Genomic DNA, 57,671 nt, shown 5'->3' with positions numbered 1-57,671 from the left:
GTGCTCGGCGAACTGGATTCGCGCTTCCGTTTCGTCGACTTCACCCGCCTGCCGATCCGCCCGGAGTTCACCGACGGCCAGCCGCGCCAGTTGTGCACCGCGGCCATCGGCACCAGCCTGGCCGCCGGTAGCACCGAAGACGGTCCAGGCCCGCTGGGGCTGGAGGAAGGCAACAATCCGTTCCTCTCGGCCCTGGGCGGGTTGCTCACCGGCGTGCCGCCGCAGGAACTGGTGCAATGCCAGGCGGAAAAGACCATCCTCGCCGACACCGGCAACAAGAAACCCTACCCCTGGACGCCGACGGTGCTGCCGATCCAGATGTTCCGCATCGGCCAGTTGGAACTGCTCGGCGCCCCCGCCGAGTTCACCGTGATGGCCGGGGTGCGGATCCGCCGCGCGGTGCAGGCGGCCAGCGAAGCGGCCGGTATCCGCCATGTGGTCTTCAATGGCTACGCGAATGCCTATGCCAGCTACGTCACCACCCGCGAGGAATACGCCGCCCAGGAATACGAAGGCGGCTCGACCCTCTATGGCCCCTGGACCCAGGCCGCCTACCAGCAGTTGTTCGTCGACATGGCGGTGGCGCTGCGCGAACGCCTGCCGGTGGAAACCTCGGCGATAGCGCCGGACCTGTCCTGCTGCCAGATGAACTTCCAGACCGGAGTAGTGGCCGATGATCCCTATATCGGCAAGTCCTTCGGCGACGTGTTGCAACAACCCAGGGAAAGTTATCGCATCGGCGACAAGGTGACCGTCGCTTTCGTGACCGGACATCCGAAGAATGACTTGCGCACCGAGAAGACTTTCCTGGAAGTGGTGAATATCGGCAAGGATGGCAAACAGACGCCCGTGACCGTTGCCACCGATAATGACTGGGATACTCAATACCGCTGGGAGAGAGTGGGTATATCTGCCTCGAAAGCGACTATCAACTGGTCCATTCCACCAGGGACCGAGCCCGGCCATTACTACATCAGGCACTACGGCAACGCGAAGAACTTCTGGACCCAGAAGATCAGCGAAATCGGCGGCTCGACCCGCTCCTTCGAGGTGCTCGGCACCACTCCCTAGCGGGCTCCAGCCAAGGTTGCGAGATTCGCCAGCCAACTTTATGACGCATGAAAGTCGTCAAATAAAATGTGATTTAAACACATGAACAAGTGACCTTTCATTCAGCCGACAAGGGCATGGAACTCCATTTCCATGCCCTTTGTTTTTATCCCGAAAAACTTCTCAAGTTGTCGCTCAAGGTCATATCGAAGTCGCTTTCGGGATCAACCGATAAATTATCGCCATGAAACCATCGGCTCGCTGTATTCCCTGCCGGGAAAACAGCGAAGACGATTAATCATCTCGAAACAAGAAGTACGCAGATTGATGGAAATCAAAAAACCACCCGGGAAATAAAACGATGACCGAAAACTGGAAATTCCGCCGTCGAACCTTTCTCAAGCACGGCGCCCAGGCCGCTACCCTGGCCGGCCTTTCCGGGCTGTTCCCGGAGACGCTCCGGCGCGCCCTGGCCGTCGAGCCGGACATCCGCACCGGAACCATCCAGGACGTCCAGCACGTGGTCATCCTGATGCAGGAGAACCGCAGCTTCGATCACTACTTCGGCCACCTCAACGGCGTCCGCGGCTTCAACGACCCTCGCGCGCTCAAGCGCCAGGACGGCAAGCCGGTCTGGTACCAGAACTACAAGTACGAGTTCTCCCCCTATCACTGGGATACCAAGGTCACCAGCGCCCAGTGGGTGAGTTCGCAGAACCATGAATGGTCGGCCTTCCACGCGATCTGGAACCAGGGCCGCAACGACAAGTGGATGGCGGTGCAGTACCCCGAAGCCATGGGCTACTTCAAGCGCGGCGACATTCCCTACTACTACGTCCTGGCCGACGCCTTCACCCTGTGCGAGGCCTACCACCAGTCGATGATGGGCCCGACCAATCCGAACCGCCTCTACCACATGAGCGGACGCGCCGCCCCCAGCGGCGACGGCAAGGACGTACACATCGGCAACGACATGGGCGACGGCACCATCGGCGCCAGCGGCACGGTGGACTGGACCACCTATCCCGAGCGGCTAAGCGCCGCTGGCGTGGACTGGCGGGTCTACCAGGAAGGCGGCTACCGCTCCTCGTCACTCTGGTACCTGTACGTCGACGCCTACTGGAAATACCGGCTCCAGGAGCAGAACAACTACGACTGCAACGCCCTCGCCTGGTTCAGGAACTTCAAGAACGCTCCGCGCGATTCGGACCTCTGGCAGCGCGCCATGCTCGCCCGCGGCGTCGACCAGTTGCGCAAGGATGTGCAGGAGAACACGCTGCCGCAGGTGTCGTGGATCGTCGCGCCCTACTGCTACTGCGAGCATCCCTGGTGGGGCCCCTCGTTCGGCGAGTACTACGTGACCCGGGTGCTCGAGGCGCTGACCAGCAACCCCGAGGTCTGGGCCAGGACCGTGTTCATCCTCAACTACGACGAGGGCGACGGCTTCTATGACCACGCCAGCGCCCCGGTGCCGCCGTGGAAGGATGGCGTCGGCCTTTCCACGGTCAGCACCGCCGGCGAGATCGAGGCATCCAGCGGGCTGCCCATCGGGCTCGGCCACCGCGTCCCGCTGATCGCCATCTCGCCCTGGTCGAAGGGCGGCAAGGTCAGCGCCGAAGTGTTCGACCATACCTCGGTGCTGCGCTTCCTCGAACGCCGCTTCGGCGTCGTCGAGGAAAACATCTCGCCCTGGCGGCGTGCCGTCTGCGGCGACCTGACTTCGCTGTTCGACTTCCAGGGCGCAGGCGATACCCAGGTCGCCCCCGACCTGACCAACGTCCCGCAGAGCGACGCGCGCAAGGAGGACGCCTACTGGCAGCAGTTCTACCGGCCCAGCCCCAAGTACTGGTCCTACGAGCCGAAGAGCCTGCCCGGCCAGGAAAAGGGCCAGCGCCCTACCCTCGCGGTGCCCTACCAGTTGCACGCCACGCTGGCCCTCGATATCGCCGCCGGCAAGCTGCGCCTGACCCTGGGCAACTACGGCATGAGCCTGCCGGGCAATCCGCAGGGACACTCCGCTGCGGTATTCCAGGTGCAGCCGCGGGAAGTCGGCAATCCGCGCTTCTATACCGTGACCAGCTATCCGGTGGTCCAGGAAAGCGGAGAGGAACTGGGCCGGACCCTCAACGACGAACTCGACGACCTGCTCGACGCCAACGGCCGCTACGCCTTCGAGGTGCACGGCCCCAACGGCTTCTTCCGCGAGTTCCACGGCAACCTGCATCTCGCCGCGCAGATGGCGCGGCCCGAGGTATCGGTCACCTATCAACGCAACGGCAACCTGCAGTTGAACATCCGCAATCTCGGCCGCCTGCCGTGCAGCGTGACGGTGACGCCGAACCCGGCCTATACCCGGGAGGGCAGCCGTCGCTATGAACTCGAACCGAACCAGGCGATCAGTGAAGTGTGGCTGTTACGCAGCAGCCAGGGCTGGTACGACCTCAGCGTGACCGCCAGCAATACGGAAGCCAACTATCTCCGCCGCCTGGCCGGACACGTCGAGACCGGCAAGCCGAGCAGGAGCGATCCATTGCTCGACATCGCAGCGACCTGAAGCGAGGAGTCCATCGCATGAGACCTACCCTGACCTGGACCTTGCTGGCCCTGCTGCTCTGCGGCACGGCCATCGGCGCCGTCCTGTTGCTTTACCCATCGGAGCCGGCGCCCGTCGCGCCCTTCGCGTCTCCCCCGCAGGACACACCGGCGGCAAAACCTTCCATTCCTTCCCGAGCCCCCGAGATGAATACAGCCACCGCTCCCGACAACCTGGAACAGCAACTCGGCGAGTTCGGCCGCAACGCCGGGCAGATGTCCGAGATCGAACGCAAGCAGGCCGCCGAAGGCCTGATCGAACAGCTCAAGCGCGAGGTGGCGGTCGGCGCCGATCCGCGCCAGACCTTCGAGGAGATCCAGCGTCTGACGCCCTATGTGGAGGCCGATGCCAGGCGCCGCGAGGCGCTCGACTTCGAGATCTGGATGGCGCTCAAGGACAACGCCTCCGTCCAGCAGCAAGCGCCGACGCCTGGCGAGGAAGAGCAACTGCGCGAATACGCGCAAGAGTCGGACAAGGTGATCGCCGAGGTGCTCGCCAGCGTCGACGACGAGGAGCAGCGTCACGCCGCCATCGACGAACGCCTCAAGGCCCTGCGCAAGCAGATCTTCGGCGAGGAGAACCCACGCCTGCTGCAACGCTGAAATCCACGGCGCCCCGACAGGGGCGCCGTCACGCAAGCGTCACCAAAACTTCACATCCGCTACACGGCGTCGGTCGACACTGACGTCATGAGCAGACCTCTAAGCATCGCCCTGATCAGCGAAACCTACCCACCGGAAGTCAACGGCGTCGCCAATACCCTGGGTCGCCTGCATGCCGGTCTCCAGCAGCTTGGCCATCGGGTCCAGGTGGTGCGCCCGCGCCAGCCCGGCGACGACGGCCGGCGCAGCGACGCCGAGCTGGTGCTGACCCGCGGCTGGCCGTTGCCCGGCTACCCCGGCCTGCAATGGGGCATGTCGAGCCTGCACAAGCTGCTGCGCTGCTGGAAGCGCCAGCGCCCGGACGTGCTCTACATCGCCACCGAAGGCCCGCTCGGCTTCTCTGCCCTGCGCGCCGCGCGGCGCCTGGGCATCCCGGCGGTCAGCGGCTTCCACACCAACTTCCAGCAGTACAGCGAGCACTACGGCTTCGGTCCGCTGACCCGGCTGGTCACCGGCTACCTGCGCTGGTTCCACAACCGCACGCAGATGACCCTGGTGCCCAGCGGCAGCCAGCGCATGGAATTGCAGCGGCGCGGTTTCGAACGTCTCAACCTGCTCTCCCGCGGGGTCGACAGCCAACTCTTCCATCCCTCCCGGCGCGATCCCGAACTACGCCGGCGCTGGGGCCTGGGCGAACAGGACATCGCCGTGCTGCACGTCGGCCGGCTGGCGGCAGAGAAGAACCTCGGCCTGCTCGGCGGCACCTTCCGCGCGCTCTGCGCCGCCCATCCGCAGCTGAAGCTGCGCCTGGTACTGGTGGGCGACGGGCCGGAGCGCAGGCACCTCGAACGGGACCTGCCCGAAGCGCTGTTCTGCGGCGTCCAGCGCGGCGAAACCCTGGCCGCCCACTACGCCTCGGGCGACCTGTTCCTCTTCCCAAGCCTGTCGGAGACCTTCGGCAACGTGGTCCTCGAAGCCCAGGCCGCCGGCCTCGCGGTGGTCGCCTTCGACCAGGCCGCCGCCGGCCAGCACATCCGCCATGGGCACAACGGCGTGCTCGCCGCGCCGGGCGACAAGAGCGGCTTCGTCGAAGTCGCCAGTTGGCTGCTGGACGACCAGGAACGCCTGCGCCGGGTCCGTCTCAACGCCCGCCAACACGCCAGCCGGCAAGGTTGGGACAGTATCGTCGAGCACTTCCAGAACTACCTGGAAGACGCCTGCGCCAGTCCGCTGGTCCAGCCCGCTCGGTCGAAGCCCGAGCGGCCGCCGGCAGAGGATGGCGGGGCCTTGCCACGCAGCCGCGAGTAGCTCTCAGGCAAAGGCTTTCGGCGTGGCGATGAAGCCCAGGCTCATGGCCCCGGCGCCCAGATTGATGCCGCCGGTAGGGCTGAGCATGCCCAGGTGCAAGTGGATGTCGCGCTCGCGGCAGGCGTTCTCCAACGCGGCGAAGCCCGGCAGGTCGCGCAGCGCGGTCGGATCGCCGGCATAGCTGAGACCCAGTTGCGGTGCCAGCAGCTCACCCGCCTGTACCCGCGCCAGGGCATAGCCGAACAGCTTCTCCGCCGACTTCTCGAAGCTCGGCGAGAGCGCCACCGGTTTGTCCTCGCCATCGGCCAGGCTGAACACCGGCTTGACGTCGAGCAGCGAGCCCAACCCCAGCGCTGCGCCCTTGACCCGGTCGACGAAACCGCTGCGATCACCCTTCTGGAAGCCGCGCCGGCGCAAGTGGCCCAGGTCATCGGCGACCAGGTAGGTGCAGGTCTGCTGGCTGAGCTGTTCGAGGCGCGTACGCAGCGCGTTGGGGTGGCTGCCCTGCGCCAGCAGGCGCGTGCCCTCGGCCGCCAGGCAGGCGATGCCGGCGAACACCGAGTGGCTGTCGAGTACGCGCAGGGTGAAGGGACCGGCGATGCCGGCCGCGTGGCGGCGCTCGTGGTAGTGCTGGAGCAGGCCGAAGGAGGCCTGGGTGGCGTGCTCGAAGATCGGACTGCGCAGGCTGTCGACGGTGAGGCAGACCACGTAGTCGAAGTCGGTCACCAGTTCGTCGAGGAACCATTGTTGCAACTCGGCGGCGGAGAGCGGCTGGCTGCCGTCCTTGCTACCGACCTTGGCCAGGTGGTCGCGGTAGAAGCTCAGGGTGGTGTCGGGGTCGCGTCGATCGATGAGCCGCTGCTCGCCCAGGCGGATCCCGATCGGCATCACGCGGATGCCGTGGGCGGCGAGGAATTCGGGCGGCAGGTCGCAGGTCGCGTCGACCACCAGGCCGATACGCATGGATTCGCTCCTCTGGCCGTTTCTCGGCCTATTGTTGTGTTGGCGGTCATACAATGCCCGTTTCGGACTTTGAAGTCAGCCGGCCGCACGGCGGGTTTTCGGAAAAAATCACGGCCATGAAAAATCCCACCCCGAGGGGTGGGATCTGCTTGCCGGCGCGGCGCCGGGCCGGTGCGTCGCGGACGCGCCTTCAGACCAGGCTGGCCAGGGCCTCGCGGCTGAACGGCTTGATGTCGCCGATACGCCCCTCGCGGACCTTCACCGCCCACTCCGGATCCACCAGCAGCGCGCGGCCCACCGCGACCAGGTCGAACTCGCCCTTGTCCAGGCGCTCCACCAGGCCGTCGATGCTCGCCGGCTGCGCCACCTCGTCGGTTTTGCCGAAGAATTGCAGGAACTCGCTGCCGTCCAGGCCGACGTTACCCACGGTAATGGTCGGCTTGCCGGTCAGCTCGCGGGTCCAGCCGGCCAGGTTGAGTTCCGAGCCTTCGAACTCGGGAATCCAGAAGCGGCGGGTCGAGCAGTGGAAGATATCGACGCCGGCCTCCACCAGCGGCGCGAGGAACTCGCGCAGGCCCTCCGGGGTTTCCACCAGGCGCGCGGAATAGTCCTGCTGCTTCCATTGAGAGAAGCGGAAGATGATCGGGAAATCCGCGCCGACCGCCGCGCGCACCGCCCGCACCAGCTCGACGGCGAAGCGCGAGCGATTGGCCAGGCTGCCGCCGTACTCGTCGTCCCGCTGGTTGCTGCCTTCCCAGAAGAACTGGTCGATCAGGTAGCCGTGGGCGCCGTGGATCTCCACCCCGTCCATGCCGATCGCCTGGGCGTCGCGGGCGGCCTGGGCGAAGGCGGCGATGACGTCCTGGATGTCGGCCTTGCTCATGCCGTGGACCAGCACCTTACCGTCCTTGGCCTTCTCCATCGGGCCGTAGCCGGGCACGCTGGCGTCCGGCTCCACGCCCAGGCGCCGAACGCTGCCGACGTGCCAGAGCTGCGGAACGATGCGCCCGCCCTCGGCATGCACCGCGTCGACCACCTGCTTCCAGCCGGCCAGGGCGTCCTCGCCATAGAAGCGCGGCACGTTCGGATAGCCGTTGGCGGCCTTGTGGCCGACCGTTGTGCCTTCGCTGACGATCAGGCCGACGCCGGCGGCGGCGCGCCGGCGGTAGTACTCGACGACCTTGGCGTTGGGTACGCCGCCCGGGGAAAAGTTGCGGGTCATCGGCGCCATCACCACACGGGTGGGCAGCTCCAGGGCGCCGAGACGGAACGGTTGGAACAGGGCTTCTACGGGGGCACTCATGGACGGACTCCTGAGGGGGAATGGGAGGTTCGGGCAGGTATCAGGCGCGGAGCAGCAGCTCCAGGCGCGACATGAAAGCATTCAGCGGAGCGAGGCCGGCGCCGACCTTGAAGCGCGCCAGGGCGCCCTGCCAGGCGAAGCCGATGAAGCCGGCCAGGCTCGCGCAGTCCTCGTCGGCGGCCAGTTCGCCGGCCTCGCGCGCCTGCTCCAGGCAGTCCTGGAGGATTTGCGCGGAAGCCTGCAGGATCGACTCGACCTTGGCCGCGATCGGCGGCGACAGCTCGGCCATCTCGAAGCTCAGGCTGCCGATGAAGCAGTGGTATTCGGGCTTTTCCTGGCGGGCGAAGTGCTCCAGCAGCTCGCCGTAGTAGCGCAGCACCCGCTCGCGCGGGCTGAAGCGGCTGTCGCCGAGGGCCTGGGCGTAGCGCGCCAGGCGCGGCGCGTAGACGTGCTCCAGGGCCTGCTGGGCGAAGGCTTCCTTGCTGTCGAAGTAGTGATAGAAGGAGCCCTTGGGGATGCGCGCGGCCTGGACGATCTCCAGCACCCCGGTGCCGTGGTAGCCACGCCGGGTCATGACCTCGGAGCCCTTGGCCAGGATCAGTTCGCGCTTGTCGAGTCGGTTGCTAGTCATGGAACGAGAGAATATGACCGGTCGTCTCGTCCGCCCAGCATTATCAACGGCGGTGATCAGGCGTTACAGGCAGGGGCTTATCGCGTTGCGTCATGAAGCGGCGCAAGACAGGAAAGGAAGCGGCGGGACGCGAACGCGTCCCGCGGGAGATCAACCCAGGGCCTTCTCGATGGCTTGCACCAGGGCCGGATCGTCCGGCGCCGTGCGCGGGCTGAAACGCGCCAGCACGCGACCGTCGGGACCGAGCAGGAATTTCTCGAAGTTCCAGGTGATGTCGCCGGGAAACTCCGCGCCCTCGCCCGCCAGCAGGCGATAGAGCGGATGCCGCGCGCTGCCGTTGACCTCGACCTTGGCGCTCATCGGGAAGCTGACGCCATAGTTCAGGCTGCAGAAGGACTGGATATCCGCCTCGCTGCCCGGCTCCTGCCCGGCGAACTGGTTGCAGGGCACGCCGAGCACCGCGAAACCGCGCTCGCGGTAGGTCTGGTAGAGATTCTCCAGGCCGGCGTACTGGGGTGTCAGGCCGCATTTGGAGGCGACATTGACCACCAGCAGCACCTTGCCCTTGAACGGGGAAAGCGGCAGGTCCTGTCCATCCAACCCCTGCAGGGTGAGATCGTGAAAGGCACTCATGACGTACTCCTTGCGCATTCAGCGACACAACGTGCCAAGCCCCGCACCGGGCAAGAACCCTGGCTGCGGCGCATCCCCAGGGACGGGGTAAAGAGCCCAGGCATGGCGCATGACGCGAAAGGCGCCCACAGGCGCCTTTCGCTATACCAGCTTAGCAGTTCCGCCGGCGGACGGCCCAGGCCATCAATCGGCGAATGAACGCCGATCAGTGGTGGTGACCGCCTTCGCCATGGATGTGGCCGTGGGCGATTTCCTCGGCGTTGGCCTCGCGCACGTCGACTACCTTGACCTTGAAGTTCAGGCGCTGGCCGGCCAGCGGATGGTTGCCGTCGACGGTCACGTCGTCGCCGTCGATGTCGCGGATGGTGACGATCTGCATGCCGCCGTCCGGAGCCGAGGCGTGGAACTGCATGCCGACTTCCAGTTCGTCGACGCCTTCGAACATCTCGCGGGTCAGGGTCGCGACCAGTTCGGCGCTGTATTCGCCATAGGCGTCTTCCGGCTCGATGGCGACGCTCAGTTCGTCACCGACGTTCTTGCCTTCCAGGGCCTTCTCCAGGCCGACGATGATGTTGCCGGCACCGTGCAGGTAGACCAGCGGCGCGCCACCAGCGGAACTGTCGATGACATCCCCGGCGTCGTTGGTCAGGGTATAGTCGATGGAAACCGCCTTGTTGGCCGCGATCTGCATGGTTCGAAACCTTTTCGATAAAGAAGATGAATGCGTAAGTGTACGCATCAATAGCCCCGAAAGCGACCGCGCCCCTGATGAACGGGGCGCGCGAGCGCCGTCGCGGGTGATTGATTTTCATCAGGACGAGGAAGGCCATTGGGTGGCAGTCTTGTCCTGTGGCCATACTCAACACCTGCGCCACCAACCGCCCTGGCAATCGCGCGCCTGGGTCCTTGACGAAAACGAGCGGCACAGACAGCTCGGCCGCGAATTTCGCTGCGGCTGGTGTGCCCGGGAAGAAGAAGAGCAGACCAAGGAGCAGTGATGCCCTCACGCAACATACTGGTGATCAACTGCGGCAGTTCGTCGATCAAGTTCGCCCTGGTCAACGAGGCCCACTCCCTGTTTCCCCTGCACGGCCTCGCCGAGCGCCTGGGCAGCCGCGATGCGGTGCTGCGCTGGAAGCGCGGCGGCGACAGCGACAGCCTGATGATTCCCAACGCCGACCACCGCGCCGCCCTCGCCCAGTTGCTGCCGATGGTGCAGAACGCCGCGGGCGGCAAGCTCCACGGCATCGGCCACCGGGTGGTGCATGGCGGCGAGCTGTTCACCCATGCCACGCGCATCGACGACCGGGTGGTCGAGGCGATCCGGGCCACCGCGCCGCTGGCGCCGCTGCACAACCCGGCCAACCTGCAAGGCATCGAGGCAGCGATGACGCTGTTTCCCAAGCTGCCCCACGTCGCCGTGTTCGACACCGCCTTCCACCAGAGCCTGCCGGAGCACGCCTACCGCTACGCCCTGCCGGAAGCCCTCTACCGCGAGCATGGCGTACGCCGCTACGGCTTCCACGGCACCAGCCACCGCTACGTCAGCCACCGCGCCGCGGAAATGGCCGGGTTGGCGGTCGGCGACAGCAGTTGGCTCAGCGCCCACCTCGGCAACGGCAGTTCGACCTGCGCCATCGTCAACGGCCAGAGCCTCGACACCAGCATGGGCCTGACCCCGCTGGAAGGCCTGGTAATGGGCACCCGCAGCGGCGACGTCGACCCCAACCTGCACAGCCACCTGGCGCGGACCCTGGGCTGGAGCCTGGAGCGCATCGACTCGATGCTGAACAACGAAAGTGGCCTGCTCGGCCTCTCCGACCTGTCCAACGACATGCGCACCCTGGAGCAGGAGCGCGAGCAGGGCCACCCCGGCGCGGCCCTGGCGATCGAGGTGTTCTGCTACCGCCTGGCCAAGTCCCTGGCGGCGATGAGCTGCGCCCTGCCGCAACTGGACGGGGTGATCTTCACCGGTGGCATCGGCGAGAACTCGCCGCTGGTGCGCGCCAAGACCGCCGCCCACCTGCGGCTGTTCGACCTGCGCCTCGACCAGGAGGCCAACGCCCGCTGCGTGCGCGGCGTCGCCGGGCCGATCCAGGCCGCGGGGCATCCGCGGGTACTGGTGATCCCGACCAACGAAGAGCGGCAGATCGCCCTCGACACGCTGGCCCTGCTCGACTGAACTGGATCGACGCCCCCGCCCAACCAGGCGGCGTGGCCAAACGCACGGCTTAAGGAGCCCAGATGCATACCTTCTTCATCGCCCCGACCGGTTTCGGCGTCGGCCTCACCTCGATCAGCCTCGGCCTGCTTCGCGCCCTGGAACGCGCCGGGCTGAAGGTTGGCTTCTTCAAACCCATCGCCCAACTGCATCCCGGCGACCTCGGCCCGGAGCGCTCCAGCGAACTGGTGGCGCGCACCCACGGCCTGGATACGCCGAAGCCGCTGCCGCTGGCCCAGGTCGAGCGCATGCTCGGCGACGGCCAACTGGACGAACTGCTCGAAGAGATCATCAGCCTCTACCAGCGCGCCGCCGCCGACAAGGACGTGGTGATCGTCGAAGGCATGGTACCGACCCGTCACGCCAGCTACGCCGCGCGGGTCAACTTCCACCTGGCAAAGAGTCTCGACGCCGAGGTGATCCTGGTCTCCGCGCCGGAAAACGAGACGCTCACCGAACTGACCGACCGTATCGAGATCCAGGCCCAGCTGTTCGGCGGCCCGCGCGATCCGAAGGTGCTCGGGGTGATCCTCAACAAGGTCCGCGGCGAGGCCGACGCGGCCGACGCCGAGGACGGCGTGGCGGACTTCGCCCGGCGCCTCACCGAACACTCGCCGCTGCTGCGCGACGACTTCCGCCTGATCGGCTGCATTCCCTGGCAGGACGAACTCAACGCCGCGCGCACCCGCGACATCGCCGACCTGCTCAGCGCACGGGTGATCAACGCCGGCGACTATGAGCAGCGCCGGGTGCAGAAGATCGTGCTATGCGCCCGCGCCGTGCCCAACACCGTGCAACTGCTCAAGCCCGGCGTGCTGGTGGTGACCCCCGGCGACCGCGACGACATCATCCTCGCCGCCAGCCTGGCCGCGATGAACGGCGTACCCTTGGCCGGCCTGCTGCTGTGCAGCGACTTCCCGCCCGACCCGCGGATCATGGAACTCTGCCGCGGCGCCCTGCAGGGCGGCCTGCCGGTGCTGTCGGTGGCCACCGGCTCCTACGACACCGCGACCAACCTGAACCGGATGAACAAGGAAATCCCGGTGGACGACCGCGAGCGCGCCGAGCGGGTCACCGAGTTCGTCGCCGGGCACATCGATTTCGAATGGCTCAAGCAGCGCTGCGGCACGCCGCGCGAGCTGCGCCTGTCGCCGCCGGCGTTCCGCTACCAGGTGGTGCAACGCGCGCAGAAGGCCGGCAAGCGCATCGTCCTGCCCGAGGGCAGCGAGCCGCGCACCGTACAGGCGGCGGCGATCTGCCAGGCGCGCGGCATCGCCCGCTGCGTGCTGCTGGCCAAGCCGGACGAGGTCCAGGCGGTGGCCCAGGCCCAGGGCATCGTGCTACCGGAAGGCCTGGAGATCATCGACCCTGACCTGGTGCGGCAGCGCTACGTCGAACCGATGGTCGAGCTGCGCAAGGGCAAGGGGCTGAACGCGCCGATGGCGGAGCAGCAACTGGAGGACAGCGTGGTCCTGGCGACCATGATGCTTGCCCTGGACGAGGTCGACGGCCTGGTCTCCGGCGCCATCCACACCACCGCCAGCACCATCCGCCCGGCGCTGCAACTGATCAAGACCGCGCCCGGCTACAACCTGGTGTCGTCAGTGTTTTTCATGTTGTTACCGGACCAGGTGCTAGTCTACGGCGATTGCGCGGTGAATCCCGATCCTTCGGCCAGTGACCTGGCCGAGATCGCCGTGCAGAGTGCCGCGTCGGCGCAGGCTTTCGGCATCCCGGCACGGGTCGCGATGATCAGCTACTCCACCGGCGACTCCGGTTCCGGGGTGGATGTCGACAAGGTTCGCGAGGCCACCCGCCTGGCGCGCGAGCAGCGCCCCGACCTGTTGATCGACGGACCCTTGCAGTATGATGCCGCCGCCATCGCCAGCGTCGGCCGCCAGAAGGCGCCGAACAGCCCGGTGGCCGGGCAGGCCACGGTGTTCATCTTCCCCGACCTGAACACCGGCAACACCACCTACAAGGCGGTGCAGCGCAGCGCCGATTGCGTCAGCGTCGGGCCGATGCTGCAAGGCCTGCGCAAACCGGTGAACGACCTGTCGCGCGGCGCGCTGGTGGAAGACATCGTCTACACCATCGCCCTCACCGCCATCCAGGCGGACGCCCAGGCCCCGGCCTGAAGGAACGCCGCCCAGTGGGCGGCACTGGCTTCGGCCAGGCACGAGGATGTGCCATGTGAACGGCGGGACCACGCCCCGCTCCACGCGCCCGGCCCTGGCCGGGCGCCTACGTACAAGGACTCCTTGATGCTGTCGTTTCTCCCCCATTTCCTGCGCGGCTCCCTGGCCGGCCTGCTGCTGGTGTCCAGCACCCTGTGCTGGGCCTGCCTGCTGTTCGGCATGACCCTGGTCAAGCTGCTCCTGCCGTTCGCCGCCGCCCAGCGCCTGTGCAGCAAGATCATGAGCCTGATCGCCGAAGGCTGGATCGCCTGCAACAAGGGCTGGATGAACCTGGTCCAGCGCACCCGCTGGAACGTCCAGGGCCTGGAGGGCCTGGAGTACCAACACTCCTACCTGGTCACCAGCAACCACCAGAGCTGGGTCGACATCCTCGTCCTGCAATACCAGTTGAACCGACGCATCCCGCTGCTGCGCTTCTTCCTCAAGCAGGAACTGATCTGGGTCCCGATCATCGGCCTGTGCTGGTGGGCCCTCGATTTCCCCTTCATGAAGCGCTACAGCAAGGCCTACCTGGCCAGGCACCCGGAGAAGAAAGGCCAGGACCTGGCGACCACGCGCAAGGCCTGCGCCAAGTTCAGCCGCATCCCGGTAGCGGTGTTCAACTTCCTCGAAGGCACCCGTTTCACCCGCGCCAAGCACGACGAGCAGCAGTCGCCGTTCCGCCACCTGCTCAAGCCCAAGGCCGGCGGTATCGCCTTCGTCCTCGACGCCATGGGCGAGCAATTGAAGACCCTGGTCAACGTGACCATCCACTACCCGGACGGCAGCCCGACCTTCTGGTGCCTGCTTTCCGGACGCCTGAAGGACGTCGTGGTGCGCTTCGAGGAACTGGAGATTCCGCGCCAGTTCGTCGGCAAGAGCTACGACCAGGACGCCGGCTACCGCGCGGAATTCCAGCAATGGGTCAACCAGCTGTGGGAGCGCAAGGACCAGTTGCTCGACAGCCTGCACCGCGAGTTTCCCGGTAACGCCAAGGCGTAGGACGAAGAGCGCCGACCAGCGCCCATGAAAAAGCCCGCCGAATGGCGGGCTTTTTCGTCCAGGCCGCGATCAGTACTGCGGCTGGGTCTGCGCCGGGCCCTGGGCGCCCGGAACCGGTCGCAGGTTGACCTCGACGCGCCGGTTCTGCGCGCGACCGTCGGCAGTGGAGTTGCTCGCGATCGGCTGGTCCGGGCCCATGCCGCGGGTGCTCAGGCGGGTGCCGTCGACGCCCTGGGCGGTCAGGTAGCCGGCCACGCTCTGCGCACGACGCTGGGACAGGTCCATGTTGTGCTGGCGGCTGCCGGTGCTGTCGGTGTAACCGATGATCTCGATGGTGTTCTGGTTGTACTGCTTGAACGAGTTCGCCAGGTTGTTCAGCGGCGCGTAGAAGCTCGGGGCGATGTTCGCCGAATCGGTGGCGAAGGTGATGTTGCCCGGCATGATCAGCTTGATGTCGTCACCTTGGCGCTGCACTTCCACGCCGGTGCCTTCCATCTGCCGACGCAGCTCGGCTTCCTGCTTGTCGGCGTAGTAGCCATAACCCGCGGCGGCCGCGCCGGCAACGGCAGCGCCGATCAGCGCGCCCTTGCCACGGTTGTTGTGGTCGATCGCGGCGCCGGCGACGGCGCCGGCCAGCGCACCCAGTCCGCCGTACTTGGCCGTCTTGCTCATGCCACCCTGGCTTTGGCTTTGCGTGTCGTAGGGGTTGTTGTTGGCACAACCGGCGAGCAGCGCCAGTGCGGTGACGGCTGCGGCCAGAGGCAGGCAACGGGAGGTGAACATGGGAAAACTACTCCTCGAGGTACTGAAACGCCCCTGCGTGAGGGGCGGCCGATATCTTAGAGCATAGCCAAGTGGCAAAATTCCCGATGCTCGGAAAAATCCTTTTCAGCCCCTGACGAAGGGGTTCTCGCGCATCTCTTCGCCCAGCGTGGTGTCCGGGCCATGGCCGGCGACCACCGTGGCGTCCTCGTCGAGGCTGTACAGACGCTGCCTGATCGAACGCTGGATCGCCGCCGAGTCGCCGCCCCACAGGTCGGTGCGGCCGATGCCACGGCGGAACAGGGTGTCGCCGGCGATCAGCAGCTTCGCCCGGGGGAACCAGAAACTCATCGAGCCCGGCGTATGCCCCGGCGTGTGCAGTGCCACTCCGCAACCGCAGGCCAGTTCCTCGTCGTCGGCCAGCCAGCGGTCCGGGGCCGGCACCGGCGTGTAGGGCACGCCGAACAGTTGGCACTGCATCTCCAGGTTGTCCCAGAGGAACTGGTCGTCCTTGTGCAGGTGCAGGCTGGCGCCGGTGCGCTTCTTCATCTCGCCGGAGGCGAGGAAGTGATCCAGGTGCGCGTGGGTATGGATGATGCTGACCACCTGCAGGCCGAGGCGGTCGAGGCGCTGCAGGATCAGTTCGTGGTCGCCGCCCGGATCGACGACGATGGCCTTCCTGGTCAGCGGATCGCCAATGATGGTGCAGTTGCACTGCAAAGGCCCGACGGGAAAGGTTTCGCGGATCAGCGCGGGGGATGTCGACATGCAAGACTCCGATCACGGTCGGCGCGGCAAGCGCGCCATGGATTTCTATGAAACGCCAAGAATGGCACATCCATCCGCTGCCGAGGATCGCCGGCGTCGGCTCAGGGCGCTTCGCGGTAGTCGCTGGGCAGCTTGCCGGTCCACTTGCGAAACGCCCGGCGGAAGTTCGACGAATCGTTGAAGCCGAGCAGCAGGGCGATCTCGTACAGCGGTAGCTGGGTGGTGGTCAGGTATTGCAGGGCCAGGCGCTTGCGCACATCGTCGAGGACCTGCTGGTAGGTGGTGCCCAACGACGACAGGTGCCGGCGCAGGCTGCGCCCGCTGGTGTGCAGTTCGCGGGCGGCCTGTTCGAGATCGGGGAAGTCGCCGGGACGCGCCAGCAGCAGGCGGCGCACACGGGTCAGCAGGCCTTCCTGGACGTCCAGGGTGGCCAGCAGCGCCTCGCACTGCTGCTCGCACATCTGCACCGTGGCCGGGTTGGCCAGCGCCATCGGTCGTTCCAGGTACTCGCTGGGCATGCTCAGCCAGTGCCAGGGCTGCTCGAACTCCGCGGCCACCCCGAACACCTCGGCGTAGCGCCGGGCATGGGCCGGCGGCGGATAGGCGAAGCCGACCCGCACGTCCTGCAACGGCTCGCCGACCAGGAAGCAGGCGATGGAATACAGCGTCGCCATCAGGCCCTCGGCGGCGAACACCGAAGCGGCGCCCAGCGGCATCGACTCCACCGCGCGCAACTCGGCGCGGCCGTCATCGAGCACCAGTTCCAGTTCGTAGGCCAGGCCGAGCACCCGGTAGTACTTGAGGGCGAACTGGATGGCCTTGCCCAGGTTGGCGCTGGACAGCACCGCGTAGCCGAGGATGCCGTGGGCGGAGACGTTCAGGCGCTGGCCGAGCACCAGCCCCAGCGCCGGCTCGCCGCACAGGGCCTGGGCGCTGTAGGTGAGCTGGTTGAAGTCGAGGAAGGACAGGCGGCCGTTCGGGCTGTCCAGCACCTCGGGACGCACCCGCGCAGCGTCGAACAGCGCCTGGCGGGATACGCCGTACTCCGCGACAAGATCGAGGAGTGCCTCGGCATAGGCCACCGGCACCAGTTCGGCGGTGAAATTGAGCGGTTGTTTCATGGCTGTTTATTGTTCTGACCGCTGGCCGGATATGACCGGAAAGTTGGCAGAAGATAACCTTGTGAGGCTATCCCCCGCAAGCGATAGTCGATCCCATGGTCCTTCACCATCACAGGGAGCCGCTATGGCCAGCACCACCCCCGAAGGTCTGGAGATCCGCCCGCGTCATCTGGACTTCGACCTGCCCGATCCGATGCCGCGCCATTGGCACAGCGGCGACGCTTTCAAGACCCACATGTTCAACGCCATGTCGGTGCTGTTCCCCGATGGCGAGCGCTTCTTCATCGACTCCGTGCGCCACTACCGCGAACGGGTCGAGGACCCGGCGCTGAAGCAACAGATCCGTGGCTTCATCGGCCAGGAAGGCCACCACAGCCGCGAGCACCTGGTCTACAGCGACCGCCTGCGCGCCCTCGGCTACGACATCGACCGCCTGGAAGGCGGCGCCAAGCGGCGCATCCGCTTCGCCCAGCAGAAACTGCACCCGTCGCGGCAACTGGCGGCCACCGCGGCCCTGGAGCACCTCACCGCGATCATGGCCGACGGCCTGCTGAGCAACCCCAGGTGGCTGGAAGGCGCCGACCCGACCATGGCCCGCCTGTGGCGCTGGCACGCACTGGAGGAAACCGAGCACAAGGCGGTGGCCTACGACGTGTTCATGCTGGTCAACGGCAAGGCCAGGCTGCGCCGCCGGGCGATGGTCCAGGGCACCTTCTTCTTCGCCCTCGACACCACCAAGGGCCTGGTCCACATGCTCAAGCGCGACGGCCTGCTGTGGAACTTCAAGGTCTGGCGCGACGGCATCAAGTGGCTGTGGGGCAAGGACGGCGTGTTCCGCTCGCTGGTGGGCGTGTACCTGGACTTCTACAAGAAGGACTTCCACCCCTGGCAGCACAATAACCTGCACCTCATCGAGCAGTACCGCGACCAGTTCGAACCGGAACCGAAGGCCGCCTGACCCTCCTCGCCGCCCCTCCGCGCCGCGAGAGGGGCATGCATCGTTTCCCTGCCCTGCCTGGTATTTCGGCCCTTCGTCCACGCATTAAAAAGCCCGCGACTGACCAGCGCGGGCTTCTTCATGACGGCCTGGGATCAGGCCATCAGGAAGCGCAGTGCATCCGCCGCGGTCTGCTCGGGAATCTCCTCCATGGGGATATGCCCGACGCCCGGATAGGTCTTCACCTGGATCCCCGGCAGGTCGCGTTGCCACAGCGGTACGTGCTTCGGCGAGATCCAGCGGTCGCGTTCGCCCCACATCAGCAGGGTCGGCGCGACGATCCGGGCGATGCGTTCGCCAGAGGTGCCGAGTTCCTCGCGGTTGACCTTCAGCAACACGCGGAAGATCTCCATCATGCCCTTGCGGTTGCCCGGGCGGCGGCTCAGATCGTAGTAGCGGTCGACCACCCCCGGCTTGATCCGCCCCGGCTCGCCATAGACTTCCTTGATGCCCTGGGCGATCAGCGCTCGCGGCATCCACAGCGGCATCGCCAGGGTCGAGCCGGGCAGCGCCGCCGAGGCGATCATCCACGGCACCTTGCGCATCTGGTAACCGGCCGGGTCGATCAGCACCAGCCGCTCCACCCGCTGCGGCTGCGCCAGGGCGAAGTTCCAGGCGATATAGCCGCCCAGGGAGTTGCCGGCGATCGAGGCCTTGTCGATCTTCAGGAAATCGAGCAACTGGCCGAGGATCGCCACCATGCGCTCGCCAGAGTAACGGCTGTCACGCCCCGGCCCGGTCAGGCCGAAGCCCGGTACGTCGAAGCGCACGATGCGGAAGTACGGCGACATCGCCTTCACCCAGTCGTCCCAGGTGTGCAGCGAGGCCACTACGCCGTGGATCATCACCAGTACCGGCTTGTCGCGGCTGCCTTCGTCGCGGTAGTGCAGCGGGAAACCGTCCAGCTCGATGAAGCGCGAGCCGCTGGAGGGTGCGGCGTAGCGTTCGCGCAACGACTCCAGCGAGAGAGAGCCGAAGCCCAGCCGGGCGAATCCGACCGCCAGCGGCGGTTGCAGCAGATAGGGTGTCGCGGACATGGACGCACGTCTCCCGTCTTGTTGTTATGACAGGGCATCAGAGCATGGCCACGGTGGGCTGCGAGCCCAACCTAGGTTCTGTAGGCGCGAGCGGCGACTGCCCGGCTGTTACCCTTGCAGTCTCGTCGGAGCCTGGGTGCTGGGACAGAGCGTACCCACCAGCAGGTCGCCGAGCACCCGCTTGACCCGCGGCAGTTCCAGCGGGTCGCTGGCATTGAGCAGCTCCAGCGAAGCCGCCTCCATCGCCCAGATCAGCACCCGGTAGGTCAGCGCATCGTGGGCCGCACCCTGGGCGCCCAGGCGCTCGGCCCACAGCTCGATAATCTTCAGGTGCGCGCGCTGCCGGTGCGCCGCCAGCGGCGAGCCGGCATGCAGGGCCTCCTCCTGCATCATGCGGATGATCGGACCGACCGCCAGGTGGTAGTCGAAGAACAGCGAGACCATCGCCCGCAACCAGTCCTCGTCGCTGCCGGCCTCGCTGCGCAGCCCGCCGAAGCGCGCCAGCAGCAATTGCACGGCGCTGTGGTAGATGCTTTCCAGCACCTCCAGCTTGCCGGCGAAATACTTGTAGAAAGTCCGCCGCGAGACCCGTGCCGCCTCCAGCAGGTCGTTGACCGTGGTCTCGGCGACCCCCTTGCGGGTGAACACCGGGATCGCCGCAAGCTGGATGTTGGTCCGTTGCAGATGCCCCACCAGCGGCCCCTCGCCCTGCGCCGCCTGGCGCGCCAGCGCGCCGTAGCCGCCGAGATCCTCGAATACCGCCTGCAAGCCGTCCCACTGCGCCGTTGCCATCCCGTCCGCCCCAATCGAAGCGCGGGGTGACGGCGGCCCCGGCCATCGCTAACCTAGGCCGATCCACGCGCCCCGCAAGGAAAGTCCGTGCCGACCCTATCACGCCGCCTGCTCTGGCCGCTGGCCATCCTTTTACTGGTTCTCGGCCGCCCGCTCGCGGCCGCCGACCTCTACTACCTCGGCCAGCGCATCCCGGACATCCAGAAGCCCTGGGACAGCCACGACTACCAGGTGCTGATCGACGCCCTGAAGAAGATCGAGGAAACCCAGAAAAACGCCCTGCCGCGACGCAGCGGCGAATTCACCGGGCCGCTCTACCTGCGCATGGTCAGCGAGGAAAACTTCCGCCCGCAGCTGAACATCTACAGCCCATTGGAGATCCGCCAGAACGAGGCCCGCGAAGTACTGTTCAAGCTCAAGGAGCTGATGCGCCTGTACTTCGACTTCCGCGCCGCCAAGCAGCCCTACGGCGCCGAGGCGCTGGGCCTGATGAGCTACTCGCTGCGCGAGCAGTCGATCCTGTTCACCCTCACCGTCGAATTCTGGATGACCCTGTCCCAGGCCGAGCAGCGCAACCCCGCGCGCCTGCAGGGCATGCAGGAAACCAAGGCGGCCGCGGCGATGCTCACCGGCAGCGCCCTCGACTACCTCGGCCTCACCGCCCAGTTCGAGCGCCAGGACCTGGTGCTCTACTCCGCCGAACTGGCCAAGGAAATGCCCGAGCTGTTCATCCACCTGCCCGCCCCGGTGCGCGCCCAGTTGCTGGAACGCATCGCCGCTTTCGCCAAGGACCACCCTTACCCCGAGGTCCGCGACAACATGCGCGCCCTGCAACCGGTGTTGCAGGCGATCCAGGCCGACGTGGAAAAACAGCTGGCGCCCGGGCGGAACGCCAAGGCACCGGACAAACCCCTGGACCTGAGCCCGCCTCCGGAGGGGAAACCCAGCGGCGTCAAAGGTTTATGAGCGGCGGATTGGACTCTCGCAGCCCTTTGCCGTAGACTGGTCGTCGACCTGTCAAGGTTTTGGGGCCGATTAGGATTCGACGCCGGTAACAAAACTTGAGGGGCATGCCGAGCTGGTAGCAGAACTCGTAAATTCGCTGCTGCAAACTTATAGTTGCCAACGACGACAACTACGCTCTAGCTGCTTAATGCGGCTAGCAGTCGCTAGGGGATGCCTGTAAACCCGAAACGACTGTCAGATAGAACAGGATCGCCGCCAAGTTCGCTGTAGACGTAACGGCTAAAACTCATACAGCTCGCTCCAAGCACCCTGCCACTCGGGCGGCGCGGAGTTAACTCAGTAGAGCTGGCTAAGCATGTAGAACCGATAGCGGAGAGCTGGCGGACGGGGGTTCAAATCCCCCCGGCTCCACCAATCAAATCGTTAAGTCCTTGATTTTTAAGACTTAACTGATCAAGGGGTTCAAACCGAGTCTGGAAATTTCTCGCAAATTTCCAATTACGACGAGGTTGAACCCCATGATCCATCTCTCTCATTACCTGTACCGCGACCACGCAGATCGCCTGACCTTTCGGCTGATCCTGCCCAGCCTCCTGCAACAACGCTTTCCCTCCGTGGGCCGTGAAATTCGCTGGTCGCTCGACGGCGTCCCACTGGACGACGCTCGGGAACTGGCCCTGAATCTCGCTCGGCGCATTCGCGATTTGCGCTTCCGTCTGGGCGACATCAAGACCGCCGAAGGCCTGCAGCAGGAGCTCCAGCGGATTCAAGGCTCGATTCCGCCACTGAGTCGCCAGAGTGCCCCCAGTCCGTCGGCGCGCCCCCAGAGTTCGCAGGTCGCCTGCCCGGTCCAGGACCTGAGCCTCAGTGTCGGCCGTCAACGCCTCGAACAACTGCGCCTGACGCCGACCTTTCTGTTGCGTGACGAGCACCAGCTCACAGTGCAGGCCCCCTTGCCGGAGCTGCTCGGAGCCGCCTACCCGCTGATGCTGAAAACCCAGGTGTTCGACCTGCACACCCTGAACCCCCAGGAAGGCGAGCAGCGTGCCGCTTTCATCCTGCAAGGCCTGGCGGAGCTGAACGAGCGGCTTCAACATTGCCTGGATCGCGGTGAATGGCTTCCCCTCTACCAGGCCAGCTTCCATCTCGAGGCCCTGCGTCGCTACCTGCTTCCGGAACACGGCCTGCACTTTCACCATGACCCGCGCTGGCTGCCACTGCGCCCACAGGATTTGCGCGAGCGCGACCACGAGCACCTACGCCGTCTAGACACCCAGGCCGGTTCCGACACACCGAGCCATCGGTTGCATCCAGCGACCGGCGGCGCACATCGGCTGGACATCAGCACGCCTCAACTGCTGCGCGAGCACTACCCCCAACTGCCGGATCAGTTGACCCTCGACCTGCACACACAGGATCTGCACGAGGCTGTGCTGAAGGCGGGCTTTGTGCTGGAGCGCTTCGACTGGCTGACCGACCTAGTGAGGCAGGGCCAGCACTTTGGCGGAGGCATTCCCAGCCTGCACGAATTGCGTCTGCACGTGGAGGCAATTCGGGGCCGCTTGCGCCCCGATGACGACCATCCCCAGCCTCCGCGCCCCACGCAACCCGACGCTGCCGCCTCAACGCGAGACGCTAGTTGGACCTTGCCCAGCGCGCACGCCGATACGGTGCCAGCCAATCCCCTCGGCGCATTGTTCGCCAACGGCTTCCAGCCCCGCAGCGAACAGCGCACTGAGGGCCAGATGAGTGTCCATCAACTGATGGAGCGCTACCGGCGCGAGCAGGAGCTGACCGGCCAGTGGTCCCATCAAGGCACGCGCTTTCTCAACTGCGCACGCCTGGAAGTGGTCTGCGAGCTGTTGGGGCCTACGCGCCCCATTGCGTCGATCACCACCGAAGACTTTCGCAATCTGCGCACCGTGCTGCTGATGTACCCCCGCAACCGCCGACAGATCAGCGAGCTGAACGACACACCGATCCACGTCCTGATCGCACAAGGGGGCTATGAAGCCATTCACGCCAAAACGGCGAAGAAGTACTTCGACCTGGCCAAGGGCATGTTTCGCTTCGCCTACGACAATGAGTGGATCGCCCGCGACATCGCGGGCCCGGTTCGGCTCAAGGAAATCGCCCGCAAGAAGAGCAGCCGCGTTCGTCGCGCCTATACGCAGCAGGAACTGCAGATGCTGTTCAATGGCCCGGTATACACTGCCCACGATGTTCCCCGTTGGCGGATGGACAGCCACAAATTCTGGCTCCCCCTACTCGGGTTGTTCACCGGCTCCCGGCTCAACGAACTCTGTCAACTCACCCTGGAGGATATTTGCCAGAGCCCCGGAGGAATCTGGGTCATGCGCCACAACCTCAACCATCCACACAAGCTGCTGAAAAACGCCAGCAGTGAACGGGACATTCCGCTGCACTCGGTGCTCATCGAGAAAGGTTTTCTGGAGTTCGTCGCGCAACGCGGTGCCGAAGCCTTATCGCGCAAAGAGTTGCTGTTTCCCGAAATGCGCGCGGACATTCGCCGGGCTCACAGTCACCTTGCCTCACGCTGGTTCTGTGGCGACCCGCAACGGGTCGGCTACCTACAACAGTGTGGTTTCCCACGTCGCAATGGGCTCAGCTTCCACTCACTACGCCACACCTTCGTCAACCAGCTGCGCCAGACCGGCGTGGACCAGCCACGTATTCAAGCGCTGACAGGGCATACCAATGACTCGACGACCGGCGAGTATGGCAATGGCTATAACATGGAGCTCAAGCAGGAAACCGTGGAGATGTTGCGCTTCAACCTCGACCTCAGCCATATCAGCTATGAGCGCTACCTGGCGCTGCAGAAGCGCAGCTTTCGCCCTGGTCGCCCCACCTCGGCACGACACCCCTCGAGCGCTATTCGGAACACTCTGTCAACCGAGAAGCCCGATAACCAGGCACTGGTGGATTGGCTGAAGCAACAACACGACTCACAGTAACCCGTCGGAATGCCAGGCGCCGGCCAGAGTGCCGGCGTCACCATCAGCCGCATCCATGGTCTCAGCCGCCCCTTACTTTCCCCTTCACGCAAAAAAATTTCTACTTATTGATTTTTCTACAACCTCCGCCAGCCGGAGGTTTAAAAATAATCAAGCCCCGTTTTAAAGCATATCGACATGCAGCAAAGCTCATACTCTCTTGACAGAGCTAAAACCGTTTTTATATTGGGGTCACAAGCTTGGTAGCCCCAGGCTTGGTCATAGAAAGAGTCTCCTTATGGCCTCACTTTGGAGCCAAGGAGTTGCAATGTCATGCACTAATACCCTGACCTTTACCGTCCCGCAGCACAATACGCTCGACCCACTCACGCTGGCCGCCACGATTCAAGCGCTGCTCAACAACCCCCAGCACTTGAGCACCTTCCCCGGGCAGTCTCAACGAGACACCGCCGTCCCGCACAGCACACCCGCTCCGTCGCAACAGGTGACGCTGCAATATGCCGCCAACGCCATGGTCCATGAATACGCAGCTCTTGGGCACTGGGAGTACGGCTCCACCTACAAATACCGGTCACAACTGCAGCAGATCATTAACTTGCTGGGCCCCGATCGCCTGACGAGCTCTTTGTGTACGAATGATCTCACCAGCCTAAAAGACTCCCTTAAGTTCAAGAACAAGAACTCCCTGAGTCTTCCAGTGATCGATTCCTCACGGACTCACGATGCAAACATCGAAGGCTATATCAGCGGCGAAACCATCCACCGCTACTTCAACCTGCTGAAGCGTTTCATCGTTTTTTGCCAGGAATCCAAGTATCAGCTCGGCCAGCTCGATATGAGCGTGAAGCTTGCTGGGCAATATCCCAGTACGGCTCATTACGCTACGTTCGACACGACCGAACTCAATGCGATCTTCACCAGTCGCGTCTACACCACCGAGCCGACTGATCGCTTCCGCTGGACGCCATACAGCTATTGCTTCTGGCTCCCATTGCTTGGCGTACTCACGGGTGCACGTCCTGGCGAACTGTGCCAACTGAATGCGGGCGACGTCTTCGAGGAGTCCGGTATCCCCGTCATACGAATCACTGACAGAGGTCCACTACAGCGCTTGAAGACCGACGCCAGCGCCCGGTACATACCGCTGCATCCTCAACTGATCGCCGTTGGTTTCCTCGACTTCGTCGCCATGCGGCGCCAACAGGGCGGTCGATTCCAACCGCTATTCCCCGAGTTGCCCTATGACCGGAGGCATGGTCATGCGCGCGCAGCCTCCCGCTGGTTCAGTGGCCAAGGCATCACTGACTTGGGTTACCTCAACGCCTGCGGCCTCAGTAAGGGGATGGGCTACTGCCTCTACAGCTTTCGCCACACCTTTATTGATCTACTGCGTAAAGCCGGGGTGCAGGAGATGATGATCAAGACACTCGTCGGCCATGCAATGGACGACGACACGACCATCAACTATGGCCAGAATTTCTCCCTTGCCCAACGATACGAGAAGCTTGCTCAACTTCATCTGGATATCGATCTCTCGCACATCGCGTGGGAGAACTACCAACGTCTCCAGCGACTCAAACCGCACTGCCAGAAGAACAGGCGAGCTGCGTCTTAGCGCTGCTGCCACCCATCACGCGGTCATCTCCAGGAGGCAGCCCACCTCCTGGCTGTCGAAGGTTGGCTGCTTTAACGAGTGAGGCAGAACGTCCCCTGCAAAGTCGCCCACGACTCACGGAGCGGGCAATTCCGACTGGGGACGGGGTCGCCCATTCAGCAGCCCTTCAGCTTGCTCATCCATGACCTGAGAAGGTTGTATGGGTACAGCTCCCAGCATCCTTGGTGGGCCCACCTCGCCCTTCAACTGCCGCAGTTGACTCGAAAACTGCATTCCCATCGTTTTGGGGGTGAGCCTGAAAGCACTACAGACCTGCAGCCGCTCATCATGCCAGCAATCAAACCCAGGCAATGGGAATGACACGCTGCCAGTGTGTACCCGAACGCTCGCCTGAAGCCCAATCTGCACCTGCTCTGCCAAGCCATCCATAACGTCGCGGCGCTCACATCCATAGTTCACGTGAACGAAGATCTCGGTCACACCGTTCCGGGTGAACTGGATGGTCGGCTCGATTCCCCGTGCGCTCAGCACCAAGAGGTCCGCCTCAGTTACATTGACCAGATGCAGCCAGCTGTCAGCCGATGAGAGCGACAACTGCACATTGCAGCCCTGGCTGTTCAGCACCTGTAAGTTGGACCAAGCAGAGTGAACCTGCTCACTCGCAGTCAAATTGCAGAGTGGCTCGTTGCCGGGTCTAGCGCACACGATAGTCCACCGCGTAAACCTGCGATCCAGCTCCCATACCATGTCCATAATGGTCTGCAAGTCCTCGGTTTCGAGCGCAGAATGCACACCCTGGCGCAGCAAAGCCGCTTCCCCCAGGCGAGAGGCTCGGCGCATATAGGGCGTGAAGTGAGGCTCGGGACTCAGTCCTGCACCTGCGGATACGAGGACCTCAACAGGGTTTTGAGCTCCCTCAACATCGCTCGAAGCTCGCTCATTTCCGCCCTCATTTCCTGAACCTCGTTGCGCATCAACACACGCATTTCCTTGAGCAGCACCTGGTTCTCCAGTGCCAGTGATGTCATGCCCTGAAGCAACGGGTACATCGCCTCCGCCAGTTCCTCGCTGGTCGACACTTTCGCCCTCCGCATGGCATCCAACTTTACGGACAGGGCCAGAGACATCTCCTCCGTCCGGAGTTGGACCTCCTGCCGAGCCATCTCCTCGGCCATTTTCAGCTTGCTCATTCATCCACCATTCCAATCGAAATCTATCTGCTTCTGTTGGTTCATACCCCACAACCGAAATGCCACGCAGCGCCAGCTCGAACCACATCCGCCTGCGGAATACCTCACCTCCGGTAACACCTACTCGCTTCACCCCACGCAGCCGAGAACGCTCGGCCATTGCCTCGTAAACAGATTGATGGGCGGATCTGGCAACGCACACCTTGGGCGACTCGATGAATGCGGTCCGTGTTGGCTTGTTCCTCCATACCCAATCGATGCGTTGATCACTGACAGGCTTGGCAATAAATCGCTTGAGCGTTGGAGGCTTCCCTTGTGGCAAAGCCGGTACGGAAGGATCGGCCTCCATGTGTATCGACCCCGGATCGACGGGATCAACCGCGAAAGGCCGTAGCAGGTGAAGATGCTGCGATGGCGCAAAGTTGAGCTGTTTGGCGAGCGCCGACCATGAGTAGCCCTTTCCCAGGTCACTTCCTTTCATAGGAAACCCATCCCCATACTGAAACGAGATTCCAGAGACTCGACCAGTACTCGCTATACGGGGGATTGGCGTGACACCGGCATCGAGCAGGCGCTGCCAGAAAACAGGAAATGGAGGATTTCCAGCTAACGCCACATCGACTATTTGCTGAAGCAACATTCGGTTTGAGGGCTGCCCGGTGCGAATGGCCATATTCAGCTCATTGCCCGTTGGCGACCTTTTCCGAGCCGGCTCCCCACCAGGCCGTCCAACGGTTACCTGATACAAGCCATGTTTCACTTCCAGCCGAGCTGCGGCAGCTTCCCAGAGTCGAAAATCCATGCGCGGATTCCAGATCCGTCCACCAAGCTCGACGACAGAAAATACGATGTGGACATGCAGGTGAGCCTTATCGCCATGCACGACATACATCGCCTGCCGATCTCCAGGAGCGACTTCAACCATCGCCTCTTTAGCCAACTCAATCGCCTGCTCAGCTGTCAGTTGATCAGCCTTGTGCTCGGTATCTCCGGGGAAAAAACTCAGCACGGAATGTACAAAATAATCCTCCGGTGGCTTTTTTCCGCAGCGCTCCCGAGCAGTGAATTCCCACAGCGCAGCAGCCCACTGTTTCGCAAAGCTGAGCGGTGTCTCGCCGGGCAGCATCGGCAACGCGTTGATCGACTCATGCCGCAGCACGCGCTCATTTGACTTGCCCTTACGAGACAGCAGATACCGAACCAAGATGCGCAAATGTCGCTTCGAGCGATGTTTGCGGACCTTAAAAATCATCCAGCAGCCCCCGCAGGACACGCAGTTCGGCTGCGATTTCACGCAGTGCTGCGTCATCCACAAGCAGTCCAGCATTGGCCGAGTGAGCCAACTGATTGAGATTGTTGCCGATGCGAGACAAGTGATTGATCGACTCAGCGTCCCATACGGGTCTAGGCGGAATGATTTCGCGATCCAGGGCTGCGCGAATCAACCAATCGGCAACGCTGAGATGGAGGTCACGCGCTTTTGCAGCGATGACTTTCTTGTCGTGGGGGGTTATTCGGAGGCATAGCCTCGCTGTTTTTCTATCCATGATGAGCACCTTGTTATTATTTTTATGTCAATGCTATTGACGTATTAAGTACGCCTTTTCTTTTTCAAGCGAAGCGCCGAAAAAGCGAGCCGCGTGGGGAGGAACGAAGTGACGTACAACGCCTTTGCTCGCAATCGCGCGGCCTGAAATAAAGTATCTCACAGCTAAACTTGCGAAAAACGCCGACAGGGAAACTTGGTCGTTTTCCAGGGAAATTCGGTCATTTACCCCCAGGTTAGCCACCTTTTGTGAGCGCACAGTCGTCGAGTGTCTTTCCCATTCAGGCCTTTCTTTTCCAAATTTGGACACCTAACGTCCGAATTCGGCCCTGCCATTCCGATTTCGGCCGCGCGTGGCCATACGCGGTGGTCGTCTGCCGTATTTGGCTCATTGCCACCGAAATCGCCGAAGAAAAACCGAATTGGGAAAGGAGGTGCCAATGGCTCAGCTACGTATGATCAACGAACCTGGACTGGTCGAGCAGGTGCAATCCAGCCTTTACGAGGCCGGAATGATCTCCCTGACCGAGGTCAGAGACTGCATCTCGAACCCCAGGATCCGGGATTTCTACGTGCGGGATCTCGACGCCTCGGGTCTTCCGCTCGCCGGTATCAGTGCCCTGAGTGAAATCAGCATGCTGGCGGACAACTGGCAGAAAACCTATGCCATCAGCCTTGACGGCTGGCGAGACAGGCAGGGGTCGCTTCAGCTTGTCGATGGCTTCCACTTCCAGGACCCGAGCATCTCGATCGTACAGGTCTGGTACTGCGATCCACTGGAGATTCGCTCGCACGAGTTGGCCTGGCTGCTCGCCCTGGCAGTGTCCTTCACCGATTGCGAATTGCGCCGGTGCGAACGTACCTGTGGGGCGATAAACGAAGTCCTCGAACGCCATGGTTTTGCACTAGAAGACTCATGGTTCTGACAGCAAAGCGCATCATGCAGCTCTTGAGTGAGTGCGCAATTGCACCTACTTGACCACCTGATTGCATTCGACTTGACCAAGCATATGCATCGGTTCTGACCAACACGCTGCGTGGCTATGATCGGCAGAGAACGACCCAAAGCTGACGTTGAGAATGCTTCAAAGCGATTTGTTGCGGGACGATTGAGTGAATTCAATCAGTGCTGTTCTACCAAAAAATTCTGACGCCTAAGTAGGTATCCCGTGTTCCCTCCTAGCTCTCCAGAGGTAGAGGAAGATCGATGTAAATCTGTAACGTCACCGGCGTCTCATCGTCAGGTTCCGCATCCGCCGAAGAGGCATTCAATGCACTCAAGGCTCGCTGGACACGGGTCCCTGCGCAGACCATGGGACTGCTGAATTCATGCTAGGCGACCCGCGCCGCGCGTTGGTGCCTGAAACCACGTCACCATAGCTCAGCCTTCAAGCGCGCTGGCCTTTCATATTGCCGTGCCGTGCCGTGCCGTGCCGGAGCCGATGATGCGGCTTCGCATTCCGGGTGTGGTCTATCGCCGTCTGGACGATCTGCAGCAGCCGGCAGACCTGCTGCTGGTCAGTCGGAACGGGGGAGGGCGGCGGAGCCGTGCGCACACTCCTGGGGATCGCGCGGCAAGCCCTGGCGGATTGACCCGCCGCGCCTCGCTCAGCCCTTCAGGGCCTCATGGGCGAGCACACTGCGGGTAGTGGTCTCGTAGTGCTCGGCCAACAGCGCGCAGGCCTTGTCGACGTCCCGAGCCAGCGCAGCATCGAGCAGAGCGCGGTGTTCGCCTGGAACGTCGCGGGCACCGTTGTCGTTGTAGTGCACCGAGAGCATGCGATAGCGCGCGGTCTGGTCGCGCAGCAGGTGCGACAGGCGCAACAGCCAGGGCGAACGGCAGTTGGCGATGAGTACCTGATGGAACGTCTCGTGAGCCTGTTCCCAGTCCGGCTTCATCAGCCGTTCCGGACCTTCGACGATGGGCAGGCGGTCCAGGCGGTGGTGCGCGGCGATCAAGCGGCTTTCCCATTCCAGATCGCCGTTGCGGATGGATTCTGCCAGCGCCTGGCACTCGATGAGCTGGCGGGTAGCGGTGATGTCGCGGATCTCCTCGGCGGAGATGCGGCCGACGCTGAAGCCCTTCTGGTCCTCGGAGCTGACGAAGCCGCTGGCGGCCAGACGGGACAAGGCCTCACGCAACGGGATGACACCGGCGTCGTAATGCTCGGCTAGCTCCTTCAGGCGCAGGCGGCTGCCCGGCGCCAGGCGACCGTTGATGATGTCTTCACGGACTCTGGACTCCAGCTGCGAAGCCATGGTGCGCTTTTCCGGCGCCTCGGGCTGCTGCGACCAGCGTTCGGCTTGGTTCATGGGGTGTACCGCGTGTTGTTGCTGATGGACAGATAATACACAGAAGGCCATTTTATCGATAATTATAAAAATATATATTTTATCGTTGACGACATATTTTCATCGGGTTAGCTTAGGACCCACGCCGCACTGCCTGGCGGTCGTCACGAATCACAACAAGAGGTCAGCTCCATGCGTTATGTCCGCTTCTCTCATCAAGGCCGCCCGGTGCTGGGCGTTCGTACTGCCGAAGGCGTCAGGGTTCTCGGCGAGGTAACCCTGGAGTCGCTGCTGGAACGCGGCGAGGACCTGGCCGTATTCGGCGCCGATGCGCAGGGCCCGCTAGTGGAGATCGGCGAGCAGGATTATCTGCCGCTGATGAAGACGCCCGGCAAGATCATCTGCGTCGGCCTGAACTATGCCGACCACACCAAGGAATCGCCCTACGCCCAACCGGACTACCCGACCCTGTTCCCGCGCTTCAACAGCAGCCTCATCGCCCACAACAAACCCCTGGTGCGCCCGCGCATTTCGGACACCCTGGATTACGAGGGCGAAATGGCCGTGGTGCTCAAGAGCGGTGGCCGGCACATCCCCAAGGACCAGGCGCTGCAGCATGTCGCCGGGTATGCGCTGTTCAACGAAGGCTCGGTGCGCGAGTACCAGTTCAAGTCGCCGCAGTGGACGGTGGGCAAGAACTTCGATGACACCGGCGCGTTCGGCCCGGACCTGGTGACCGCCGACGAACTGCCCGCCGGCGGCAAGGGCCTGCTGCTGCAGACCCGCGTCAACGGCAAGGTGGTGCAATCGGCCAACACCGAGGACATGCTGTTCGACGTGGCTACCATCATCTCGACCCTGAGCGAGGCGGTGACGCTGGAGGCGGGGGATGTGATCGTCAGCGGCACCCCGGCCGGCGTCGGTTTCGGCATGGATCCGAAGGTCTATCTGAAGGCCGGCGACGTGGTGGAAGTGTCCATCGAAGGCATCGGCACCCTGGTCAATCCGGTTGTGGACGAAGCCTGACTCCGGGAATTCCCGGCCAGATCGAAGCCTCCCGCTCCGAGGCTTCGACGACAAGAACAACAATTGGAGGCGATCATGGCTATCACCCCGCGTGGTGTGCATTCGATCGATCATTACGCGCTCTTCGTCCCTTCGCTGGACGACGCGCGCCGCTTCTTCGCGAGCTTCGGCCTGGATGTCAGCGACACCCCCGGCGGTCTCGAACTGCGGGCTGCCGACGGCCACTGCTGGGCGCGAGTACTGCCAGGGCAGGGCAAGAGCCTTGCCTACCTGAGCTTCAACTGCTTTGCCGAGGACTATTCGGCGCTGCGCCAACAGGTCGAGGCCAGCGGCGCTCGTTTCGAGGAACACGACGGCGAAGGCTTCTGGTTCCGCGACCCCGACGACAATCTGCTGCAGGTGAAGGTTGGCCCCAAACGCATGCCCGACCACAAGCCTGCAGTAGCGCCTGCCAGGGCTGCGGTGCGGGGTGTCGGCACGCGTGACGCGGTTCCACAGGTGCGGCCGCGGCGATTGTCCCATGTGCTGCTGTTCAGCCCCGACGTATTCCGTGCTGTCGAGTTCTTCGAACAGGCCTTGGGGCTGCGCTTGTCGGACCATTCCCAGGACATCATCGCGTTCACCCACGCTCCGCACGGCTGCGACCACCACCTGGTGGCCTTCTGCAAGAGCGCTGCGAAGGGGTTCCACCACGCAGCCTGGGAGGTCGACAGCGTCGACGACGTCGGCAACGGCGCCGAGCAAATGGCCAACGCGGGATTTCGCGAGGGCTGGGGCACCGGCCGGCATTGCCTGGGCTCCAACTACTTCCACTATGTCCGCGACCCCTGGGGTTCGTTCTGCGAATACTCGGCGGACATGGATTTCATCGAGGCCGGTAGCCAGTGGCCGGCGGGCGACTTCCCACCCGAGAACTCGCTGTACCTCTGGGGCCCCAGCGTCCCCGAGTATTTCGTCCTCAACACCGAGGCCGACAGCGCGCCGGCCAAAAGCTAGCGCTTCCAGCGACGCAGGCCGTTCTCCGCGATCAAGCGCCTCCCAGGCTTTCCTGGGAAGAGGGGAGCGGCTTGCCTAAAACCCACCCGGTTTCAGGTCAGCACAGATGAACGAAAACAAGATCCATGACGTGGCCATCGTTGGCTACGGCCCCGTCGGCCAGACCCTCGCCATCCTCCTGGGCAACCTGGGCTACAGCGTTGCCGTGTACGAGCGCTGGCAGTCCCTCTATCCGCTGCCGCGCGCAGTGTTCCACGATCACGAGATTCGTCGTGTGTTCCGCATGATGGGCCTGGAGGAAGAACTGCAGGAGATTTCCCAGCCTTCCGCCTGCTACCAGTGGTTCAACGCCGACTGGAAGGTGCTGGTGGAGATCGACTGGTCGGCCGAATCCATCAGCGACGGGCCGTTCGGCTACCTGTTCAACCAGCCCGGACTGGAGGCCATCCTCGACCGTCGGGCCAAGGCCATCGGCAACGTCGAGGTGCACCAGGGCTGGGAAATGCTCGGGCTGAGCCAGGACGAGCAGGGCTGCGAGCTGCGCCTGCAGCGTACCCAGCGCGGTGAGCAGACATCGGCGGACAGCGAACGCACCGTGCGCGCCCGCTATGTGATCGGCGCGGACGGCGCCAACAGCGCAGTCCGCCGCGAGTGCGGCATCGACTGGCAGGACCTCGGCTTCCAGGAAGACTGGCTGGTGGTCGACCTGCAGCCCAGGACCGGCGTCGAACTGGACGTGCCGGACATCGGCCAGTGGTGCAACCCGGTGCGGCCCACCACCATGGTGCCCGGTGGCCCCGGCTACCGGCGCTGGGAGTTCATGCGCCTGCCCCACGAGACGCTGGATGACCTGCAGAGTACCGACAAAGTCTGGGAGCTGCTGTCGCCCTGGGTGACGCCGGACACCGCGACCCTGGTTCGCCACGCCGTCTACCAGTTCCGCTCGCGCATCGCGCAAACCTGGCGCCACGGCCGCGTGCTGTTGGCCGGAGACGCCGCGCACCTGATGCCGCCGTTCATGGGGCAGGGCATGTGCTCGGGTATTCGCGATGCCTGGAACCTCTCCTGGCGCCTGGACCTGATCTTCAAGGGCATCTGTTCCGAGACGCTGCTCGACAGCTACACCCTGGAGCGCAAGCCACAGATTCGTGCGGTGATCGATGCCTCGGTGGAGATGGGCAAGGTGGTCTGCGTAGCCGATCCGCAGAAGGCTGCCGAGCGTGACGCGGCTTTCCTGTCCGGCCAGGTGCCGCCGCTGCCGCCGTTCCCAGGCCTAGTGGATGGCGTGGTGCACAAGGACGAACGCAACGGCCGAGCCCTGGGTCCGGCCGGCTGCCTCGGCGTACACGGCGAGATCGAGTACGAAGGACGCCGCCAGCGCTACGACGACGCCTTCGGTCGTGGCTTCCACCTGCTGAGCATCGGCGACGATCCGCTGTTCTCATTGAGCAGCGCACACAAGGCGCTGCTGGAACGGTTGCAGGTGACGGTCGTGCGCCTGAGCCAGGACGGCGCCCCCGGAACCTGCCGCGACCTGTCGGGCAAGTACCACCAGTTCCTCCGTGCTGCGGGCCTGCAGGCAGTGCTGGTTCGCCCCGACTTCTATGTCTACGGCGGCATCACCCATGCCGGCGAACTGCCCCAGTTGCTCGATGCCCTGAACCGCGACCTCGACCTGCCGTCCGCTCGGGGCGGAGCAGTGCAGGAGGGACGTCGTCCCCTCGCCGCGCAGCTGTAGTTCCTTCCCGATCAGCTCCTACCGTGTCCGCGGGGTATTCCCGCGGACCTTTCTGAAAACAACAACAAGAGACAGATCGATGCACAACATCAAGGTGAAAACGCTTGGTGCGGTTCTGGCCGCCCTGGCGATTGTGGAATGCAATGCAGCCGAGGCTCCGGCGCCGGGAGAGGGTAGCCTGTTCAAGAGGCTCTTCGGCGACAGCCTGGAGCGCGATTACGGCATTACCGTTTCCGGTCTGTTCGACACCGCCTATGTGCGCAACAACCGCTCTACCCACGATGAGCGCAGCGATGGACTGAGCAACCTGCCGCTTACCGGCATGTCCGACGAGGGACTGGAGTGGGGTGGTCTGCACCTGTTCGTCGACAAGGCGCTCAAGGGCACCTTCGTCCCTCGCGTCACGCCGTTGCCGGGCCCCAAGCCGGAAGACTTCGCCTTCGGTTTCACCTTCGAGGCCAACTACGGACGTAATGCCCAGTTCGCCCGCACCTATGGCTGGGATATGCACTGGAACATGAACGAAGAGGACAACCTCCGGGCGCAGAAGGACAAGGATCGCTTCCTCGCCGTCCCCAACATCGCCGCCACCGCGTACGTGCCCTACGGGCCGGGCTTCAACTTCATGGCCGGCGTGTTCGGCCCCGCGCTGGGCTACGAGATTCCGCCGAATATCCGGCAGGCGCGCAACCCCTTCGCGAGCAAGACCTACGCCTTCGTCAGCGAGCCCGGGACGGTTTCCGGCGTGCTGGGAGGCGTGCGTCTGCTCGATGGCGAGCCCGGCATCCTCGGCTTGGAACTGGGTGTAGTGCAGGGCTGGAACAACCTGCGCGACAACAACGACGGCAAGTCGGTAATGGGTGCGCTGCGCTGGCGCACGACGGACATGAACACCTGGGTCGACTACGAATTCATCGTCGGTGATGAGCAGAACGACAGCGCCTCTGACGTGCAGGCACCGCCGGCGCGACTGATCGCCGACAGTGGCCAGCTCAAGCAACAGCACTCGCTCAATGGCTGGCACAAGTTCGACGAGCACTGGTCGATAGGCGCCGAGGTGGTCTATGGCCACCAGGCCGGCGACGGCAAGGCCAGTACCGTGGATGTGCTCACCGGCCCCGGTTTCGACGGTGCGCACTGGTGGGGCGCCAACGCGGTGCTGACCTACCAGTACCGCCCGGACCTGTCCTTCTCCCTGCGTGGCGAGCATTTCAGTGATCCCGATGGCTTCATCCTGTTCCCCACCAGCACCGCCCGCGGCGACTTCAATGCCCTCACCACCGGCCTGCGCTGGGACGTGACGGGCAACCTCTCGCTGCGCCCGGAGCTGCGTTACGACTGGTTCGACGGCCGCGACCACGGCAGCCCCTACGGCAACGGCCGTGATCGTACGCAACTCACCACCATGGTCGAAGCGCTCCTCTACTTCTGACCCCTCGCCACCGCCCCGAGTACCCACGCCATGCACAACAACGACAAGAAGTGGAATGCGCGCTACGAATATGCGGCTGTCGCCATGCTCGCCCTGGGCTTCGGCCTGGTCGGTCTGGACCGCTTCATCATCCTACCGCTGTTCCCGGTGATGATGAGTGAGCTGCACCTGGACTACCAGGACCTGGGCAATATCTCGGCGATCCTTGCGATCGCCTGGGGGATTTCCTCGATCTTCATGGGGCGCCTGTCTGATCGTATCGGGCGACGCAAGGTGCTGATCCCGGCAGTGCTGCTGTTCTCCCTGCTGGCCGGCCTGTCCGGGCTGGCCAACGGCGTCGCCGCGCTGCTGCTGATCCGTGCTGTGATGGGCGTTTCCGAGGGCGCTTTCACGCCGACGGCCATCGCCGCCACGGCGGAGTCCTCGCACCCCTCACGGCGCGGCTTGAACATTGGCATCCAGCAGGCCTTCTTCCCGATCCTCGGCCTGGGCCTTGCACCGATTCTGGCGACCCAGTTGCTGCTGGTGCTGCCATCCTGGCGCTGGGTGTTCGCGGTGGTCTCGCTGCCTGGCTTCCTGCTCGCCTGGTTCATGTACCGCAACCTACGCGAGACGCGTGTGCCGAGCGCCTCTGCGGCATCGGAGGAGAAGGGCCAGTGGCTCGATGCGCTGTGCTACCGCAACGTGCCGCTGAACATCCTCGGCATGTTCTGCATGCTCACCAGCCTGTTCGTGCTCAGTGTGATGATGCCCAACTACCTCACCGACTACCTGCACCTGGAACTGCAGCAGATGGGCTTTGTTATGTCCGCCATCGGGCTGGGCGGCTTCATCGGCCAGTTGGTGCTGCCGGGGCTGTCCGACCGGCTGGGACGCAAGCCGGTGGTGCTGGGCAGCTTCGTTGCCACCGGCACCTGCATCTGGCTGCTGATGCATACCGGGGCCGAGCCGCTGACGCTGTTCGTGCTGCTGTTTTTCACCACCTTCTTCAACTTCAGCATGATCTGCATGACCGTCGGCCCGCTCACCGGCGAGTCCGTGCCGCTGCCCCTGGTGTCCACCGCGACCGGCTTAGTGGTGGGGATCGGTGAGGTGTTCGGCGGTGGGGTGGCGCCGGCGCTGGCTGGCTACATCGCCCAGCACCAGGGCATCCAGTACACCCTCTATCTCGCCTTGGGTGGTGTGGCGCTGGGGTTGCTGGTCGCCTGTCTGCTGCGAGAGACGGCGCCGCTGCGCAGCAAGGTGACGACCGGGCAGAGCGGTGAAACCGCCTGAAGCGATAGCGCCGACAGGATGTTGGTGCGACGAAGGCGGGCCCTACCGTGCCGGCTTCGTCCTTGCCATGTGCCGGATGCACATGCCGCCGTCGGTGCTACCCGCACCAAACGACGTCCTTCCTCGCACCGGGCCGGGCGGCGTCCGCCATAAGCGGATGCCGCCCTGTCCCTTGTCCGCCAGGCAGAGCAGACCGGCCTATTTCATTCATGTTGGTGTAAAGCAGCAGGGCCGTCTGTTATTGGCGAGATGCAGCTACCGACCCATAGCGGAACAAAGGCTGAGGGGATACTGGACTCAGGTTAGTTTTGGGCATGATGCGACCGATCAGATACCAATTTAGGTGAGTGGATGAGCGTGGTATTGATTGCGCTAGCAAAGACCTTTGTTGAAGGCCGGCGAAGCAGCGAGGAGTTTGCGGAGCAGTATTTTGATATCTGGCGGCAAGAGCGCAATTCCGGTAAGTCGCGAGAGGATGACGATGTGCTTGCTGAGTGTGTCAGTGATCTGTTTTGCCTCGCGGACTGCTTCAAAGCCGCCCCAAAGCTCAACGACTTCGATCTGAACGAAATCGAGCTACGGCAGAAGGTCGAGGAAACGCTGAGAAAATACGGATTCATCCAACTCAGCCGAAAGCATGACGTCCGCTTCTGGCCGATTTCTGCCTGTTGCCAACGGCAGCAATGGGTAGATGTCTTCTGATAGGAGACCATCCTGCCCAGCGGCTCAGGGGAGCTGACCGTCACTGGTCAAGTCGAAAGAAAACGGTGGTCAGGGCCAATGCGATCAACTGGTCAAGTCAGATGCAATTTCGCAAGTGAGGGCAACCCCCATGGACAAAACCCTGGAAACCATCCTGTGCTCACGGTACCCCAAGCTTCTCCCTGCGCAGGGGCACGGATGCCTTCAGTTATTCGGCTTCGAGTGCCAGGACGGCTGGTTCGCACTGATCTACGCCGCCTGCGAACTGATACAACGGCACACTGACAACAGCGACTCAGCGCAAGTCGTCGCTGTGCAGGTGAAGGAGAAGTTTGGTGGGCTGCGCTTCTACTACCGCGGTGGTGATGACTATGTGGCGGTCGTGATTGACCTGCTGGAACGGCTGTCGGAATCCATCTGCGAACTATGCGGAGCCCCAGGGCGCATCCACGAGCGCAATGGCTGGCTCAGTGCTCGTTGCCAGGTCCATGAGGAAGAAACTGGAACGCCATCGCGGGAAACGAGCGAATGGATCAGTCAGGGGGATTCGATGGCAGCAATGCTGGAGGCCGCACTCAGACTCTTCGCCTCCAACGCAACCGAAACATCGCGCTGGTTGACATCGCCTGCAAGAGCCCTTGGCATGAAAGCCCCGCTCGAGCATCTGCAAGAGCACAACGACCATCGTGATGTAATGAACCTGATTGGACAGATCGAATATGGGGTAGTCCCCTAGACTTCAACTGAAGTGGCTTCAGGCCCCTTGAAGGAAGGCAGCGAAAATCACCCTCACTTGACGTAGATAAGATCAGGGGGCGATTAGCCCCCTGGAAACGCAGAATCTTTCTTACGTCGAGCGCATCAATAGGAACAGGTTCCTCTTCGCTCGAGTGGCTGCAACATGCAGCAAGCACCGCTCGGAAAGCTCTGTATCTTCAGTGACCCCAGCATCCTCATCACGACTGAACTGATCCGCATAGTTCGCAGCCCCCTTGTAGGCCGCCAGGATCACGACGCTGAACTCAAGCCCCTTGATGCGATGCATTGTTGCTAGGCGCACTCCCGGCATCGCAGGATCATCTGCAGTCGAGTTCTCCAGCTTCAAACAAGCCACGCCGGACTGCTGCAACGCGCGCGCAATACCATCTACGTCATCGTTGGTGCGAGCAGCGATACAGATCTGACGAAGCTCCATTCCGTCTTCCTGAAGCTGTTTCAGGATCGCCTGTACGTGAGAAACATCGTCCACCAAAGATGCGGACTCGATGATATCCGGCGCATCACCGTGGGTCAGTGAACGGTACCCACGCAGCGAGTCCGCATTGCCGTCCAGGTCATCAACAGCACAACCTTCAAGCTGAGCGCAGGCCCATTGTCGGATTTCATCAGTCGTACGGTAGTTCACCTTAAGACTGCGGCTGCGCCCTCGCACCTTGATACCCACCCGGCTCAAAACGACTTTGTGGCGATAGATCCGCTGGTGTGCATCCCCCACGATAAACAGGTCGTTTTCCGTCTCTGCTACCGCTGCACGAATCAGCTCAAAGGCAGCGCTGCTGATGTCCTGGGCCTCATCAACAACCATCGCGCGAATTCCAAGCGCCGGTTTCTCCGTGCGCAGGAGCTGGCAAGCCTCTCGGAATGCCTCCTCAGGTTCACGAAGATTTGCTGCCTGCAACTGAGCACGATACTCAGCGAACACGGGCCACAGTGCTTTACGCATGGCCCGCCCCAAGTGCCCCCCTCGCCCTACCCGGCTCGCTCTCATGTAGTCGTCAGCGGTTTCGCAGCCTTGAGGCAAGACCACGCGTTCGTACTCGGCCCGCATGAACTGCGTGGATAGATCGATTGCAGCCGGCATGGCGGCCATGGCCGCCTGCCAGAAGCGACGGCGATCACTTTCGCTGTAAAGCAGGCCATGAGGATAGCCAAATCGGCGCAGCAGCCCTGAGGCCCACTGGTCCAGGTTCACCACCTGGATCTTCTCCAATTCCTGCGGCGTACACAGCAGCTCCAAATGCTGACGAATGTCCTCAGCAAGGGTTTTCGTGAAGGTGGTGAACAACACTGGACGCCCAGGCATCTGAGCATACTGACGAGCCAATCTTGCGGCACGATGCATGGCGACCACAGTTTTACCAGTGCCGGCACCACCGGTGACCTTCACCGGACCATTCCAGTCACGCTCGACCAGCTTGCGCTGACTGGGATGCAGGAATACTCGCCAACGCTCTAACGGAGCCGCCAGTAGCGCCTCGAGATCGCTGTCATCGGTCAAGACCACGAAGTGACGACGTGTACTGTCACGCTCCAGCGCCGCGCCGAAATCGGACTGATCGACTGTTGCGGGAACAGACTGCTCATTGATGATCTTGTCGAAGGACTCCCCCGCCGCGAACAGATAAAGCGCTTCGAATGCCTCGTCCGGCAGAATCGCCTCTAGCGCGTCCAGTTCTTCTTCGCTCGTTACCGCCCGCACAGCAGCCAGACGCTCATCCGGCACGCCCAAGCGGCGAATTTCTCGATCCTTGAGGGCATCGAATAAGCCTTCCGAACCGGCCACCTCAGGCTGGACAACAGCAGCGGAAGCCGATTCCTCCTGCACCGCATATACCTGAATACTTCCGACATCTGGGTGAATGGCAACGCGATGGCGACGAGCCCAGTGGTACGCATCGTCATGCTGATCAACCCAAAGCAGGCAGTACACGCTACCCACCTCCGGCTTGAGCACGATGCCGCGCATATTGTCGTTGATTCGCACAGAGCGCATGTTGGCGTCCGCGGCGTCACGAATCCGTTCGTAGTTAATGCCAGTCGCCATCGGGTTCTGGCGGAACTTGGCCACAAAATTCAGCACAGCCAATTGCTGTGAACGTGGAACCGCAGCAAACGACTTGAGAAAGTCATCGGACATCGCAATCTTGAGCGCTAGCGTCATGCCAGTGTCTCCATCAATAAACTCCTCAGCTCTTGGGGTAACTCACCCGATTCAGCTGCAAAACAGTGCCAGCCCTGAGATGCAAACACAGTCGCTGCCTCCAGGGTGTCTGGCAGGAAGATGGCGACCTGGACTGATGGCCAGGCGATCTCCGCTTCAGCGACAACTCGGCCCTTGCCGTCCAGAAGCTCATAGCCGGGCTCCGGCTCGGCAACTCCTGCCTTAGCCAGCACCAAACACCACACCTGCACCTCTTGAGCGGCGATCTCCATTGCTTCCTGCCAAGCCTCGGAAACGCCGCCCAAGCCGGTCTTTAGCACCGGGCCATCTTGCAGCGCAGGAAGTCCTGGCATGTCGGCAGTTCCCAGCCACAAATGGCGCAAAGGCAGCAACAGATTCATTACTTGCCATAGCTGCTGCCAGCGCTGCTTCAGCTCTTCCTCGGGCGCTCCCGTGTCCTGCCACTCACCGATTACAACAGGCTCAGACTCAATTGAACCATTCCCCGTCATGACCTGTTTGAGTTGGTCTGGATGCATGGAAGCGATCACACCCAGAGTGGCTCCCAACTGACGGGCACCTTGACGATGCCCGTTGAGGTCGACAATCAACCCTAGATCGTCCAAGCGTTTCCAGAACGCCCCCCCCTTCAGCTTATCCAGCACGGAGGGCTCACCCGGCGGCATGAGCATACCCACCGAAAGCGCAACTGAGAGCTTGCGCAGATCATCATGACTCCCCCCCGCCAAGCGCTGATGGAGCTGCATGAAGGGCGAAATTGCCGTCAGTGTTCCCAGGGCAGACACCCCCTGCGCATCGCACAGTTTCTGCACCATCGGAGCTGCCGCGACCGGCACCAGGGTGGGCCAAGGTGCGGCAACGGACAAAGACTTGCCCTGCAAGGCGCACTCGATGTCATCCCACGTCAGTGTCCAAACCGAGAATTTGCCGCTCTTGGCGACTGCCATTCGCTTGGCCAGATCGGTCGAGATGATTTCTTTGTGGTATTGCCAGCCATCCACAAAGACAGCAATCGGCAGATCATCCGCCCTATCGTCCGGCCAAAATACGAAGTCCGGCTTGCACGGAATCACAACCCCATCGCCATGGCCCAGACTCACCTGCAGTTCAATCTTCCAACGACGAGCACCGGCCTGAAGCTGATAGCCAGCCTTGCCCTTGAACAACAGCTCGCTGAGCTTGAACTTGAGACCGGAATGCTCACGGCGCAGCGCTTCGACAAAGCGCTTCTCGAGCATGCTGTCCATAAGATGGTTGACTGGCTGCACATCAGCCAGATGGGTTACCGGCTTGAGCGCGCCCTTGTGCTGTACCACCTCTCCCAGCAACTTCTGCGCAGTGCTACGTGAAATCGACTCCCGATCATGGCTGTTGTGGTATCGGTAGACACAGCGATAACAGCCATCGGTTTCAGCATTCTGATTGCAGGTGCAGCTATTCAGCGCCTGCAGAGCAATGCCGAAAACCTCCAGCAATGGCTCCGGTGCGCGCATCAGTTCCTTCAGATAGCCAGTACCACCCGGCACGCTGTCATAGATAACCAGATAGCAGCGCGGAATATCCGACCCAGCGGCCATGCGCATATCCAAGGCAATGCGTAGATGATCCACCGCACCTCGGAAGCGTTTGGCCAGCCCCAACTCCAATGCAGCGACAAAGCTCAGCAAGGCCTCATTGGTATCGGCGAAACCAACTTCAGGCAGGAAAAGCCTGATGCCCTCACTGGTGAACTCACGATAGAGAAACACGCATTGCTGCGTATTCGCCTCGGGACTCTTGCGCCTGGAACACCAGGTTGCATGGTTGCGGTAGAGCTCCTCCGCTTTCCGCTTACGCTGCAAAGTGCCGCATTCGCTACAGATGCTGAAGCCGGGGCGATTCAGTTCCTTACCCCCGATTTCCATTGGAGCGCCCTGCTCCGACTGCTCACCAAAGTTCACTTCCCGGAAGGTCACTCGGTCCAAGAATTCAAAGCCGAAGGGGAATGTCTGCTCGTCAATCGCAAAGGCCTGGCGCACGGCATCAGGAGGGCTATCGACCAATGCCTGGCGGACATAGAAGCCGCGCTGGCGCTCGTCCGAGTCATCGGCAATACGACTGTCTCGATCAAGCGTACGAGCAAATACAGTGGTCAGGCGCAGCATTTCGTGCACTCGTCCACTGTCTTTCCATAACCCGTCTCCACAGCGCGGACAGTTCGGATGCGGGTCACCCGAAGCCAGTGGCTCGGTGTAGGAGCACTGGCGACAGAAACGCCAGTGCTCCGGCTTGACCTTCGATACATCCACCTGGTTGACCACAACCCGGCGCCCTTCAGCATAGAAGGTGTTGTTTGGCGCCAACTCGGTGATTGCTGTCGAGCCCGGTCGTTCGTACTCAAAGGTTTCCGAATCTGGTGCTGAAGTACCCGGTTTCGGATCACGAACGATGATCGAGCGCAGTAAAACGCCCTGTTCAGGAAAGGCGTAGTTCGGCAGCAACCCTTCATCGGTCAGCACATTCAGGGTGGCCTTACCTTCGATACTACCGATCAGACGCGAGAGCGCAGTGCGATCCTGGACCAGCCTCGTAAGCTCGTCCTCCTGCTCCTCACCGCGAACAGGCAATGCCTGCAGCTTCTCGATTTCCTTGACCGTGGCATCTCGCTTGCGCTTGATGCTCTCGACATCCGAAGCAATACCCTGCAGTCGATTGACGATCTTGTAGGCCAGGGGACTGCCCTGCTCTCCGTCCCCCTGAATAAACCGCTCGAGCCAGGCTTGGGTACCCTCACTTAGGGGCGTGTACGCGCCTTGATTGAACAGTTTCAAAAAGCGCTCAAGCAGGAGCGCACAGTTCTGCTCTACATAGCTCAGCCAGGGGTAAGGGAATCGCGTCGTGCTCTGGTTGACCACCGCGCTGAACACAGCTCGGATTTCCGCCGGAATCTGAGCACTGCGCCCACTCTGATGCACCCAGCAATCCAGAGTGAAGGCCGTGAGCTGCCGCTCCAGGACCGCGGAGGCATTGAGAAAGACCCCGGGCGCCTGGACCGAGCCGGCGATCATGGACTTGGGATCTTCCCAGAAGTACAGATCATGCGGCTTGCTGGTAGCCAGGCTCATCAGCAACGCATTACCCGTACTTCGACCTGCACGCCCCGCACGCTGGATATAGTTGGCCTGCTGCGGAGGCACCGAGCACTGCAGCACGCTCGACAGGTCACCGATGTCGATACCCATTTCGAGCGTCGGAGTCGCAGACAGCACGTTGATGCTGCCGGGCCTTTCTACCTTCGACTTGAAGTTCCGCTCCACCGCCTCGCGGGTTTCTCGGGGTAGCAAGCCAGTGTGTTCGTGGGCCACCACCCGCCGAATATCCGCATGCAGATACAACTTGCGGTAGTAGTCGCCGTTGGCCGTCGCGTCTTGCAGATGGCCCCAACACTCCTTGCGTCGGCAGGGCTCACCGGCCAGATCTTCCTCCGGACCGGACATGAGGGTGGTACGACAGGAGTCACAGCGCCAGCCACGCCCGCCCACCAAGACATGGAAGCCGGCAGGCTCAAGAGCCCAAACCCGGACATCAGCCTTACCGTCAGCGTCCTCATACCTTGCCAATCCGACATGCCCGAGTGCCTCGAACGCCAGGCGATAGATCGGCTGAAGCAGCTGATCGGCACCCAGTGCCAAATCACGCAGCGCGGGCAAAGCGCGGAAAGCCCAGGAGCGGAACAAAGCCGCGTGACTGCCATTAACCGCCGCGCAACGCTGAAATTCGGTCAAGGTAATGAAACGAGGTGGCCGCGGCCCCGACAGCAGCTTGAATTGGCTCGGATTCTTTTTGTACGCCCAGGGGCTGCTGCCCATCCGGGCATAAAAATCCAATTCAGCATCACGCCAGGCACCCACTCGCTGCATGGCCTCGATCAAGCCGCGCAGGAATATGATCAATTCATCGAATGAAGTAGCAGCCAGCGGCTCCAGGGTGTCGCGCAACCTCGGCAACATCCATTGTGTCGCCTCATTCAGCCCCCCTCTGTAAGGCACCACGCTCGCCGTGGCAGTAGCCACCAGCGTTCGACCGATGTAGGCATCCTGGCCGAATTCTGCCTTGATGATCCAAGGCAGCAGTTTGGCCAGTTCTTGCAGTAGATTGCTGCCTGGCGGTAGCTGCCCCTCCGACATTAGCGTTTCATAGTCACGTAGCCACTGCATCTGCGGCGGAAGGAAGTTGGCAACGTACAGTTCGTCACCCAACTTGCCGCGCCAATGCTGATCGAACGCCGCGGGCAACTCGGCCAGAGTCAGGGCATTTCCGTGCGCGCAGGCTTCTGCGATCACCTGGGCCATAGCCGGACGCAGATTCAAACGCCAGGTCCGCGCGGCCAGGAACCCCGCCCGGTGCGCGGCATCCTGAACGGAGTCGGAGAAGGCAATCAGCTTCTTGTCAGCATTGAAGCGGGTGGCAAACAACTGCCCTACCATCACCGCCGCCAAACTGGCCGCCTGAGAGCCGACAATCGTCAGAGTCTTGTACCCGGCGCAATAGGGGCAATCGTGATGGGCCTTGATGAACTTCGCGCCATTGCGGGTCGCCTCGCGCAGGTTGTTGGCAACATGCACAGCCACCAAAGGCTGATCCTCACACTGCGAACATTCGGTTTGCGAGGGTGGGTGTAAAGTGCCGCAGCTTGGGCACACCCGTTTGTGCTCGAAGACTTTTAGGTCCACGTCCTCGGTGGCCGGGAATACGAAGCGCGTCGAAACATCCTCGGCAAAGAACGCACTGTAAAACCCTTGAAGGTCATGCCCCAGCTGATTAGGGCTGGTCTTTTGTACCGTCGCGCCCCACCCCGTGGCATGGCACTCTCGGCAATGAATTACCGGCAGATGTAAGCGCGTCAGATCTGCCTTGCGTAGGTCATCGTGGTGACGTAGCTGCGGCTCCTCATCTAGCACAGCTACCATGCGGCGCAGCTCACGCAGCCAAATCTCGACCTTCACCTGTAAGAAGAAGTCCTGATGTCCGGGCTTACGTGCATGGGCAACCAGCGATAGCAAACTAGACAACCACAGCAAGGCAAAACGCTCGTCGTCGCAGGCGGGAAGGCGTCGATGCAGCAGGGACAGCAAGTCCTCAAGCAGGACAGACTTTGGCCCTAACCGCTCCAGATCCCGCAAAAGATTCTGGAAGGCGAAATGGCACTTCAAGCGCTCGCCCAACGAACAGCGCCAGGCGACGTCGGACACCTGCTCGGCGGAACATGGCTGACCAAACCATAGAGGTACTTGTGCGGCCAGGTAAGCGTGCAAGTCGCCATACTGCTCAGGCGCCAAAACCGCCAGATCAGCAGGCTGCGGACACTGGGTAAACTCCACCAGCGCTTCGGCCAGGTAGTCTCCCACCGACTCGCGGTCCTCAGCGATCACCGCAGCGGCATCCAAGACCTCCCCGAAAATATCGCCCGCGAACGCCAGCAAGTCATCGGCACCATCGTCACCCAGGGTTGCCGATGTACCCACGCACACCAGCTGCCCCGGCGGCGCATTGAGGCGCCCCTTGAGACGGCGAATCAGACAGGCCAGATCGGTCCCCTGAGCACCGTCGAACGTGTGCAACTCGTCTACCACCAGGTAGCGCAGAGTATCCGGCTGCTGCTGAGCCCACAGCGGTGTATCTGCCGCACGGATCAGCAGGAAATCCAGCATCTTGTAGTTGGTCAGCAGAATGTCCGGTGGATTGGCACGCAACGCATCACGATCAGTGATGACCGAATAGCTGCCATCTTCCAGCTGAGTCACCGTTTGCGACTCAACAGCCGGCGCATCGCCAACATACAAACCGGCCCGTACCCCTGACAGGGCGGCGGTCTTGACGATCTCCTTGGCCACCCGGTTGGCCTGGTCACTGGCCAGGGCGTTCATCGGGTACAGGATAATCGCCTTAATGCCGGGACGCCCTTCGGCACGCGCCTGCCGGCAATGCTCCAGAATTGGAAGCAAAAAGCACTCGGTCTTGCCCGAGCCCGTGCCAGTGGCCACCAGCGTGGACTGGGCAGACTCACCTGAGAGCCGAGTAAACGCCTTGGCCTGGTGAGCGTGTGGCACAAAGCCCGTCGGCAACCAGGAATAAACCGGCGCGCTACCGCCCTGATGCTTGCGAAACGGAAGCGGAACCGTCAGATACGGCCCCTTGAAAATATTGCTGCGCTCAGCCAGGAAGCGCTCCAGCAGGCCCTCGAATCCGGGCGTGGTGGAGGGAAATGCAGTGCGCAGAAAGTCTGCGACGCCTTGGGTGACCTGCTGGGAAACAATCAGTGGCTGCATTGATTACGACTCGATCAGATCAGTTTCAAACAACGGCCACCTCGTCACCGAGAACCGCGCCAGCTCGGCACTGCGCTTAAGCAGAGCATCCTTGGTAAAGGCCGGGCTGACGTTGGCACTCCCAGCGGCCAAGTTCTGGATCAGATTGAACTGAGAGCTCCTGTAAAGCTTGGACTCACTCGTTTTTCTCTCGGCCGAACAGTTGCCACAAGCGCTGTTGATGCGCTTCTCCAATGGCGCCAGATTGCCAAGCAGATGGATATGCTCCAGATAGGACTCCGCACTGTGGAAGCCGTACAGGCGCACACCAAAAGAAGCCTCTTGGGGCAGGACATGCTCAATAGTCAAACCATCGGTGTTGAGCTTCACCAGATCGTCGATCTCCAGCCGAGACTCACCAGCCGCCTCCCGAGCAGCGCCTTCAGCCTCAAGCAAGATGCGCGGCAGCCCCGGATTTCTGAACATGTCCTCATTGGCCAGTTTTGCTTGGAATCTGGCACTCGGCATAAAGCGCTGACAGAAATTGATGAGTCGCTCGGCGATTTGCAGCGGACTTAGCCGACTGAAATCGCGCATCAGCGCAGCCATATCCGCTTGCGGGTTAGTGCCCTGCAGCTTGAACACCCGCAAATCCGTCAGCTCGACGAGCTTCAACATCGAGTAGTTCAGGTGCTCAGGAACCCGCGTCTCCAGCAGTTTTCCGTTGAATAGGCTTACCAACAGCGGGTACAGGGTTGCGGCCAGATCCTGCACCACCAACAGCAGATACAGCTCCCGGTTGCTACGAGTGGCTTCCGCCAATGCGAGCAGCCCCCTGAAGAAGTGCTCAAGGTCTCTTACGTACGCCGTGATGAAAGCCGACAAGCGCTCCCTATCACTGCGCATGCGCTTCAGGACCGGCTTGAGGAAGGACTCCAGTACGGTTTCCGAGGTGGCGTTGTAATCCGCGCCGGCCACCACATCATGCTTTTCACCATCAAACGCGAAATAGTGATAACGCAGCACATCGTCTTCACGGAATGGATCGCGGTTGATCAAGCGGATCTGGTAGCCCGGTTCAGCCGCAAGTTTTTTCAGTCTGCTGAAGCAGCGGAAAGCCTCTCCGAAACTGTCGGAAACCATCGAGTCCAGTTCGCCGTCGAGAAAGCGGTTGGAGTAATAAATCAACAGGCTCTTGGCGATATCCATCTTGGCCAGCGGCACACCGCGGTCATTGACCGACTGGAACATGCGGATTGCCTTGCCTTCATTGGCCTCTGTGAACTCCAGCACCTCAAGGTGACTGATCGCCAAGAGCCAGTTCCTTACCGCCTCCTGCCCCTGCTGCCCCCTGATCGCGGCAACCCGATGACGAATCCATTGATAGGCCGTCAACAACCGTTGCTGACCATCGGATTCCGGTTCGGGACTCTCATCATTGAGCAGCGCTGTGAAGAACGCCTGATTGACACCGAGCACCGTGAACTTGGGACCGTACACCGGGTGAAAAATATATGTTCCGCGGTAATGCTCCTTGATTGCAGGCTCATCTACCGCATCCACCAAGGCGTCCAGCAGCATGGTCAGGGTCGTCAGGCGCTGCTGGCCATCGACCACACTCACCGGCGCCACCTTTTCCGTTTGCGAAAGAATGAAGGTGCCCAGGTAGTGCCCACCGCCGAGCTCCATCGCCTCTTCGATGTCCTCGAACAGGTCATCGATGTTGGTGGTTGTCCAGGCATAGTCGCGCTGGTAAGCCGGAATCACCAGTGTCTTGCCGGTGAAGAACTGCTCGATTGTTTGGGTCGCCACAACCAAATTCCCTTTTAAACGATCATTGAAAGCAGTCAGCCGTAAAAGAGGTGGACTGCCCTCGGTAAACTAGCCAACAACACGAAACAGCATCAGCTGCCAACCTCTCTACACACCACCTACTCGGATTGGCCGACAGAGAATCACGATGCCTTACGCCTGTCTGACAAGGAAAGAATCACCGTATCCTTGATCTGACACTTAGTCGGTCTTCCATCCATGCCCCAGAAATTGGACGACATACGCCCCAAATTGACCGACGCCCCGTCTCCGTCGAACACCTCCAGCACGGCATTCCAAAGGCTGGCCCTGGGAGCTTCTTGGCCCGGATCCAGGCAGAGCAGATGAGTCAACTGAAAGTCATCTTCACTTTCCTTTCCCTGGTAGCCCACCACCAACATCCAGTGGGCGCCACCGCCCTGCCACTGGACGCCCACAATCGGCAGGTCTCCCATTTCAATGCCACCCGCCACAATCTCGAAGACTTGCTTCTTCGTCCCCTCGACATGACAGGCCTGCAAACCAACGCTCTTGTAATGTTCCGTCAGCCATAGCAGGTCGCTACCGTCCGTACCTTCGCCATTCAGTACACCAAACGCATAAAGCGCATCACGAAAGCGCCCATTTCGCGAGCTGCCCTTCCACCTGTGCATGTTCTCCAGAACATCGTCCCGATTCATCAACCCAAGGGTAATCAGCGCAGAAATCATGCAGTAGGGACCACAAGCCCCATCCAGTTCGCCCTGACGCAAATGAATCCGAGCACCACCCTCAGACGAAACCGGTCCTTTTGGCGAAACCTTTAGCAATGGGCTCACGAGCATGGTGTTCATACGAGAGATTCCTTCTCAAGGGTGGCTTCAGAGTTGGAGGCAAAATGCGCCCAGGCCACGCGGTAGTCGGCTTCGCGGTCGGCGAGGGTGAAGGGGGCGGTGTAGCGGATGGTGCGGTTGATTGGGCCGCCGGGTTGAGTGTCGTCCAGGACCATGCGCTCAATGACGGTGCCGTTGGCGAGCTGGGGCTTGCCATCCTTGGGCATGACGTCATCCCAGCCGAGGCGTTCGCTTTCGCGGCGGCCGTCGGGGTGGATCAGGGTGCAGTGCTCGTCCTTTTTGCCGGGCTTGCGTGGCAGGCCGACGCCGACCAGGCCCTTGCTGGCGGTGAAGACAATACGGCCATTGGCTTCGTACCAAGTGTCGCGCTCGTACTGGCGCATCACCGGAAACTGCACGCGGTAGATGGTTAGCAGTTCGTCCAAGGTCAGGCCGAGAGCCTGGGCAGCGAGCACATCGATTTCCACTAGCGCCTGACGGCGGGCATAGTCGCTGCGCAAGGCGCAGTTACGCTGCCAGTCGGGGGTGAGCTGGGCGAAGAACTGCTGCGGCAGGCGCGGGTCATTGCTGGCCCAGCTATCTTGCGGAAATTCGGCCTGCCAGCAATCCTGCCAGAGGTCAGCGTAATGGGTAGTGAGACAGTTGAGAGCCAGTGCTCGCGCCCTTAAACCACTAGACGATAGCAACGGGAAATTGCGAAGAGTGCTCTCGTAGAGGTCGGTCTTACCTGTTGAGCGGAGCAAGAAGTCAATCGGTAACGAATAAGTGCCTGCAGAAAAATCCACTAGGTCGGCACTACGCCGAAACGTCGTCGAAAGCACAGGGTGAATATGCGCACTCCCTGCTGGAGCAATTGTCGAGATAAATGATCTCTCTGCAGAGGGACTGAACATGCGGCGATTGACAAAGCGGTAATACTTTGTCACAGCCCTCGCCTCAGGCTCGTCCTCCTCCACCCAACTCACCCGGGGCACGCGGCGAGCATATTCGATGGCATCGCAAGAGGGCAGGTAGTTGCTACGCGGCAGATAGTCGTTGGGTAGGGTTTCGAGGTCGAGGGAGTCGTAAGCCTTGTGCGTCTCACAGATTGGCTTCGGGGTTTTGCTGAGTGGATTTCCCACATAGAAATGCGGGCCGGACAGGACGAACTCCACGGGGTCACTCACAAAGCCCTGCTCGCCTCGGCTCCGACGGCGGATGGTTCCGTCCTTTTGCGCACCGGTTTCGTGCCACATCTCCAAAGTTAAATAGTTGCCAACCAAATCTCCGAGGCGTCGCGGCACTCGGGCAAATTTCTCAAGCACCGACACCAGTTCGCGACTATGAACCGCCGGCAAACGCGCCTGTAGAGCAGGAGTACCCGGTGCGTCATAAAGCAGAGCAAAAGTTGCCAGCGTGCTTTCTGTCACCTCAACGAGACGGTTGCGATGACCTGCCAGATCCCAGTTCCCTGCGTCCGTCTTGATACCGGGCGTTACACCACCGCCTGTATGCTCCAACGCTGCAAAGGTAGTCTGCGGATGCATGACGTTTGCCATGGTCTTGAAAGCCGGCGCCTGCGATGCGCCGTAGATATTGATGCTGAACTTCACCCGATTACCGATTTCGGCAAACAGCTTCAGCTCATTCTGGAACTGATAGTGCGCGCGGAGCCGCGAGTACATGGCCTCCCGTAGCCCCCCTCCATTGGGATCGTCGTACGGCCCTTCCGGATGCAACAGCGCCTGCACGCCACTGCCCACCTGCCACACCAGCGGCAGGAAGCATTTGAACAGGTTGCTCTGCTGACCCTTGAGCAGCGGGTAGTTCTGAGTGGCATTGAGGAACTGCCCCATGCCCTCGGTGGCCACACATTCGGCCAGGTAATCTGCCTTGGCCTGCGGCAGCGCGGCAAAAACGGCCTCACGCTGCTTGGCAGTGTCTGAAGCACTAAGCTTGCGAATGGCAAAGCGCGGATCGAAGTCCGACAACAGTGACTGCTCGTTCCACTCCACCTTTATCCACGGTGGGTTGCCGAGGATCACATCGAAGCCGCCACGGACCTTAAATACGTCGGCAAACTCCAATGCCCAGTGCATAAAGTGCTGCTGGCTGGCCACCTGGTGGGCCACCTGCAGTTGCGGCAGAGCCTCGACCAGCGCCGCGATATCCACATGGCCGTAGCGGTCGCGCTCGGGAGTGAAGTCCAGCCTTTGCTGGGGCAGGGTCTCCGGGAAGAAGTCGCCAGCCGGTGCGCTGGCCAGACTGGCATTGCCGAGCAGTACGGTTTCCAGCACAAACCACCAGTGCTCGCGACTGGGCAGCTCGCCAGCCTTGTCCAGCGGCCAGAACCACAGGGCACACCAGGCATCCATTACCAGCTTCAAGCGGCGGTAGGGGCTGGCGTTTTTCTGCGCCTCGCTGAGCATTTCGCGCTTGTAGACGTCGTCCTTCTGCGCGGTGCTGGTGGGGGCACGGTTAGCGGCCGGGTCGGGCCAAACGTGCAGCTCATCGCAGGTGGCCTTGCGCACCCTTGAGAGCTCCTCGGCATGTTGTTGCCAGAGCTTTTCCGCAGCTTGGCTCAAGGCCTGCACGCGACGGACTTCATCCTTGGTCAGCGGCGTGGTAAAGGACCTGCGCCATTGCCTGAACTGCTCGAAGGCAGCGGGCTCCAGCGCCCTGACCACCCTGTCGCTAACCATACCCATGCCTTCGGCGGGCAACAGGAAGTGGAAGATATCGGTGCCCTTCAGCGCTTGCGTAAGCGGCAAAGCCTGCGGTGCTGCGGCGCGCCAGTCGCGCTCGGGCAGACCGTTTTCGCCTCTGCCAGGGGTGAGCTGGGCAGTGCTAAACACCTCGCGGCGTGCACCGACCAGCGAGTTGCCGTTGTACAGCTGCAAGCCGAACCAGGGCACATGGCTGCCCTTGAAGATGGCGTTAAGCCAGAGCGACACCTCGGCCAGCTCCACGGCGATGGGGTTCAAGTCCACACCGAAGACATTGCTGTCGGCGATGTACATTTTCACCCGCTGCTTTTCTTCGGTGTACTGCTCGTGGGGGATGCTCTGGCCCAGCTCCTTCTGCTTGGCCTGCAGGTAGGCCTCGGCAAGTTGGTTGACCGCTTCGTTCAAGAACGCCGCACTACCCATGGCCGGCTCGCAAATGGTGAGCTGGAGAATCTCGTCCGCCGTTTTGCCGGGGAGGATTTCCTTCAGCGCATGCTCCACCAGGCATTGAGTGAGCACCTCTGGGGTGTAGTAGGAAGCTGACTTTTCCCGGGCACGACCGGCCAGGCGATAGATAAAGGTGCCCTTGAGGTATTTGCGCGGATTGCCGCCAAACAGGCGCTCGGCATCGGTGTACTGGCCGATGGCGCTGGACGGGACGAAGTAGGCGGCCTCCAGCGGGTCGAGTTCGGCGTCCTTTTTCTTGTCCTGGTCGCTGGCAGTGTCGAGCTCGGCGTCCTCTGCTTCGGCATCACCCTCTTCGCCCTCCTCACCTGTGCTGGCCTTTTTGCCTTTGGGGTCGGGGCGCACTTCGTACAGGTCTTCCTCAGCAAAGAAGCCGCGGAAGGACAGCAGGGATTCATACACGGCACCCAGTTGGTTAATACCCAAGGTGCCGTAGCTGATACGGCCCCGGCGGCGCTTGCCACCACCACGGGACAGCGACATCAGCTCGATCACCTGCTGCAGCACACGGTTACGCAGCTTGACGCTGCCCAGCAGCGGAGTGCGATCGGGGTCGAACAAATGCCCTTGCAGCGGGGCGATGGTAAAACCGGCGTCGAGCAAGAGGTCGTGCCCCGCGGTGAAGTCCATCTGTCCGCTGCTGTTGTCGCGGCGCGGGAAGCCTTGCCAGATCAGGCCGAACAGCTGCTTGAGGCTTTCATGGAAGTAAGTGCCTTCCTGCGCCTCGCTGGTGGTCAACGGGGTTTGCTCCAGCTCGCGCAGGTGCTCGACGCTGTAGCCCTTTAGGTAGGCCTCTGCATCGATGGGCGCGTAGCCCAGCTCGGGGCGTGCTTCGATGTAGAAGAGGAACAGCAGGCGATACATGTAGCGCAGGCTTTCGCGGCTGAGCTGCTCGGCCAGGTCGGTGTCGTTGCGCTCGTAGACCTTTTCCTTGGCCACGGTGCGCTTGTACCAGATGGCCTCGTTGGCGATCAGCTCGATGCATTCGCGCAGGGCGTACTTGAGGTCGGTGGAAACCTCGAAGGCATGTTTGTGGGAGTTGTCGTCCAGGCTATCGAGCAACGCTACGCCGCCCTCGGCGGGCAGCACCGACTGGCTACCGACCAGCGCAGCCAGGGCACGCAGCAGCTTGTCGTCACGCGGACCGAACAGATCGGGCAGCTTGAAACTGAGCAGCGCCTTGCGCCCCCATTTGCTGCGCTCGATCAGCAGCCATTCCTCGTGGTGCACCAGCAGCACCCAACGTGGCGGGTGGTCGTCTGCGAACAGACGGCGACTCAGGGTTTCTTCCCAGTCACCGTCGGCCTGGCGGCTTTTGCCGTGACTGCTGGCCGCCTGCGGTTTGAGCTGCAGCGGCCCCAGCTCCTCATCATCTACCCCAGCGATGGCGGCGGCGATCACCAGCAGTGGCTGGTGCTTGGCGTCACGGTAGGTGGCCAGCACCGGCAGCTCGCCATCGGCCAAGGCGAGGTTTTCCGGCGCCAGCTGGTAGCCGATTGCCTGCAGCAGCGGCTGCACCAAATCGACAAACAGGCTGGCACGCTCGCTGGCCTTGCGCTCGCTGAGGAAGCGCTGACGGGCGCGGAAGTAACCGTTGGCACCCGAAGCCGTGCGCAGACGGGCAACGGGGCTGTCGGCGCCCAGCTCTTTCCACTGGTCGAACAGCGGCTTGAGGTCTTTCTCGAGGATCTCGTCCAGGTAGTGTTGGCTGTAGAACTCGTTGGCGTTGGTCAGGCCGGCAATGGCAAAACTCATGGGGTTTCCTTCCTTACGCCATCAGGGCCGCGACCACAGTGAACTGGGCGCGGTCGTCCAGTTGCAGGGTGTCGCGTATCCATTGCTGGTAGTTGTTGAACAGGTCGGCGGTGTCGCTTTCCTTCTGCTTGCGCTTGGCCGCGTTGACCTGCTCGATGCCCTTGGCGAAATCCAGCTCCAGCTGGGCGGTGTGTTTGTCCTGCAGGGTTTTCAACTTGCTCAACTCGCGGTCCAGCCGTGATCGGCAGTCGGCATCAAAGGCCTGCTTGATCGGTTTGATGTGCTGCTGGGCGGCCTGAATCACTCCAGGCAATGCCGCTTGCAAGGCGCGGACATCCGGTGCGTTGCCATCGTTGGCGCGAATGTTGGCGCCGCTACCGAGGTTGCCGGCGAGACCAGTGCGTTGCAGGGCATCCTCCAGACTGAGCACGCCCTGTACCTGCCCGACGGCATTGAGTTGCACGCCCATCCACTCGGCGAGCACCGCCTGGCCACGCCGGTTGGGCACCTGCGCCAGCACCAGCACAATGGCCTCGCCGGCATTCAGCCCTTGCGCCACGCGCAGCAATGGAGCTCGCTGACGACCGAACAGGGCCATCAGCTTGTAGTCGAGCCACTGGGCAATCGGGTGCAGCGCCCAGAGGTAGTGCAACTGCGGCCAGGCGTTGGTGTCGCGGGCCTGGCGGATGGCGGACTCGACCACGGTTTTGTCGGCGCTCAAGGCGAAGGTGTTGTCCTCCGGCCACATCTCGCTGGCCAGATCGCGCTTGAGCAGCTGCGCCAGGTCACGACTGGGCTGGAAGCTCAGGGTCTTGTTTGAGTCGTCGAATTTGACCGGCGGATAGTCGCGCGGCGATTGTTCGGCCAGCAGACGCAGCGCATCGCGCAGGTACTGATAGCTGTTGCCGAACAGGCTGGTGAGTTCCTGTGTCTGCGCGCTTTGTGGCTGTGCGGTATAGACGGCGGGTGTTTCCGATGCGCTGGCACTGGCCCAGAGCACCTCGAACGGATCGACATCATCGCCCGCCAACAACTCCTGGAAGGCTTCCAGGCTGGCGTTGCTTTCGATGGCCTTGGCCACTTCGAGCTCTTCCAACTCCTCGTCGTACAGCCCCATGAAGGCCGAGGGGTCGCCGATGTTCTTGGCGGCCTGCTCGTCCTTGTCGATGAGGATTTCCAGGTAACGCAGGTCACCGCGAATGCGCTCGTGGCGCGGCTCGGTGAGCAGGTAGGCGATCTTCGGGGCGCGGGTCTGGCCATAGCGGTCGACCCGGCCATTGCGTTGCTGGAACACCATCAGCGACCAGGGAATATCGAAGTGTATAAGCCGGTGCGCCTGGTAGTGCAGGTTGAGACCTTCGGAGGCAACGTCCGAGGCGATCAGCAGGCGCAGCGGCGAGTGAGTCTTGCCGAAGTCCTCAACGGTTTGCTGGATCTCCTGATCCGGCAACTGGCCGTGCAGGATGGCAACTGCTTCGTCCTTCAGCCCCAGCGCCTTGGGCAGTTCCTGCTGGAGGAATTTGAGGGTCTCGACCCGCTCGGTGAAAATCACCAGGCGGTCACTGGGGTTGCTGCTGTCCCAGCGCCAGTGCTGGCCATTGCGCAATTGCTCGATCAGATACTGGAACTTGCTGAACTGCTGCGGGCCGATGGCCTGCACCAAGCCTTGCAGGTCGCGCAGCCCTTCGAGGTCCGTATGCTGCGGATCTTTATTCTCCAGTTTGCGGATTCGCTCCCTGAGGGTCTGCAAGCAAGCGGCCGGCGAGGAGAACAGAGCCTTCTCCAAGACGGTGCGGAACAGCATGGCACCGTCGCGAGCGCCCGAGCCTTCACTATTCAGCTTGAGTTCGGCCAGAGCATCGAAGGCCAGGTTCTCCGCCGGACTAGCTTCGGCGGCCAGGCGGAAGACTTCACGCTCGGGGAAGTCCTGCTTCATCTGCTCGCGCACGTCTTTCTTGAAGCGGCGGATGAACAGGTGCTCGACGTCATCACGGGTGTAGTCCGCACCGGACGGCAGTACCGTGGGGTCGAGCATGCGCATCAGGCTGGCGAAACTGTCCTTCTTACCGTTGTGCGGAGTAGCGGTGAGCAGGATCAGAGCATCGGAGCGCTGCGAGAGCAGTTCGGCCAGACGGTTGCTCTGGGTACGGTTGCCCTTGTAGGAGACGTTGTGGGCCTCGTCGATGATGATCAGGTCCCACCAGGCCTTTTCCAGGTAGTGGCGGTACTCGCTGTCACGCTTGAGGGTATCGACCGAGATGATGGTCCGGTCGTAGTAGTTGAACGGGTTGTGATTGGCAGGAATGTCGCGGCGAATTCGCTGAATGCCAGCCGAATCCAGGCGGGTAAGCGGGATGGTAAAGCGGTTCCAGAACTCCTGTTGGAATTGGCGCATCATGCTCTTGGTGGTGACCACCAGAATGCGCCGAGCCTTGCCGCGGCGCATCAGCTCGGCAGTGAGGATGCCGGCTTCGAGGGTTTTACCCAAACCAACGGTATCGGCAATCAACAGGCGTGGGCGCAGCTGCTCCAGTACTCGCTGTGCCGGTTGGAGCTGGAACGGCAGCGCATCCATCACCGCGTGCTGGCCAATCACCGCGGCACCGCTCTGCAATGCCGACTGGCGCAGCCGCGCCTCAATAAACAGGCGCGAGGCGGTGAAGGTGGGCGACTCGTCGTAGATCAGCTCGGTCTTGGCCGGGTCGATCAGGGTGATGCCTTCCAGCTCGGTGAGGAACAGCGCATGACGGTTGCGCACGGTTTCCGACACACCGATACAGGAGAGCTGCCAGCCGCCGAGGTTGCATTGGTCGGCGTTCTGGATGATCCACTCTTCATCGCGGATCAGCGCACGGGCGCCGGGGGCTGGGGCTTGGGTCAATTGCATGCTGCACCCTTGTCTGATTTCGTTATTCGACGACTATGGCTAAGGCTGCCGCCAGGTCATGCCTGGCCGACAAACCAAATTTGATGGAGAAAAAGAAAGCGCTGCCTGCTCATTGCTCATCCTTGATAGCCTTTTAGTGGCCCACTGCGGAGGTCGTCACGTTAGCTACGCGCTCCCGCTCGGTAAAGCAGGGTATCGCGAAATTTTCCTCTTCCAGCAGACACTTTCAGCGACTCATCAGATCGGAGC

General features: G+C 62.3%; 39 protein-coding genes and 1 other RNA gene (1 of these 40 only partly in view). 21 read left to right on the top strand and 19 right to left on the bottom strand.

Features of this window, described 5'->3' with window-relative positions; genetic code table 11:
• The 4 genes from cerN to JHD77_RS15760 form a co-directional block, all read left to right on the top strand.
• On the top strand, window positions 1–1,071 hold the 3' portion of the coding sequence (cerN, locus tag JHD77_RS15775; RefSeq protein WP_003120759.1) for a ceramidase CerN. It extends 942 nt beyond the left edge of the window; 1,071 of the gene's 2,013 nt are visible here — the last part of the coding sequence; its start codon lies beyond the left edge, outside the window; the stop codon is at window positions 1,069–1,071.
• Between the two features lie 340 nt (window positions 1,072–1,411).
• Window positions 1,412–3,604, top strand: coding sequence for a phosphocholine-specific phospholipase C (locus tag JHD77_RS15770; RefSeq protein ID WP_196994392.1), 2,193 nt, complete (start codon window positions 1,412–1,414; stop codon window positions 3,602–3,604).
• A gap of 17 nt (window positions 3,605–3,621) precedes the next feature.
• Window positions 3,622–4,245, top strand: a complete 624-nt coding sequence (gene plcR / locus JHD77_RS15765; RefSeq protein ID WP_023084560.1) for a phospholipase C accessory protein PlcR — start codon at window positions 3,622–3,624, stop codon at window positions 4,243–4,245.
• An 87-nt stretch (window positions 4,246–4,332) separates the two neighbouring features.
• Window positions 4,333–5,553, top strand: coding sequence for a glycosyltransferase family 4 protein (locus JHD77_RS15760; protein ID WP_003116486.1), 1,221 nt, complete (start codon window positions 4,333–4,335; stop codon window positions 5,551–5,553).
• Window positions 5,554–5,556: 3 nt separating this feature from the next.
• Here JHD77_RS15760 and JHD77_RS15755 read toward each other — a convergent pair whose 3' ends face one another.
• From JHD77_RS15755 to JHD77_RS15735, 5 genes are all read right to left on the bottom strand, one after another.
• On the bottom strand, window positions 5,557–6,516 hold the full coding sequence (locus JHD77_RS15755; RefSeq protein ID WP_014603213.1) for a DegV family protein: 960 nt from the start codon (window positions 6,514–6,516) through the stop codon (window positions 5,557–5,559).
• A 190-nt stretch (window positions 6,517–6,706) separates the two neighbouring features.
• A complete protein-coding gene (locus JHD77_RS15750) occupies window positions 6,707–7,819 on the bottom strand; it encodes an NADH:flavin oxidoreductase (RefSeq protein ID WP_003120762.1) in 1,113 nt (370 codons plus the stop codon).
• A gap of 40 nt (window positions 7,820–7,859) precedes the next feature.
• Entirely contained in the window at window positions 7,860–8,450 is a 591-nt protein-coding gene (locus JHD77_RS15745; RefSeq protein WP_003085819.1) for a TetR/AcrR family transcriptional regulator, read from the bottom strand.
• Between the two features lie 150 nt (window positions 8,451–8,600).
• Window positions 8,601–9,083, bottom strand: coding sequence for a glutathione peroxidase (locus JHD77_RS15740; protein ID WP_003109429.1), 483 nt, complete (start codon window positions 9,081–9,083; stop codon window positions 8,601–8,603).
• A gap of 205 nt (window positions 9,084–9,288) precedes the next feature.
• On the bottom strand, window positions 9,289–9,774 hold the full coding sequence (locus JHD77_RS15735) for an FKBP-type peptidyl-prolyl cis-trans isomerase (RefSeq protein ID WP_003085816.1): 486 nt from the start codon (window positions 9,772–9,774) through the stop codon (window positions 9,289–9,291).
• Here JHD77_RS15735 and JHD77_RS15730 point away from each other — a divergent pair.
• From JHD77_RS15730 to JHD77_RS15715, 4 genes are all read left to right on the top strand, one after another.
• The gene (locus tag JHD77_RS15730; RefSeq protein ID WP_003109430.1) at window positions 9,743–10,081 is read left to right on the top strand and encodes a DUF3565 domain-containing protein; all 339 of its coding nucleotides are present in this window, start codon (window positions 9,743–9,745) and stop codon (window positions 10,079–10,081) included. The two genes, JHD77_RS15735 and JHD77_RS15730, sit on opposite strands and share 32 nt — an antisense overlap.
• Window positions 10,081–11,265 carry an acetate kinase gene (locus JHD77_RS15725; protein ID WP_003085814.1) on the top strand — a complete coding sequence of 395 codons (1,185 nt, stop codon included), beginning with the start codon at window positions 10,081–10,083 and terminating at the stop codon, window positions 11,263–11,265. The genes JHD77_RS15730 and JHD77_RS15725 overlap by 1 nt, the downstream gene beginning before the upstream one ends.
• Before the next feature lie 62 nt (window positions 11,266–11,327).
• Entirely contained in the window at window positions 11,328–13,442 is a 2,115-nt protein-coding gene (gene pta / locus JHD77_RS15720) for a phosphate acetyltransferase (RefSeq protein ID WP_031756444.1), read from the top strand.
• 126 nt (window positions 13,443–13,568) lie between these two features.
• Window positions 13,569–14,483 carry an acyltransferase gene (locus tag JHD77_RS15715; RefSeq protein WP_003085811.1) on the top strand — a complete coding sequence of 305 codons (915 nt, stop codon included), beginning with the start codon at window positions 13,569–13,571 and terminating at the stop codon, window positions 14,481–14,483.
• 69 nt (window positions 14,484–14,552) lie between these two features.
• Here the strand turns inward: JHD77_RS15715 and JHD77_RS15710 are convergent, their stop codons facing one another.
• The 3 genes from JHD77_RS15710 to oruR form a co-directional block, all read right to left on the bottom strand.
• On the bottom strand, window positions 14,553–15,266 hold the full coding sequence (locus tag JHD77_RS15710; RefSeq protein ID WP_031756441.1) for an OmpA family protein: 714 nt from the start codon (window positions 15,264–15,266) through the stop codon (window positions 14,553–14,555).
• Window positions 15,267–15,371: 105 nt separating this feature from the next.
• Window positions 15,372–16,013, bottom strand: coding sequence for an MBL fold metallo-hydrolase (locus tag JHD77_RS15705; RefSeq protein ID WP_003085806.1), 642 nt, complete (start codon window positions 16,011–16,013; stop codon window positions 15,372–15,374).
• Between the two features lie 101 nt (window positions 16,014–16,114).
• On the bottom strand, window positions 16,115–17,134 hold the full coding sequence (gene oruR / locus JHD77_RS15700) for an ornithine utilization transcriptional regulator OruR (RefSeq protein WP_003114220.1): 1,020 nt from the start codon (window positions 17,132–17,134) through the stop codon (window positions 16,115–16,117).
• A gap of 124 nt (window positions 17,135–17,258) precedes the next feature.
• Here oruR and JHD77_RS15695 point away from each other — a divergent pair, with 124 nt between their 5' ends.
• Window positions 17,259–18,092: a metal-dependent hydrolase gene (locus JHD77_RS15695; protein ID WP_003109433.1), complete on the top strand. Its 834-nt coding sequence runs from the start codon at window positions 17,259–17,261 to the stop codon at window positions 18,090–18,092.
• A gap of 134 nt (window positions 18,093–18,226) precedes the next feature.
• Here JHD77_RS15695 and JHD77_RS15690 read toward each other — a convergent pair whose 3' ends face one another.
• Both JHD77_RS15690 and JHD77_RS15685 read right to left on the bottom strand, forming a co-directional pair.
• Window positions 18,227–19,168, bottom strand: a complete 942-nt coding sequence (locus JHD77_RS15690; RefSeq protein ID WP_003085798.1) for an alpha/beta fold hydrolase — start codon at window positions 19,166–19,168, stop codon at window positions 18,227–18,229.
• 108 nt (window positions 19,169–19,276) lie between these two features.
• The gene (locus JHD77_RS15685) at window positions 19,277–19,960 is read right to left on the bottom strand and encodes a TetR/AcrR family transcriptional regulator (protein WP_003085795.1); all 684 of its coding nucleotides are present in this window, start codon (window positions 19,958–19,960) and stop codon (window positions 19,277–19,279) included.
• 87 nt (window positions 19,961–20,047) lie between these two features.
• Here JHD77_RS15685 and JHD77_RS15680 point away from each other — a divergent pair, with 87 nt between their 5' ends.
• The 4 genes from JHD77_RS15680 to JHD77_RS15665 all read left to right on the top strand — a co-directional run bounded on the left by JHD77_RS15680 (window position 20,048) and on the right by JHD77_RS15665 (window position 25,519).
• Window positions 20,048–20,926 carry a hypothetical protein gene (locus JHD77_RS15680; protein WP_031756440.1) on the top strand — a complete coding sequence of 293 codons (879 nt, stop codon included), beginning with the start codon at window positions 20,048–20,050 and terminating at the stop codon, window positions 20,924–20,926.
• Window positions 20,927–20,987: 61 nt separating this feature from the next.
• Window positions 20,988–21,340: a transfer-messenger RNA gene (ssrA, locus tag JHD77_RS15675) on the top strand.
• Between the two features lie 104 nt (window positions 21,341–21,444).
• The gene (locus JHD77_RS15670; protein ID WP_191519292.1) at window positions 21,445–23,904 is read left to right on the top strand and encodes a site-specific integrase; all 2,460 of its coding nucleotides are present in this window, start codon (window positions 21,445–21,447) and stop codon (window positions 23,902–23,904) included.
• Between the two features lie 307 nt (window positions 23,905–24,211).
• Window positions 24,212–25,519, top strand: a complete 1,308-nt coding sequence (locus JHD77_RS15665; RefSeq protein WP_191519293.1) for a site-specific integrase — start codon at window positions 24,212–24,214, stop codon at window positions 25,517–25,519.
• Window positions 25,520–25,633: 114 nt separating this feature from the next.
• Here JHD77_RS15665 and JHD77_RS15660 read toward each other — a convergent pair whose 3' ends face one another.
• Together JHD77_RS15660 and JHD77_RS15655 are read right to left on the bottom strand one after the other, a co-directional pair.
• Entirely contained in the window at window positions 25,634–27,961 is a 2,328-nt protein-coding gene (locus JHD77_RS15660) for a relaxase/mobilization nuclease domain-containing protein (protein ID WP_191519294.1), read from the bottom strand.
• Complete coding sequence (locus JHD77_RS15655; protein WP_126525778.1) at window positions 27,951–28,256, bottom strand: MobC family plasmid mobilization relaxosome protein; 306 nt, start codon at window positions 28,254–28,256, stop codon at window positions 27,951–27,953. Before JHD77_RS15655 ends, JHD77_RS15660 begins: the two co-directional genes overlap by 11 nt.
• 439 nt (window positions 28,257–28,695) lie before the next feature.
• Here JHD77_RS15655 and JHD77_RS15650 point away from each other — a divergent pair, with 439 nt between their 5' ends.
• On the top strand, window positions 28,696–29,181 hold the full coding sequence (locus JHD77_RS15650) for a hypothetical protein (protein ID WP_191519295.1): 486 nt from the start codon (window positions 28,696–28,698) through the stop codon (window positions 29,179–29,181).
• A gap of 682 nt (window positions 29,182–29,863) precedes the next feature.
• On the opposite strand, the gene JHD77_RS15645 is transcribed toward JHD77_RS15650, so the two are convergent.
• Window positions 29,864–30,568, bottom strand: coding sequence for a GntR family transcriptional regulator (locus JHD77_RS15645; protein WP_223697235.1), 705 nt, complete (start codon window positions 30,566–30,568; stop codon window positions 29,864–29,866).
• Between the two features lie 171 nt (window positions 30,569–30,739).
• On the opposite strand from JHD77_RS15645, the gene JHD77_RS15640 reads away from it, so the two are divergent.
• From JHD77_RS15640 to JHD77_RS15610, 7 genes are all read left to right on the top strand, one after another.
• The gene (locus tag JHD77_RS15640) at window positions 30,740–31,573 is read left to right on the top strand and encodes a fumarylacetoacetate hydrolase family protein (RefSeq protein ID WP_191519296.1); all 834 of its coding nucleotides are present in this window, start codon (window positions 30,740–30,742) and stop codon (window positions 31,571–31,573) included.
• 75 nt (window positions 31,574–31,648) lie between these two features.
• Window positions 31,649–32,569, top strand: coding sequence for a VOC family protein (locus JHD77_RS15635; RefSeq protein ID WP_191519297.1), 921 nt, complete (start codon window positions 31,649–31,651; stop codon window positions 32,567–32,569).
• A 106-nt stretch (window positions 32,570–32,675) separates the two neighbouring features.
• On the top strand, window positions 32,676–34,307 hold the full coding sequence (gene mhpA, locus JHD77_RS15630) for a bifunctional 3-(3-hydroxy-phenyl)propionate/3-hydroxycinnamic acid hydroxylase MhpA (RefSeq protein ID WP_191519298.1): 1,632 nt from the start codon (window positions 32,676–32,678) through the stop codon (window positions 34,305–34,307).
• A gap of 79 nt (window positions 34,308–34,386) precedes the next feature.
• Window positions 34,387–35,739: an outer membrane beta-barrel protein gene (locus JHD77_RS15625; RefSeq protein ID WP_191519299.1), complete on the top strand. Its 1,353-nt coding sequence runs from the start codon at window positions 34,387–34,389 to the stop codon at window positions 35,737–35,739.
• Between the two features lie 30 nt (window positions 35,740–35,769).
• On the top strand, window positions 35,770–37,014 hold the full coding sequence (locus JHD77_RS15620; protein ID WP_191519300.1) for an MFS transporter: 1,245 nt from the start codon (window positions 35,770–35,772) through the stop codon (window positions 37,012–37,014).
• 351 nt (window positions 37,015–37,365) lie between these two features.
• Entirely contained in the window at window positions 37,366–37,716 is a 351-nt protein-coding gene (locus tag JHD77_RS15615; RefSeq protein WP_191519301.1) for a colicin immunity domain-containing protein, read from the top strand.
• Between the two features lie 130 nt (window positions 37,717–37,846).
• Window positions 37,847–38,452 carry an antitoxin Xre/MbcA/ParS toxin-binding domain-containing protein gene (locus tag JHD77_RS15610; protein ID WP_126525774.1) on the top strand — a complete coding sequence of 202 codons (606 nt, stop codon included), beginning with the start codon at window positions 37,847–37,849 and terminating at the stop codon, window positions 38,450–38,452.
• Window positions 38,453–38,563: 111 nt separating this feature from the next.
• Here JHD77_RS15610 and JHD77_RS15605 read toward each other — a convergent pair whose 3' ends face one another.
• From JHD77_RS15605 to JHD77_RS15580, 6 genes are all read right to left on the bottom strand, one after another.
• Complete coding sequence (locus JHD77_RS15605) at window positions 38,564–40,657, bottom strand: UvrD-helicase domain-containing protein (protein ID WP_191519302.1); 2,094 nt, start codon at window positions 40,655–40,657, stop codon at window positions 38,564–38,566.
• Window positions 40,654–46,986, bottom strand: a complete 6,333-nt coding sequence (locus JHD77_RS15600) for a DEAD/DEAH box helicase (protein WP_191519303.1) — start codon at window positions 46,984–46,986, stop codon at window positions 40,654–40,656. The genes JHD77_RS15605 and JHD77_RS15600 overlap by 4 nt, the downstream gene beginning before the upstream one ends.
• A 3-nt stretch (window positions 46,987–46,989) precedes the next feature.
• Window positions 46,990–48,777: a DUF262 domain-containing protein gene (locus JHD77_RS15595; protein ID WP_191519304.1), complete on the bottom strand. Its 1,788-nt coding sequence runs from the start codon at window positions 48,775–48,777 to the stop codon at window positions 46,990–46,992.
• A gap of 143 nt (window positions 48,778–48,920) precedes the next feature.
• A complete protein-coding gene (locus tag JHD77_RS15590) occupies window positions 48,921–49,610 on the bottom strand; it encodes a hypothetical protein (protein WP_191519305.1) in 690 nt (229 codons plus the stop codon).
• Entirely contained in the window at window positions 49,607–54,535 is a 4,929-nt protein-coding gene (locus JHD77_RS15585; protein ID WP_191519306.1) for a class I SAM-dependent DNA methyltransferase, read from the bottom strand. The genes JHD77_RS15590 and JHD77_RS15585 overlap by 4 nt, the downstream gene beginning before the upstream one ends.
• Window positions 54,536–54,548: 13 nt before the next feature.
• The gene (locus JHD77_RS15580) at window positions 54,549–57,422 is read right to left on the bottom strand and encodes a DEAD/DEAH box helicase (RefSeq protein ID WP_191519307.1); all 2,874 of its coding nucleotides are present in this window, start codon (window positions 57,420–57,422) and stop codon (window positions 54,549–54,551) included.
• Window positions 57,423–57,671: the final 249 nt, after the last annotated feature.

The organism is Pseudomonas sp. P20, assembly GCF_016463925.1.
Lineage (GTDB): Bacteria > Pseudomonadota > Gammaproteobacteria > Pseudomonadales > Pseudomonadaceae > Pseudomonas > Pseudomonas aeruginosa.
The sequence above is the reverse complement of the archived record's forward strand: the minus strand, read 5'-3'. Positions and strand labels throughout refer to the sequence as shown.

Bases quoted from the DNA above. Each gene is read 5' to 3' on its own strand.
- JHD77_RS15620 (WP_191519300.1), top strand. From the start codon at position 35,770: ATGCACAACAACGACAAGAAGTGGAATGCGCGCTACGAATATGCGGCT.
- JHD77_RS15605 (WP_191519302.1), bottom strand. From the start codon at position 40,657: ATGACGCTAGCGCTCAAGATTGCGATGTCCGATGACTTTCTCAAGTCG.
- JHD77_RS15690 (WP_003085798.1), bottom strand. From the start codon at position 19,168: ATGTCCGCGACACCCTATCTGCTGCAACCGCCGCTGGCGGTCGGATTC.
- JHD77_RS15660 (WP_191519294.1), bottom strand. From the start codon at position 27,961: ATGATTTTTAAGGTCCGCAAACATCGCTCGAAGCGACATTTGCGCATC.
- JHD77_RS15740 (WP_003109429.1), bottom strand. From the start codon at position 9,083: ATGAGTGCCTTTCACGATCTCACCCTGCAGGGGTTGGATGGACAGGAC.
- JHD77_RS15645 (WP_223697235.1), bottom strand. From the start codon at position 30,568: ATGAACCAAGCCGAACGCTGGTCGCAGCAGCCCGAGGCGCCGGAAAAG.
- JHD77_RS15580 (WP_191519307.1), bottom strand. From the start codon at position 57,422: ATGCAATTGACCCAAGCCCCAGCCCCCGGCGCCCGTGCGCTGATCCGC.
- JHD77_RS15615 (WP_191519301.1), top strand. From the start codon at position 37,366: ATGAGCGTGGTATTGATTGCGCTAGCAAAGACCTTTGTTGAAGGCCGG.
- oruR (WP_003114220.1), bottom strand. From the start codon at position 17,134: ATGAAACAACCGCTCAATTTCACCGCCGAACTGGTGCCGGTGGCCTAT.
- JHD77_RS15760 (WP_003116486.1), top strand. From the start codon at position 4,333: ATGAGCAGACCTCTAAGCATCGCCCTGATCAGCGAAACCTACCCACCG.
- JHD77_RS15685 (WP_003085795.1), bottom strand. From the start codon at position 19,960: ATGGCAACGGCGCAGTGGGACGGCTTGCAGGCGGTATTCGAGGATCTC.
- pta (WP_031756444.1), top strand. From the start codon at position 11,328: ATGCATACCTTCTTCATCGCCCCGACCGGTTTCGGCGTCGGCCTCACC.
- JHD77_RS15715 (WP_003085811.1), top strand. From the start codon at position 13,569: ATGCTGTCGTTTCTCCCCCATTTCCTGCGCGGCTCCCTGGCCGGCCTG.
- JHD77_RS15725 (WP_003085814.1), top strand. From the start codon at position 10,081: ATGCCCTCACGCAACATACTGGTGATCAACTGCGGCAGTTCGTCGATC.
- JHD77_RS15635 (WP_191519297.1), top strand. From the start codon at position 31,649: ATGGCTATCACCCCGCGTGGTGTGCATTCGATCGATCATTACGCGCTC.
- JHD77_RS15640 (WP_191519296.1), top strand. From the start codon at position 30,740: ATGCGTTATGTCCGCTTCTCTCATCAAGGCCGCCCGGTGCTGGGCGTT.
- JHD77_RS15655 (WP_126525778.1), bottom strand. From the start codon at position 28,256: ATGGATAGAAAAACAGCGAGGCTATGCCTCCGAATAACCCCCCACGAC.
- JHD77_RS15755 (WP_014603213.1), bottom strand. From the start codon at position 6,516: ATGCGTATCGGCCTGGTGGTCGACGCGACCTGCGACCTGCCGCCCGAA.
- JHD77_RS15600 (WP_191519303.1), bottom strand. From the start codon at position 46,986: ATGCAGCCACTGATTGTTTCCCAGCAGGTCACCCAAGGCGTCGCAGAC.
- JHD77_RS15745 (WP_003085819.1), bottom strand. From the start codon at position 8,450: ATGACTAGCAACCGACTCGACAAGCGCGAACTGATCCTGGCCAAGGGC.
- plcR (WP_023084560.1), top strand. From the start codon at position 3,622: ATGAGACCTACCCTGACCTGGACCTTGCTGGCCCTGCTGCTCTGCGGC.
- JHD77_RS15670 (WP_191519292.1), top strand. From the start codon at position 21,445: ATGATCCATCTCTCTCATTACCTGTACCGCGACCACGCAGATCGCCTG.
- JHD77_RS15650 (WP_191519295.1), top strand. From the start codon at position 28,696: ATGGCTCAGCTACGTATGATCAACGAACCTGGACTGGTCGAGCAGGTG.
- JHD77_RS15710 (WP_031756441.1), bottom strand. From the start codon at position 15,266: ATGTTCACCTCCCGTTGCCTGCCTCTGGCCGCAGCCGTCACCGCACTG.
- JHD77_RS15735 (WP_003085816.1), bottom strand. From the start codon at position 9,774: ATGCAGATCGCGGCCAACAAGGCGGTTTCCATCGACTATACCCTGACC.
- JHD77_RS15730 (WP_003109430.1), top strand. From the start codon at position 9,743: ATGGAAACCGCCTTGTTGGCCGCGATCTGCATGGTTCGAAACCTTTTC.
- JHD77_RS15665 (WP_191519293.1), top strand. From the start codon at position 24,212: ATGTCATGCACTAATACCCTGACCTTTACCGTCCCGCAGCACAATACG.
- JHD77_RS15695 (WP_003109433.1), top strand. From the start codon at position 17,259: ATGGCCAGCACCACCCCCGAAGGTCTGGAGATCCGCCCGCGTCATCTG.
- JHD77_RS15625 (WP_191519299.1), top strand. From the start codon at position 34,387: ATGCACAACATCAAGGTGAAAACGCTTGGTGCGGTTCTGGCCGCCCTG.
- mhpA (WP_191519298.1), top strand. From the start codon at position 32,676: ATGAACGAAAACAAGATCCATGACGTGGCCATCGTTGGCTACGGCCCC.
- JHD77_RS15590 (WP_191519305.1), bottom strand. From the start codon at position 49,610: ATGAACACCATGCTCGTGAGCCCATTGCTAAAGGTTTCGCCAAAAGGA.
- JHD77_RS15610 (WP_126525774.1), top strand. From the start codon at position 37,847: ATGGACAAAACCCTGGAAACCATCCTGTGCTCACGGTACCCCAAGCTT.
- JHD77_RS15705 (WP_003085806.1), bottom strand. From the start codon at position 16,013: ATGTCGACATCCCCCGCGCTGATCCGCGAAACCTTTCCCGTCGGGCCT.
- JHD77_RS15770 (WP_196994392.1), top strand. From the start codon at position 1,412: ATGACCGAAAACTGGAAATTCCGCCGTCGAACCTTTCTCAAGCACGGC.
- JHD77_RS15585 (WP_191519306.1), bottom strand. From the start codon at position 54,535: ATGAGTTTTGCCATTGCCGGCCTGACCAACGCCAACGAGTTCTACAGC.
- JHD77_RS15750 (WP_003120762.1), bottom strand. From the start codon at position 7,819: ATGAGTGCCCCCGTAGAAGCCCTGTTCCAACCGTTCCGTCTCGGCGCC.